The following is a 55441-nucleotide window of genomic DNA, read 5'->3' on the forward strand; positions in this document are numbered from 1 at the left end:
GATTTTGTCCTCTGGCTCTCAATTCTTTATGCGTTCAATCGTAAGAACTCATTTACCTTTGTTGCTACTTCCTCTTGCTGTTCCTCAAAGCTGTGAGCATAGATATTCATTGTGGTTGAACAGGTTGAATGTCCTAATGTCTTTGATATTTCAATGATGTTGACTTCCAGATAATTGAGCAGGGTAGCACATGAATGTCTCAACCCATGAAGCGGAATAATCGGTAATTCCTCTAATCCCTCGGCCTTTGCTTTATCTGGATTATTCTGCACCCATTCATTATAGCGGTATAAATGCTTTGTGAAATACTGATAAGGTGTTGTATCCACAATAACATCTTAGCATACTGCAATTTAAACTGCGATGTCCTCCATTTCGCCCGGTTTGACAGCGAAAGCGAGACCTTTTCAGACCTGCACTCCATCCCTTTGAGGGAGGGTACCCTCTGCGACAGGGACGCCGACCCCTTCTCCCCCGACGGGACCCGTTTCGCCTATCTCTTTGTCCCTAACGACGATACCTACCAACGAGATCTGGTGGTGGTAGACTTGGACACCATGACCCAGCAGGTCAACCAAACCTTGCCCGTAGGGACGAAGGAGGACACCTCCGTGCTGTCCTTTGTCTGGCTGGACAACCAGACCCTGTTTACCACTGTGGCCCAGAGCATCGGCAGTTTCAGCAATCAAGAGATTTACACCACATGGACCTATCACCTCTCCTAATTCCCTCTCCCCCTTGCCAGCCCCTCCTTGGGGCTGGCACTTTTTCCCTTCCTGCCCTGAAAACGGCAGGGTTCTCTTGCATCTTTTTTCAGAAATGATACAATAAAAGTGATTTCATCCCCCGTTCTTTCCTGCTTTTCTTGGCAACGAGCAGGTCCGGGAAAGGAGGGTCCCCATGGCCGCTTCCTCTCAGTCATCCAAACCCTGGTTCCGGCTGGATAACGCCGCAAAAATGTACTCTGCCATCCAGCGGAAGAATTACTCTGCCCTTTACCGGTTCTCCGCCGTGATGAAGGAAAAGGTCGATCCGGAGGTCCTTCAGCGGGCCATCGACAAGACCTTAGTCCGGTTTCCCGGGTTTCACGTTAAAATCAAGCGCGGGATGTTCTGGTACTACTTCGAGTCCGACGATTCCCCCGGCCCCTTCCTGCAAAAAGACATCAGCAATCCCTGTCAGCCGGTGCGGTTTCAAAACAAGGACCAGCTTCTCCGCTTCTTCTACTACGAAAACCGCATCTCCGTGGAGGTGTTCCACGCCCTGGCCGACGGGGCCGGTACCGTCTACCTGCTGAAAACCCTTCTGGCTGTCTATCTCCGGGAGCTGGGTCATCACATCCCCTGTACCGATGGTGTGCTCGACATAAACGATCCCCCCGACCCGGAGGAATGGGAGGATGCATACGCCCGGTATGCCACCTCCCGGGTCCGCCTGGGCTTCGGCCACAACAAGGCCTACCCCTGCGTGGGTACCCCGGAGCCGTTCTACACCCTCAATGTCACCATGGGCTTTCTCTCCGTGGAGGAGGTGCGAAAGGTCAGCCGCCAGTACGGCGCCTCCATTTCAGAGTACCTGGCCGCAGCGCTGATCGAATCCATCCTGCTGCGTCAACGCAGGGAGGATCGCCGGAAAGAGCGCCCTGTGGCCCTGGCCGTCCCCATCAACCTGCGCCCCTATCTTCCCTCGAAAACCCTGCGGAATTTTATCTTTACCATTCGTCCCTCCATTGACCCCCGTCTGGGGGATTACACCTTCCGGGAGATCGTTTCCCAGGTCCACCACCACATGCGCCTGCACAGCAACCGCCAGGAGATGCAGGCTGCCATCACCCACAACGTGTCCCTGCAGCGGTACCTGCCCTTAAAGCTGGTCCCCTCCCCGGTGAAGAATTTCGCCCTAAACCTGGGGTATCGCCTGGCAGGCAGCCGCCCCTTCTCCACCACCTTTACCAACCCCGGGCCCTTTACCGTCCCCCAGGAGATGATCCCCCACATTCAACACGTGGAGGTCATGCTGGGCCAGTCCTACGCCCCCCGGGTGAACTGCGCCGTCATCAGTTTCCAGGACACCCTGGAGATCACCTTCGCCGGAACGGTGAAAGAGACCGATGTGGAGCGGGAGTTCTTCCGCCATCTGGTCAAAGACGGACTGCACGTGAAAGTGACCTCCAACCGAAAGGAGTGACCCTTATGTCCTACTGCGTCAACTGCGGCGTGGAACTGGAGGACAGCGCTTCCTTCTGTCCCCTATGTCACACCCCTGTCTACCACCCGGGCCGTCAGGCCCCCCAGGAAAAACCCGCCACCTTCCCCCAGGAGAGGCAGGAGGTGGAGGACATCAACCGAAGGGAGCTGGCCGTCCTTCTGTCGGTGACCCTTCTGTGCACCGCCGGGTGCTGCATCCTGCTCAACCGCTTCCTGCTTTCGCCCCGCCTCCCCTGGTCCGCCTTTGTAGCCGGAGCCTGCGGTCTGCTCTGGGTGTGGATCGTCCCTCCCCTGCTGAAACGGTCCCTCCCCGCCCTGGCCTTCCTGCTGCTGGACATCGCCGCCATCGGCGCTTATCTGGGGCTCATCGCCTTCCTGCTCCACGGGACCTCCTGGCTCTATGACCTGGCCCTCCCCATCTGGGGCGGGGCGTCGGTCCTCTTCCTTCTGGCCTTTCTCCTGGCCAGAAAGCGGTCGGTCATCAGCCGCACCATGCTGGTGATCGCCGGGGTCGGCCTCTTCCTCCTCTGGCTGGAGCTTCTCATCGACCGCTGGATGGGCATCTCCTACCGCCCCCAGTGGTCCCTCATCGTAGCCATCGCCTGCGTGGCCCTGCTCATCCCCCTGGCCATCATTCGGATGCGGCCCAACCTCCGCCGGCAGGTACGCCGGAGATTCCATTTTTGATCCAGACAAAAAACAACGCCTTGGGACAGTTCCCAAGGCGTTGTTTCGTTTTCTTCTTATGCCGGGGCGTTCTCTTCTCCGTCCCACAGCTTCCACTGTTCCACGCTGCACTGGCCGGCGTCGTTGTCCCCCGTTGCCAGAACGGTGCCGTCCTTCCGGACTGCCACCGTGTGCCGCTCTCCGGCGGCCACAGCCACCACGTCAGCCCAGTCTTCCACCTGGCACTGACCATACTGGATATCCCCCGCAGCCACTACGGTCCCGTCGGTCCGCAGGCCTACGGTATGGAATGGGCTGACCGAAACCGCAGCGATCTCCGTCCACTCCGTGACGCCGGGGGCGGCAAAGCCGTCGGCTTCCTGGACCTGGCCGTCGGTGCGGATCCCGATGGTGTGGATGTGCCCCGCGGCAATGGCGGTCATTCCACTCCAGTTATTCACTGCACAGGAGCCAAACAGTCCTTCCCCGGCAGCCACCACCGTGCCGTCCCGGCACAGGCCCAGGGTGTGGTCCATCCCGGCAGCCACGGCGATCATATTCTTCCAGCCGCTCAGGGCGCACTTTCCGGACGTGTCCCGTCCGGCGGCCACCACGGTACCGTCTGCCCGCAGGCCCACCGTATGGCTGTCCCCGGCGGCCACAGCCACCACGTCAGTCCAGTCTTCCACCTGGCACTGGCCATAGGTCTGGTCTCCGGCGGCCACCACCGTGCCGTCCGCCCGGACGCCTACGGTATGATACTTCCCGGCCGCCACCGCCACGATGTCCTTCCAGTCCTCTACGCTGCACTGGCCAAACTGGTTGTCACCGGTGGCAAGGACGGTGCCATCCTTCCGCAGACCCACTGTATGGAGCCGTCCGGCACAGATGCCGCCCTTGCCCTTGGGCTGGGATACCACCTGCTCCACCGGCAGCTTCACCCCGCAGAGATCGCAGAATTTCGCCTGATCCCGGAGCACCTCGCCGCAGCTGGGGCACCGTTTCTCCACTTTTGTTCCACACATATCGCAAAAACGTGCGCCCTGGCGCAACTCTACGCCGCAGGCTCTGCATCTGGCCATGGTCATGCCCTCCTGTAATTGCATGGTAATCTATTTTTTATTATACTGGATTCCTGCGCAGAAAACAAGAGCCCATTCACCCCGGTCCATCCTCCGAAAAAAACGCTGCGGGAAGGCTCCCCTTCCCGCAGCGCAGTATTGGTATGATAACAGAGGGTCAGGCCTCTTCCACCTGTTCGTTTTCCCGAATCCGCAGGGCGCCGGTGGGGCAGGCCTGGGCACACTTGAGGCAGTCCAGGCAGCCTCGGACTGCATAGCTGGTCTGGAACTCCGGACGGATGGTGGTCTCAAAACCACGGCCGATCAAGTCGATGATGCCTTTGCCCACCACTTCTTCGCAGATCCGCACGCACTGGCCGCACAGGATACATTTGCCCTGATCCCGCTCAATGGCCACCAGGCGCTTCTCCTTAAAGCTCTCGTGCTTCTTGCCCTTCAGGCGCTCCGGATGGATCTCGTAAAGGTTGGCGCAGCGAATGAGCTTACAGTCGTTGTAGTCGTGGCAGCCGCAGTCCAGGCAGCGTGCTGCCTCAGCCCGGGCCTGGGCCTCGCTGAAGCCCAGGTTGATCTCACCAAAGTCGTTTCTCCGCTCCTCTGCCGGGCGGGTGGGCATTTGGGCTCTGGGCAGCTTGATATAATCCGCAAAGGTCTCGGGAGTGACCTCCTTCTCAGAGCGGTAGGTCCGGCGATAGGGTATATCCAGACCCTGGAGATAGAGGTCCACCACCTTGGCGCAGCGGCGGGCCTCGCCGATGGCCTCAATGGCGATGGAAGCGCCGTTGTTGGTGGCGTCGCCCACAGCAAAGACCCCTTCCAGAGAGGTGCGGTAGCTGGTCTCGTCGGCGGCGATGATGCCCTTCCGGTTCAGCTCCACGGTCTCGAAGCCCTTCACGTTGGCCTTCTGGCCGATGGCCCCGATCACACAGGTGACAGGCAGGGTCTCGAACTTGCCGGGCACCGGCACAGGACGGCGGCGTCCGCTCTCGTCGGGCTCGCCCAGCTCCATGACCTGGAGCTTCATGGCAGTGACCTGGCCGTTTTCGCCAATGATCTCTGCGGGGTTGGTCAGGAACTTGAAGACCACGCCCTCTTCCCGGGCCTCGTCGATCTCCAGCTGTTCTGCGGGCATTTCCTTCTCGGTCCGGCGGTAGACCACGTACACTTCCTTGGCGCCCAGACGGACCGCAGTCCGGCAGGCGTCCATGGCGGTGTTGCCGCCGCCCACTACGGCGACCTTGTCGCCGATGTCAGGACGACCGCCCAGGGCCACCTGACGCAGGAAGTCAATACCACCCATGACGCCCTTGAGCTCTTCGCCGGGGCAGCCCATAGGCATGCTCTCCCAGGCGCCGATGGCCAGGATAACCGCATCATAGTGGCTCTTGAACTCTTCAAAGGTCTCCTGCTGGCCGATGCGGAAGTTGTTCTTCATCTCCACACCCAGAGAAGCGATCTCTGCCACTTCTTCGTCCAGGACCTTCTTGGGCAGGCGGTACTCGGGGATACCATAGCGGAGCATACCGCCCATCTTGGGCATGGCGTCCACGATGGTCACCCGGTGACCCATCAGGGAGAGGTAATAGGCCGCAGTGAGGCCGCCGGGGCCGCCGCCCACGATACCAATGCGCTTGCCGGTGGCAGCCTTCTTTGCAGGGAGGTAACCGCCTTCCTTGATGACCCGGTCGGCGGCAAAGTATTTGAGGTAGGAAATCGAGATGGCTTCCTCTACCATAGCCCGGCGGCAGCCGCCCTCACAGGGGTGGGGACAGACCCGGCCGATGGAGGCAGGGATGGGCAGGTTCTCTTTGATGATGCGCACAGCTTCCCGGTCCTCGCCCCGGGCAATGGCCTGGACGTAGTCCTGGACATTGACGTTAGCGGGACAGTGCATCACGCAGGGACCGCGGCAGTCGCCGTCGTGGTCGCTCATGAGCAGCTCCATGCTGATCTTTCCGGTGCGGACCACCCGCTCGGACTCGGTGTAGATCACCTGGCCGTCGGTGGCCACGGTGGAGCAGGCCCGCAGCAGCTTGGGGCTGCCCTCGGCCTCCACCACGCAGAGGCTGCATCCGCCATAATGCTTCAGTTCGCTGTTATGGCAGAGGTTGGGGATCTCGATGCCGTTATTCTGGGCAATCTCCAGGAGGGTCTGACCGGGCGTACCGGTACAGCGCTGACCATTGATCGTGACTCTGATTTTCTCTTTCATGTTCCGCCCCCTCCTTTCTTACTCTACAACAATGGCGTCGAACCGGCAGGAACTGACGCACTGTTTACACTTAATGCAGGCCGTCTGGTCAATGACATGGGGCTTTTTCCGGTCGCCGCTGATGCACTCCACCGGGCACTTCCGTGCGCAGAGGGTACAGCCGGTGCACTTGTCCGGATCAATGGAGATGGTGAGCAGAGCAGAGCACTCGCAGGCGGGACATTTCTTATCCCGGATGTGGGCCTCGTACTCATCCCGGAAGTAACGGATGGTGGTCAGCACCGGGTTGGGGGCTGTCTGACCCAGACCGCAGAGAGCGCCGTCCTTGATGGAGATGCACAGCTCTTCCAGCAGCTCGATGTCGCCTTCCTGGCCTTCCCCCTCACAGATCCGGTTCAGGATCTCCATCATACGGGTGGTACCGATCCGGCAGGGGACGCACTTACCGCAGGATTCCCGGGCGGTGAAGTCCAGGAAGAACCGGGCAATGTTCACCATACAGGTGGAGTCGTCCATGACCACCATACCGCCGGAGCCCATGATGGCGCCGGTGGCGGAGAGGGCCTTGTAGTCAATGGGGGTGTCCATCAGTTCTGCGGGGATACAGCCGCCGGAAGGACCGCCCATCTGCACTGCCTTATACTTGCGGCCGTCCTTGATGCCGCCGGCGATGTCGAAGATAACATCTTTCAGGGAGTTGCCCATGGGCACTTCCACCAGGCCGCCTCTCTGGACCTTACCAGTCAGGGCGAAGACCTTGGTGCCCTTGGAGTTTTCTGTGCCCATAGCGGAGAAGGCTTCGCCGCCGTTTTGGATGATCCAGGCAACGTTGGCAAAGGTCTCCACATTGTTGATGTTGGAGGGTTCGTTCAGGTAACCGCTCTGGGCGGGGAAGGGAGGCTTCAGGCGGGGCATACCGCGCTTGCCTTCCATAGACTCGATCAGGGCAGTTTCCTCGCCGCAGACGAAGGCGCCTGCACCGGTCTTGATGGACAGGTCGCAGCTAAAGCCGGTGCCCAGGATGTTTTCACCCAGCAAGCCGCGGCTTCTGGCCTGCTCAATGGCCATACCCAGGTGTTCCACAGCCAGGGGATATTCCGCACGAATATAGACGAACATATCCTCTGCGCCCATGGCATAGGCGCCGATGAGCATACCTTCGATGAGGCTGTGGGGATCGGACTCGATCACAGCCCGGTCCATGAATGCGCCGGGATCGCCCTCGTCGGCGTTGCAGATGAGGTGCTTGTGATCGCCCTCTGCCTGACGGGCGGCGTTCCACTTAAACCAGGTGGGGAAGCCGGCGCCGCCGCGACCGGCCAGACCGGAGATCTTGATCTCCTCGATGACCTCTTCGGGGGTCATCTGCAGGGCCTTGTCCAGGGCCTGGTAGCCGCCGTGGCGGATATAGTCGTCGATGCTGGTGGGGTCGATGACGCCGCAGTTGCGCAGGGCAACACGCTTCTGCTTCTTCAGGAAGCGAGCATCCTCGTCGCTGATGAACATGGGCTCCAGCTTCTGGAAGTCGCGCTTGCGCACTGCTTCCACGATGCCCAGGGCGTCGGTCTCGGTGACCCGGACCAACCGGTGAAGGAGCTTATCCCCTTCATAGATATCCACAATGGGTTCCAGGTAGCACATACCGATACAGCCGGTCTTTTCCACGGTGAAGCTGTCGGTGGCGGTCATATGGCCGGAAAGGACCTTGGCCACCCGGGCTGCGCCGGCGGAGACGCCGCAGCTGCCCTGGCCCACCAGAATACGGATGCCGTTGCCGGATTCCCGCTGCCGCAGTTCCCGGAGGATCTTAATGGTACGCTCGGGGGTCAGCTTCCCGTAGGTGTCGCCGTTGATCATCATAACGGGGGCCAGAGAACAGCAGCCCAGGCAGGCCACGCCGTTGAGGGTGAACATGCCGTCCTCGGTGGTCTCGCCGTCGGTGATGCCCAGCTCCTGGGTGATGGCGGTACGGATCCGGTCTGCGCCGTTGACGTGACATGCGGTACCTTCACAGAGCATGATCTGGTAGGTGCCCATAGGCTCCAGACGGAAGTAGCTGTAGAAGGTTGCCACGCCCAGCACCTTGGCGGGGCTGTTGCCCGTCCGCTCTGCCACGTAGTAGATCACTTCCTTGGGCAGATACCCATAGATGGACTGTGCCTGCTGGAGGATCATAATCAGACTGGTAGAGTCGTCCTGGTACTGACGAAGCACCCCTTCCATCAGAGAGAGGTCAACGCCTGATACAAACTCGGTCATTACTTTCACTCCTTAATTCTTGATGAGGACCCTTTTCTAATCATCGTTTACAGTTTTTTTATCTTATCTTTCATTTTTTCCTCATCACATTGAAACGCTATCTTCTAAATTATAGTCCCCTAATATTAAATTTTCAAGTCCAATCCCCCTGCAAATGAACCGAAATTTCTTTCCTCTTTCACTTTTTCTTCGGACAGGCCAACTTCATCTGCATAGAAAATTGCAAAAAGAAGGAAGAAGCTCTTGCATTTGAGCTTCTTCCTTGCAAGGGTTCTATCAAACGTTGTGCTTCACGCGGTCGTGCTCTTCTGCCCGTTTCGCGTTGTTGAACCGGTCCAGCGTTCCCACCAGATAGCCGGTGATCCGGCGGATCCGCTCAAAGGCCACGCCGTCGTCCTCTTTCCGTCCGCAGCCAGGGCACTGGTCCCCGATGATGCCGGAGAAGCCGCACACAGGGTCCCGGTCCACAGGATGGTTCACGGAGCCGTAGCCGATCCCCTTTTCCTTCATGCAGCGGATGACCCGCTCAAAGGCGTCCAGGTTTTCTGTGGGGTCGCCGTCCATTTCAATGTAGCTGATGTGGCCAGCGTTGGTGAGGGCGTGGTAGGAGGCCTCAATGGCGATCTTGTCATAGGCAGAGATGGGGTAGTATACCGGCACATGGAAGGAGTTGGTATAGTACTCCCGGTCGGTCACGCCCTCGATCACACCGTACTTTTCCTTGTCGATCTTCACGAAGCGGCCGGACAGCCCTTCTGCGGGGGTGGCCAGGAGGGTAAAGTTCAGCTTCCGCTTTCTGCTCTCCTCGTCCATTCTGGCCCGCATGTGGCTGATGATCTCCATGCCCAGGACCCGGGCCTTTTCGCTCTCGCCGTGGTGCTCGCCGATCAGGGCCTTCAGGGTCTCCGCCAGGCCGATAAAGCCCACGGAGAGGGTCCCGTGCTTCAGCACTTCCCGGACCTCATCCTCCCAGTCCAGGTTGTCCGAGTCGATCCACACGCCCTGTCCCATGAGGAAGGGGGCATTTTTCACCTTTTTCCGGCACTGGAACTCAAACCGCTCCAGCAGCTGTTCCACGCACAGGTCAATGGTGTGGTCCAGGCTTTCGAAGAAGGTGTTGATGTCGCCTTTGGCCTTGATGCCCAGGCGAGGCAGGTTGATGGTGGTAAAGGAGAGGTTGCCCCGGCCGTTGCTGATCTGCCGGTCCGGATCGTACACGTTGCCGATGACCCGGGTGCGGCAGCCCATGTAGGCAATTTCCGTCTCGGGGCGGCCTTCCTTGTAGTACTGCAGGTTAAAAGGTGCGTCCACGAAGGAGAAGTTGGGGAAGAGGCGCTTGGCGGAGCAGCGAATGGCCAGCTTAAAGAGGTCATAGTTGGGCTCGCCGGGATTGTAGTTGATGCCTTCCTTCACCCGGAAGATCTGAATGGGGAAAATGGGGGTCTCCCCATTGCCCAGACCTGCCTCCGTGGAGAGCATGATGTTCTTCATCACCATCCGGCCTTCCGGGGAGGTGTCCATACCATAATTGATGGAGGAGAAGGGGGTCTGTGCCCCGGCCCGGGAGTGCATGGTGTTGAGGTTGTGAATGAGGGCCTCCATGGCCTGATAGGTGGCCCGGTCGGTTTCCTTCACGGCCCGGTAGTGGGCGAACTCCTGGCACTTGCGCACCTGGGCCTCATCCTGGTCGTAGCGCTCCAGCAGGAAGGGCAGTTCTGCCTGGAAGTAGGCCTCGCAGTCCTCCAGCTTGGGATAGAGACCGGTCTCCTCTTCGATCTTCTGGATGTTGGCCTTGATCTCGGTCTCCGGATCAGCCTGGTCCTCCAGGAGCATCAGAGCCCGGGCCAGATTCTGGCGGTAGATCCGCTTAAAGGTCTTGCGCACGCCGATGGCCATGGAGTAGTCGAAGTTTACGATGGACTGACCGCCGTGCTGGTCGTTCTGGTTGGACTGGATGGCGATGCAGGCCAGCGCTGCATAGGAAGCGATGTCGTTGGGCTCCCGCAGGGTACCGTGCCCGGTGGAGAAGCCCCCCTCAAAGAGCTTAATGAGGTCGATCTGGGTGCAGGTGGTGGTGCCCATGGGGGCGAAGTCCATGTCGTGGATATGGATATCTCCGCTGATGTGTGCCCGGGCGTGGTCGGGCTTCATGACAAACATCTGGTAGAACTGTTTGGAGCCTTCGCTGCCATACTTGAGCATGGTGCCCATGGCCGTGTCGCCGTCGATGTTGGCGTTTTCCCGCTTAATGTCGCTGTCCTTGGCGGCAGAGAAGGTGATGTCCTCATAGATCTTCATGAGGCGGGTGTTCATCTCCCGGGCGCGGCTGCGCTCGGAGCGGTAAAGGATGTACGCCTTGGCGGTCTGGACATACCCGTTGTCCATCAGGACCCGTTCCACCACGTCCTGGATGTGTTCCACGTCGGGGCAGGTGCCGCCCTCTACTTCCAGGATGGAGGCCACCTCATGCGCCAGACGGGCAGCAGTCTCTTCGTAGCCGGGTTTGTAGGTTGCCTCAAAGGCCTTGTTGATCGCATCCGCAATTTTATTTTCATGGAAGGGCACGATTCTTCCGTCTCTCTTCCGGATCTGCTGTACCGTGGTCATGGAAGCAGCTCTCCTTTCTCCATTTTCCTCTTTATCATTCCAATGTCATCTGTGTCCCTCTTTCGGGAACACAGGTATTATACTCGAAAGTCGGCACATTATTTAGTGACCTTGTCACCAAAAATCACTATATGATGTGTTTGCTGTTTGACAGCAAACACATCATAGCATTGTATAGGCGTTCCGTCAATTAGTCATTCTTCCCAAAAACCCTCGCAAAACTTTGTAGTCCGCCCCCCTGGCGACCACCACTTCTTGTGTTCATCCGGCCTGGCGCTTGTCCAAAAGGATTTGTTTTTCAAGGGTTTCCCAGTCCATCTTTTTCTCCTCGATCCTGGTCCAGGCGAGAAACTGCTGTTCCAACTCCGGCCACACCATGTACCGAATCGCGTACTCGATCTCCAAATGGCAGGGCAGGATATTTTCAATGATCCACCGGATCTCTTCATACCCCTCCGGCTCTCCGCCCACCTCCGGGAAGGAGACCTGCACGTGCAGGGGGGCCTCCTTCTCTTCCACCACTGCAAAGATCCCACACCCCCGGATGGCGTTGTTCATGTCCTCCAGGGTAAAGCAGCTGCCGTCGATCCGCAGCAGGGCCACCAGCGCCTGCCGGAGCTGTTCCCGGCTCTCCCCTTCCACCCATGGACGATTCATCAGTTCCCGCAGCTGATCCAGCCCTTCCTCCTGGGCGGTCCAGAGATTCATTTCCTGCTGGAGGTGTGCCAGCAGGTCCGCTGCGGCATCCAGCTGCCCGCCCTCGCTCTGCAGTTCTTTCCACTGAAAGGTCCCTTCCCAGCGGTAGACCCCCAGGGGAGCCAGCAGGGCGCGCAAGGTCTCTTCATGTTTCACGAGAACACCTCCACCCGCAGCGTCTTCAGCACCGGGAGCTGTTTTTCCTTCACTGTGAGGTCCTGGTCCGGGGTGCGGATGTGGTAGTTGGCCACTCCCTCCACGTGGAAGATCTGCTCTCCCAGCTCTGCCAGCAGCAGATCCTTCCCCAGCCGCTCTCCGGAGAACCACGCTCTTATGGTCTCCTCCGTCTTTTTCTGCACCTCCAGCGGGGCGAAGCCTTTTTGGGCGGTGACCATAACAGTCACATCGGTCTCTACCGCCTCCGGCGGACTGACCCAGACAGTCACTGCAATCTCCCGTTTCCTTTCCATGGCGCTCCGCACCCGCTGGACCAGATCGTCCGACGGCATACCCTCAGGACCTGCCACGATAATGTCCACCGTCCCCACACCCCGGGCTTTGGGTAGGATACCCACTGCCGCCACGCCCTCCACAGCCAGCGCTTCCCGTTCATAATAGGCGGTGTTGGTGCCGTTGGGCAGGCGGCGGTAGGTGTCCAGGATGCGCTGCCGCAGGGCCTCATCCCCCTCGGTCTCCTGCCCCCCCGGCAAAGGCCTCCGGATTGGTACAGCGCACGATCCCCTCCGGGGCCACTGCCATGGTGCGGACAGTCCAGGCGGGGACATTGCCGCCCGGGCCGGGCTGCACCCCATGGGCGGGCACATCCACGGAGGTCTCTCCGGGCTGGATCACGGCTCTGCGGGTGGTTGCAAACTCCACCCGTCCGGCAGTCATGCACACCGTGCCCTCCGGGATGACCAGGACGCTCTCTGCCGCTTCGTCGATGCTGAAGCGAATGGTTCCAATGGCCCGGCGGGCCGGTTCCCTCTGCAATCCCCGCAGGAAGGCGTGGTATTCCAGATACGCTCCCGTGGCGGTCTGGGGGAAGCACTGCCGGCTGGTCCAGTCGATCTCCTGATACAGGCCGTACAGCTGGGTGGCCAGGGCGTACATCCGTACTGCCAGTTCTCCAGCCCCGTCCGGCTCGGTCCCGGTCTCCCGGGCGAAGGTATCCATCATTTCTCTGTAAAGTTCGTCTACGGTTTTCATGGTCACTCCCCCTTATATGGATATGGGTGCCAGGAGCTGCTGCCCCTGCCAGGTCAGGTAGACGGTCAGTTCCTGTCTGGCCGGGTTCCATGCCGCTCCGGTCACCTGTAAGTCGGGCTCTCCCGCCAGGGCTTCTGCGGCGTAGCCGGCGCCCACGGACTGCCGGGCGGATTCTTTCTCTCTGGTCAGGAGGTGGAGCCGGCTGCCCAGGTTAGGCAGCAGCGGGAAGCTTCCCCGCTTGACCGTGAGCTGAAACAGGGCCCGCTCCAGCACTTCCTCTGCGCCGGATACAGTTTCAAAGGACCCCTTCCCATCGGGGCAGTAGTCTCCGTTGCGAAGCTTGGTGGTTGCCACGGTCATTCCACCTCCCTTCCGTTCACGGTAAGGCCACCGGAAACCTCCAGCGTACCGTCCAGCCGGAAGGTCCCGCTCAGCTCAATGGTTCCGTCCGGCTTGAGCCGGATGCCCGCGCCGGAGGCCACAGAGAGATAGACCTCCCCCGGCTCCGGCTGGGTCTCCTCCACGACCCCGGCAATGCAGGGGGCTTCTTCCTGTCCGCTCTTCACCACCAGAACCGTGTCCCCTCTGGCAGGGGTCCAGTGATAGCCTCCAGGTCCGCAGAGGGCCACCCTTCTCCGCTCTCCTTCCAGAGCCACGCCGGCCTGTGTACCGGAAATGGTGACCTTCCCCAGTTCTGCGGGCGGTTCCCGCAGCAGGTCCCGGGTCTGTCTGTTTGCCATCCACACGAATGATTCCTCCTTTCCGCCGTTTACAGTACCGCCTGGGGATCTCCCAGGACCAATGTGGTTTCATACCCCTGTTCTCCCATAGAGACCCTGCTTTCCAGAACACGGTATGTCCCGGCTCTGCCCATGCCGCTTCGGTTCCATTTCACCAGCTCCCCCGGCCAGACGGGAAAGACCTGGGCGATGGTCACCTCCAGTTCTTTCATCCGGGCAGCGGAGCGATCCAGCTGAAAGCGGGCGTTGTAGCGGCGGGCCTGGTAGCTGGTATTTTTGGGCAGGAGCAGCACCCGCCCTGAGCCTGGAAGGCAGAATTGGTTTCCGTCTGTCGTCTCCACCCTGTCACGTCCTTGACGGTCACCTGGGAGAGCACCCCGTACCGGGTGTAGCGGTCCACCACTTTGGTGACCGGCAGGTCCGCCGACAGTTCCTTGGGGGTTCCATCGGCCCAGGGGTGGAGACACAGATTCCCGTTTCGATGGAATCGGGGTGTCACCCCGGCGTAGTACCGGGCAAAGTCATAGAGGACGCTCCAGCAGCTGCTGCCGGAGGAGACGGAAAAGCCCCAGACCGAGGGCAGGCTCACCGGCTGTTCCAGAGCGATCCCATAGGGCGTAACGTAGTTGCGGAGGATCTCCCCCAGGGTCACCTGCCCGTAGTCGGCAGCCTCCGCCTGGTTGTCCAGAAGAAGGGCCTGCATTCCCCGGCCGGTGACCTGGGCCACCCTTCCCTCCTGGGACCAGGTGCACTCCCATTCATCCACCACACCGGTAAAGAGGGGGACCCCGTCTTCCGTCACCTGAACCCGGGTGCTTTGTTCCATCAGGGCTTCCTTTTCAGGCTCCCAGGGGAACTTCACCCAGAAGCTGTCGCAGGGGGAACCCAAACCGTAATCCAGCTGCCAGGCCAGCGGAGTGGGGATCAGGTAGGATTCCCCGGTATAGCACGTAAGCCGCCATTGTATCATAGGCTCACCTCACTCGGATCTGCTGGCCGGGGGTGATGACGTTGGGATTTTTGATCTGAGGATTGCGTTCCATTGACCACGGTGTATTGGGTCTCTCCCGTCTGCACGATGGTCTCCTCCGCTTCCGGGGAAAAGGGCAACGCCCTTTCCCCCAGGCAGAGGATAGATTCCCGCCGATGCTGCCCCAGAGGGGTGGGGAGAAACTGTCGTTCCCGGTCCAGCAGCGGGCGCAGCAGCGCTCTGCCGCTTCCCAGGCTGGTGCCTCTTCTAAGGAGCTCCACCGGCTGGCCGTACCGGGCCAGGATGGCCTTAAAGGCCTCGGCGGCGCTCATCCCTCCACCCCCAGGAAGGCAAAGGCCAGATCTCTGGTGTATGGGGCCATGAGGGCCTGGGCCTGTACCTGGAGGCTCCGGGCGCAGGCGCCGGGGTCCGCCTGGCTCCGCCCGGTCTGGACCGAAAGGTCCCCGGCCGAGAAGGAGAGTGGAGTGGGGCTGCTCTGTTCCAGAGCCGCAGACATGGCAGCCAGGGCGGTCCAGGCGCTGGCGGTGAGAAAGGCCCCCCGGCAGTCCTCGATCTCCACCCCGTCCCGCAGCAGGGCATACCACTGTTCCCCGGCGGCCTGGCACAGGTCGGACAGCACCTGTTCCTCCTGGGGTGTCAGGGATTTCCCCACGAAGCACAGGGCGATGGTCAGGATTTCTTGGGTCGGGATCATGGTGTATGGAGCAGACGCAGCGGCTGACAGCGCAGCTGACGCTGACCTCTTTCTTGATGCCCCCTTCGATCTCGGCGATGAGGCTGGCGTTTTCGGGGGTACGGAGCATATAGGCGTAGGCTTTCAGATAGCATCCGGGCTCTCCCGCCTCGGTCACTGCGCCGGTCTCTTCCACCAGTTCGGTGCGGTAGATGCGGGCGGTCTGGTCTTTGGCGCTCCAGGAGTGGTCAAAGATCCCGGTCTTGCCCACAAAGAGGTCGGCCAGTTTTTCCAGGCCCCGGCGGTCGAAGTACTCGTCGTCCCGGTCGGTCTGGTTGTCGCACAGGCGCACGGCAAAGGTATAGATCGCCTCGTCGGTGAGGGGCGTCCGGCTCAGGCGGTTGATGGCCGCCAGTTCTCCTTCCCGGCGCTCAGGGGTGGTCTGGGTCTCGGCTTCCTTGGTCACGGTCCTCATGAGATTCCTCCTTTTCCTCTTGGGTTTTGGGTGTTTCTGGGGTGTCCTGCTCTTTCTTGGGGGTGTTCGCTTCTTTTTTCAGCTGATCTGCCTGCTGGCGGTAGAGCAGCGCCTTGGCCTCTTCCACCTGATCCTGGAGGTTGATTTCCTCCCATTCCACCTGGAAGGGGCAGTCATAGCCGTGCATCCGCAGCCATAGGGTGCAGATGCGTTCCACCACCGGGGTCAGGGTACGGCGCAGGGCGGTGAGTTCACTGGTCATAATGTCTGCCTGCTGGCTGCTCATCCGCTCGGTAGAGGACCAGTTCAGGCCCAGCAGGAAGGGCGGGATGCCGGTCTGGGCGATGAGCTGTTCAATGAGCAGGCGGACAGGGGCCTGGCAGTCGGGGATCTGACATTCCGCGCCGATGACTTTGATCTCCACATCTCCCACCGCCACAAAGTCCCTTATGGCCCCGGCCCGGGTGCTCTGCATGGCCTCGGACCATTGCTGGGCCAGTTGTTGGCTGCGGGCCTGGAGTCTGCGGCCGTCCAGTTCCTCTTCCCCGGGCTTATAGACCACAGCGAAGCGCACGTTGCCCGCCCGCTCCCAGTTGTTGCCCAAAGTTTCATAGATTTTCAGCAGCACGCTGGAGAGGAAGGGCATACTGTGCAGCAGCGAGACCCCATAGGGGTTTTCGGGGCTGGGATTGTAGGGAGTAAAGAGGAGCAGGTCCTGCCGGGGAAGGACTTCGGTGTGTCCGTCCTCGTGGCGCAGGGCCAGCTGCAAGTCCAGGGGGGAGTCTTTCTCCTTCACCTGAATGTAAGAGACGTTGCCGCAGAGCAGCGCAGCGATGTCTCCCCCGTCCTGGGTGGGGACGATCTCCCCCACCGCTCTGCCGCAGGTGAGCAGGCAGTCCAGATAGATATCCAGGAAGGACTGGATGCCTTTCTGGTTCCATCCTGTGGGAACGTCTCGGAGAAACTGGTTCAGTTCCTCCTGGGCGGTCCGGTCCTGGCAGGTGATTTCCAGCCCGCCTGCCAGGCGAATGAGTTTCAGGATGGCGGCGTCCACCACAGGAATGGCTTCCCGGATGGAGCGGTAGAGGGAAAATTCCGGTTGGTGGAGGGGGATATACCCATCGATCAGCTGGAAGGGGTGACGGCTCCCCTCCCTGAGCTGGACGTGGGCAGGGGGTGACGGAGGGGCAGGGTCTCTCCTGCCCCGTTTAAACAGTCCCATAGGGGTCATTTCCTCCTTTCGAGTGAGGGTCAGCGTGGGCGTTCCACGAACCCGGCGAAGAAGATGTCTTCCCGCTGTTCCGGTGCGGCGATGGTGGCCACAAAGTACCGGATCTCATCCATGGCGTGGTCGAACTCTTTTTTGACCTTGTCTTTGTCCCCGCTGGACAGATCCCAGCAGTAGGAGCCAAATTCCCGGATGGCGTCGGTGCAGGGGGAGCAGATCACGATGGTGCCGTTTTTCAGGGCGTCCGCAGTAAGGCGGATGCCGGAGAGCACATCGTTTTTTGCTTTGCGCACGTTCCACCCTTCCCGCCGCAGGACTTCCAGAAAGGAAGCGGCGGAGGGGTCGGCTACCACCGCTTCGATGGTGCGGTTTCCGGCCAGTTCCCGGAGCCTCTGGGCATATTCCTGGTCGGTCTGCTGCCGTTTCTCCTGGCGGGCGTCGTAGTAGTACTCTTTGACCCGGTACCACACACCGTCGAAGTTCCCCCACAGGCCCAGGGAGGTGGGGTTTACGGTTCCGTAGTCGCAGGAGATGATCCAGCGGCTGGCCTCGCCGGAGGGCGCCGGCTGCACCAGGCTTTCGTCGAAGAAGTCGTAAACCAGACCTTCCGCAGCGGTCCATTCTCCCAGGACGAAGCGGCGGTAGAAGGCGCCGTGAAAGGCCCGTTCATAGCGCTGCAGGGTCTCCGGGGAGAGGGTGGGGTTGTCCTCCATGAGAAAGCGCAGGTGGAGGGCGCTGTGTTCCCGGGCCTTGCAGATCCATTCCCGGTAGAACCAGTGGGCAGGTCCTGCGGGGTTGCAGGAGAACCAGAACTTGGCCCCGGTGACCGAGCATCGGGCACAGGCCTGTTCCACGAAGGAGCGGGGCATCAGGGCCACCTCGTCCAGAAGGACCCCTGCCAGGGTCACGCCCTGGATGAGGGCAACGCTGCCCTCATCCTTTCCGCCGAAGAGGAAGAAGGTATTCTCCCGGTCCCCGAAGCGGAATTTCATCCAGTTGCGGGAGACTTTCTCTTCCCAGGAGAAGCCCAGCTCTTCCAGAAGGGGCAGCACGCTGGCCAGCAGGTTCCGCCGCACCGACTCCGTGGTTTTTCCGCAGAGGGCAAACTGCTGTTTATGGAACCGGGTCATGGCCCAGAGGATAAAGGAGAGGCCCAGACAGAGGGTCTTTCCGCTTCGCACTGCCCCGTCGCAGATGATGGCGTCCATGTAGCAGTAGGGGGAGCCCTGGCTCCACCATCGCAGAACCGTCTGCTGCTTGGGGGAAAAGATCAGGTTCATGGATGGGCGTCCGAGGCCGGGGCCTCCTGCTGGGACGGAGCAGGCTGATCCAGCGCCTGCAAGAACGCGGCGGGTGCGGACGCCCGGTCCTCCTTGAGCTGCTCCAGGAGTTTTTCCAGGACAGCCGCCCGGTCCGCCAGTTTGACTTCCACGGTGCCGTTGCCGCTGCGTTTGAACTCGGTAAGGCAGCCCAGCTGAAGGCGGTCGATCTCCTCCATCCGCTCGTCGGAGAGGTAGGCCAGTTTCACCACGTCGTTGGCGCTGCCTGCGGCCAGAGCCATCATTTGCCGCAGGACCTCCTGTCGGTCCACAGGTTTCATACGTTTCATAGACATTTCTCCTCACCCCCGGTGAAACAAGGGGAAAAGGGGGACGTTGGCGTACACCTAAAACGGAGGATTTCAAAAAAAGAAAAGGAGAGGGCAAAAAAAGTCCCCAACCGCCGGAAAATCCGGTGGTTGGGGACTTCGGGTCTGACGCGAAGCGTGCAGGGGTGTGACATACCGATATGAGAGAGATCAGGTCCCTACGGGTCTGCCGTTGGTGTTGCCGGCGCCGCCGATGGTGCTTTCCTTACCGCCCACCTGCTGGTTGTTGCGGTTCTTCTTCTGCTGCTTCTCCTTGAAAGACTGGTTGTAGGACTTGTTGTTTTCCTTGTTCTGGCTCATAGTTGCCATCTCCTTTCAATGGGTTCACAGATACTATGCCCAGAGGACCGCCGCACTATTCCTGTTCTTTCTTTGGGGGTGGATTTCCTGCCCTGGTTGGGTTTGCCCCGCCGTTCCCTTGACGAAAAAAGGCATCCATGCGATAATATTTTGAATCAGCGGCCGGTCCTTCCGGGCCGTGCTGCGAGCATGACACACAGGAAAGAAAGCAGGTGTTTTCATGGCAAGAAAGGTACTGATCGTAGAAGATGAGAGCAACATTGCCGAGCTCATCAACCTCTATTTAAAAAAGGAAGGCTACGAGACCATGGTTGCGGAGGACGGCGGAAAGGCGCTGGAGATCTACCGTCTCTTCCGTCCCGACCTGGTCCTTTTGGATATCATGCTGCCCGTGATGGACGGCTGGGCAGTGTGCGCCAAGATCCGCGAGACGGATAAGACCCCCATCATCATGCTGACCGCCAAGGGCGAGACCATTGACAAGGTGGCCGGGCTGGAGATGGGCGCAGATGACTATATCGTCAAGCCCTTTGAGATGAAGGAGCTGCTGGCCCGGGTTCACGCCGTGCTGCGCCGTCTGGGTGACGAGGAGGAGAAAACCCGCCGTCTGACCTTCGACGGGCTGGTGATCAATCTGGACTCTTATGAGCTGGAGGTCCGGGGCAAGCGGATCGACACCCCGCCCAAAGAACTGGAACTGCTGTTCCACCTGGCGTCGTCTCCCAACCGGGTGTTCACCCGAAACCAGCTGCTGGACGAGGTCTGGGGATTTGATTATTTTGGCGATTCCCGGACGGTGGACGTGCACATCAAGCGTCTGCGTGAAAAGCTGGAAGGGGTCAGCGACCAGTGGTCCTTAAAGACCGTGTGGGGTGTGGGCTACAAGTTTGAGCTGCACAGCAATCCCTGAGAGGGAGAGGCCAGAGAATGTATAAACGGCAAATGACCGTGATGCTGGGGCTCATCGTCCTGTGCATGACGTTATTGGGGGCAGGCTTTTTCACCTTATCCTATCGGTATCAGCAGGAGCAGGTGCGAAAGGCCGTGGAGCGGGACGTGACCTCCATCTCCCGGTATATGAATTCCATCGTCTCCAGCGGTACCCCCCTCTCCTCTCAGCATTTCCATGGCTATATCGCCTCCGTGGCCACCATCACCAACACCACCGTTTTGCTCTGTCAGCCGGACGGGAGCGTGGTGTATGCCTCGGGAGAGAACCTGTCCGACCCCCGGGGGGTCATCGGCAGTTCGGTCCCCTCCTGGGCGGTCCGGGAACTGTTTTCCAACGAGACCTACAGCGGGACCACGACCTTTAATCGTTTACTGTCCACCGACTGTTTCGTCACCGGCCTTCCCATCGTCACCTATGCGGTCGACCCGATCACCGGAGATGTCCTGACCGACTCTACCCCCATCGGGATCCTGTTCATCGCCTCGGATGCCACCTCGGTGCTGGAGTTCATACGCAGCACCTTCCAGCTGTTCCTCATCACGGCGGCGGCAGTGCTCCTGATCTCTCTGGTGATCTGCTCCATCACCGTGCAGCGGATGGTAGACCCCTTAAAGGGCATGAGCACCGTGGCCTACAAGTTCGCCCATGGGGAGCTGGATGCCCGGGTGGTGGAGTATGCCCAGCGAAAGGATGAGATCGGGGAACTGGCCATCGCCTTTAACGCCATGGCGGACTCCCTGGCCCAGACAGAAAAGAAGCGCAGCGAGTTCGTGGCCAACGTATCCCACGAGTTAAAGACCCCTATGACCACCATTGCGGGGTTTGCCGACGGGATCCTGGATGGGACCATCTCCCCGGAGAAGGAGCGGGAATCCCTGAAGATCATCTCCTCCGAGACCCGGCGGCTGTCCCGCCTGGTCCGCCGGATGCTGGACCTGTCCCGGATGCAGTCCTCGGAGCGGGTGGCCGCCCAGGAGCAGTTCGACGTGGCCGAGGTCCTGCTCCGGGTGCTGGTCAGTCTGGAATCCAAGATCTCGGAAAAGGATCTGGACGTGGAGACCGACCTGCCCGACGGTCCTGTGATGGTGTGGGGCGACCCAGACGCCGTCACCCAGGTCTGCTATAACCTCCTGGATAATGCGGTCAAGTTCTCTTCCGAGGGCGGCACCCTCCGTCTGAAGATCGCCACCAAAGGCGGCAAGGCTTACATCAGCATCGGGGACCACGGAGAGACCATTCCCCCGGACCAGCTCACCCATATCTTTGACCGGTTCCATAAGGCGGACAGTTCCCGCTCCTCCCATAAGGAAGGGGTCGGCCTGGGGCTGTACATCGTCAAGAGTATTTTAAATACGTATAAGGAGGACATTACAGTCACCAGCGAAAACGGATACACCGAGTTCACCTTCACCTTGTCCGAAGTATAATCGAATCTAAACGCCGCCTGCAGGCATCTCCTGCAGGCGGCGTTTGTTGTAGTGGCCCGGTCATAGAATTTCTTTTTTCCCATATAGATAAGAGGAAGCATACACGAAAGGGAAAGGAAGGGATCATATGGCATTGGAAGAGAAGGACCTTCGGCGCGGGAGCCACCGCATCCTCCTGGACAGCCGGCAGACGCTGACCGTATCGGGAGTAGAGGAGGTGGAGCGTTTTGATGAGGCCTCCATCATCATGTCCACGACAGAGGGAACCTTAGTCATCACAGGCAGTGGACTGCACATAGAGAAGCTGAGCCTGGACGGGGGTGACCTGATGGTGGAAGGCCAGGTAGACGGATTGAGTTACGAGGAGAGCGAGAGCCGGGAAGGGAGTCTTTGGGGAAGACTGTTCCGGCGATGACCCTCTCCCTGGAAAGCCAGGTCAACGGCCTGCTGTTTTGTCTGGGGGCCGGGGTGGCTCTGGGCTTTTGTTACGATGTGCTGCGGCTGTTCCGCCTGAAAACGTCTCTACGGCCGGTGCAGGAAGCTCTGGATCTGTTCTTTTGGTTCCTCTATGGCGGCTGTCTGTTTTTCAGTGGGGTGGTCGTGGGGGATGGATTCATCCGTTTGTATCTGGTGATCGGGCAAGGGACCGGGACGCTGGGATACTTCCTGGTCCTCAGCCGTCCCTCCCGGCTGGTCCTGGCGTGGTTCGCCCGGTGGACGGGGCGCATTTTTTCCTGTCTCCTCCGCCCCTTCCTCCGGATCTCATTAACTCTCACGGCACCGTTGACAAGTTTTTTGCTGAAATGCAAAAAAAGTCTGAAGAAGACCTTTTCTTTTTCCCTGTGGTGGAGTAAAATGGACTATCTATTACGATGGAATGGAAAGACAGCGCACCCCCGCCAGGACGGAAGGGAGGCAGATCGCCATGATTCACAGCAAAAAGGTTGGTCTTCTTGTGAGGATCGGGATCCTCGCTCTGCTGGCTTACTCGATTTTCATGCTGATCAGTGTTCGCCAGGAGATCAACCAGAAAAAATCCGAGATCGCATCGCTCAACGAACAGGTCGCCGATCAGACCCAAACCAACACCGAGCTTTCCAACGCCATCGAAAACCGCGATGATCCCTCGTTCATTCGAGAGATCGCCCGGGAAAAGCTGGGCCTGGTAGCGCCCAACGACAAAGTCTTTTATATCACAGATTAAGAGAGAGATCTCTATATCCGCTCAGCGATGAGTGTTATTACAACGAGGAGGATTTTCACTACATATGGAAATCAGTGTAGGCGCAGTTCTGGAAGGCAGCATCAAAAGCATCACGAAGTTTGGCGCGTTCGTGGCGCTGCCGGGTGGGCGGTCCGGCTTGGTGCACATTTCTGAAATCGCTCATTCTTACGTATCGGACGTAAGGGACTTTTTGACCGAAGGGCAGGAAGTCAAGGTCAAGGTCGTGGGCATCGACGATGCCGGCCGGATCAACCTGTCCATCAAAAAGGCAACCCCTCCCCCTCCCCGGCCCCAGGGATTTTCCCGGGAGCGGCAGGGACGCACCGAGTACCGCGGCGGAAACCGGAGCTTCAACCATTCTCCCCGCCCCGGCAATCATCATTCTTCCCAGCCTCGTCCTGCCATGGTTTCCCAAGCCGCCGGCCCTGCCGATTTTGAGGCCCGGCTGAAGCAGTTTATGCAGGCCTCCGACAGCAAGCTGTCCGATCTCAAAATGACGGAAAAGCGCAGCTCCCGCCGCAGCGGGCACCGCTAACGACAAAGACATCCCTGGCCCTAAAAGGGCCAGGGATCTTCTTTTTCCAGATAAGAGAAAGGCTGCGCTTCCCGGCTTGCCGGGAAGCGCAGAAGCAGGAGAATGGAATGAACGATGTCATGACGGACAACACCTGCCGCCGTGTTTATGGTATCGCAGAAAATAGAAAACGTCAAGAGGTATCTTTTGTTGAAGGGTGTCGATATCCTCCCTTCCCCTGGAAAGAGTTTTGCCTTTTTCACAAAAATGGCGTGACTTTTGCCGCGATCTATGGTATACTATGAACGTAAAGCAAGGGAGCCTTCCTTCCTTGGTTTTACGCCCTACGAAAGGAGCTGACATCCATGAAATTCACCTTTACGGACAAAAAAGTCAACATTCCCAACCGCGTTCACGCTTATGCAGAGAAAAAGATCGGCAAGTTAGACCGTTATTTCAAGAACGAAGCGGAAGCCTCCGTTGTTTTCAGCGTAGAAAAGGGCCGCAATATTCTGGAAGTAACCATTCGTTCCGGCTCCACTGTGATCCGTGTCGCAGAGAGCACCTCCGATATGTTTGTTTCCATCGACGCTGCCGTGGCTTCCATCGAGCGTCAGCTGCGGAAGAACAAAGCCCGGCTGGAGAAGCGGCTGCGGAAGGACGCCTTTGACGTCATGCCCGAGGATGCTTACTATGCTCCTGAGGAGGAAGAGGACGAGGACGAAGCCTATCAGGTGGTGCGGTCCAAGCGGTTCTTCTTCCGCCCCATGACCGTGGAGGAAGCCATCCTTCAGATGAATCTGGTGAACCACACCTTCTTTGCTTTCCGGAACGACGATGAAGACGGTGCGTTTTCCGTGGTGTATAAGCGCAACGACGGCGGCTACGGCATCATCGTAGACCACGACTAATGGTGAAATACACCTGCGCTCTGCGCAGGATGGAATGTTAAACATAAAAAAGCCGGCCAACCAGATGGTTGGCCGGCTTTCTGTTTTCGGGCCGTGCGAAAGAGGCGGGATCATTTTCCGATATAGGTGTAGACAGCCGAGGGGCGCCCGCCGGTGGAGTAGTCCACGCCGCCGATCACACTGTTCTTGTCGATAAGGTAGTTCATATAGCGCCGGAGGGTCACGCGGGAGAGAGAGACATTTTTGGCGATGTCCTCAATGGAGAGCTTTTCGCTCTTATGTTCTCTGAGGAAGGAGCAGATGATCTCCAGAGTGACCGGGTGGATCCCCTTGTCTACGAACTGCCCGCTGCGCTGGCTTTCCGGGGAGATGACCTTATCGAGTTCCTCCTGGTTAAAGGCTTTTTCTCCGGCAAAGGCTTCCTTTCTGGCGATGAACTTCTGAAGAGCCGTCTGGAAGCGGTTGTAATCGAAGGGTTTAATCAGGTAGTCCGACACGCCATAGGAGTAGAGTTCGCTGACGTGACGGGCCTCACTGGCGGCAGTGACCATGATGACATCCGCCAGGATGCCTTCCGCCCGGAGCTTCACCAGGAAGGTTCTGCCGTCCATCACAGGCATATAGTAATCCAGCATGATAAGGTCTACGGGGTGAGATCGGACGAAGTCGAGGGCCTCCTGACCATTTTGGAATACGCCGGCAATGGACATCTTATTGTTGTGTTCTACATACTGTTTATCAATTTCTGCGACCATGGGGTCGTCTTCCACGATAATTACCTGATACATACGCATTCCCCGCAAACAAAAAATTTTTTATAAATTATACATGACTTCCCGAAAAAATGCAATACGAAGTTAAAAAAAGGGCAAAAGTCCCGGAACAAAAGCTTTCTATATGAGGAAAAAGGTTACAAAACATGCAGGAAAGCGCCCCTTCTCCGGCCTCTTTTCCCCCTAAAAAAAGACCGGCGTCCCTGGCCAGGGACGCCGGTCTTTCGGACGTTCGCTTCAGTTTTGGGTCGCCTCCGGGGGCAGGGTGATGCTGGAGATGGTGTTCACTTCCTGAATGGTCATGGATGCGGTGCAGGTGCCGATGGAGAAGCCGGGCAGAGAGCCTTCGCTTCCCCCCAGGATATTGGTCAGCACCGTCTGCATCAGGCTGGTCATATCCATTTCATACTTCATGGGACAATAGGTCTGGGGGTCCAGCCAGAGGCTCAGGGCGATCCCTTCGCTCTGTCCGTCCAGGAGGGCAGCGCCGTCCATGCCCATTTCCTCCAGAAGTTCCATGGTCCCGGCGGCCTGCAGGGCTTTCTTCATGTCCTCCTGCTGGATGGTGCCGTCATAGCGCAGCAATTCCTTCCCGTCAACGGTTTCGGTCCCTTTTGCCTCAAAGTTTTCTGCCAGATCCAGGTAGAGATCCATGGTCTCCTTCCCGTCGTACTGCTTCACCTGGGAGAGGTCGGGCAGTGCTTCTCTGGTCCAGCCGGAGGAGCCCGTTCCGTCGTCGGCGTTGGTATAAACAGCGTAGGACTCTCCTTCCGGTATCACATAGGTCACCGCCGACAGTTCTCCCATGGGACCGGCGTTTATAGTCATATCCATTTTCATTTGTGCAGGGTCTACGATGAGATCTGTCTGGGCGTTGGTGGCAAAGTCGATGGTCTCCCCCATGTAGGACATTTCCAGATGAACCGTAGCGGCGTAGCGCATACTGGAAACGTCAGCCATGGCTTCCTGGGCTTTCTTCATGGCGTTTTCCGGGGTGGTGGCCTGCTCTCCGCCGCAGGCGGTAAGGGTCAGGGCCAGGCCCACAGCCAGGGCGGCGGCCGCCAGTCTGCCGCGCCGTCTTGTTTTCTGCTCCATATGCAGCCTCCTTTGGTTCGTTTTGTGTAGGGTTTTGTTATAGTATACCATAAGATCCTCGGCATTTCGAGCAAAACCTTCCCTCTCCTGGCTCCCTTTTCAGGGTGCTGGACACTGGCGGCCGGTGTGGTCAATGGCAAAGTCCGCCCCGTACTCTCCCGGAAGGATCAGCTGGCCCACCGGAACGATATCATACCCGTCTCGAATCAGGGTTTCCAAAATGGCGGGCAGGGCCTCCGGGGTGTGGAGGGCGGCGTTGTGGAAGAGGACGATGGAGCCAGGTCCCACTTTTGATGTCACCCGCTGGGTGATGGTGGGGGCGTCATAGTCTTTCCAGTCCAGGCTGTCCACATCCCATTGGATGACTTCCATGCCCATGCCCCGGACGGTACTGACCACATGGTCGTCGTACTCCCCAAAGGGAGGACGGAACAAAGTTGGCCGCACCCCGGTGACCGTCTCTATTTTGTCGCAGCAGGTGTTGATGTCGGCAATGATCTGCTGGGCTGAGAGGGTGTTGAAATGGGCGTGGCTGTCGGAGTGGCACATGACCTCGTGGCCTGCGTCGGCCAATGCTTTGACCGACTCCGGGTATTTATCCACCCACTCCCCTACCACAAAGAAGGTGGCTTTCACCTGGTACCGGTCCAGAATATCGATAAGCTCCTGGGTGTCCTCGTTGCCCCAGGCTGCGTCAAAGGAGATGGCGCAGATCTTGTGGTCTCTTTGCACGCTGTAGATGGGCAGCTGACGGGGGGTTGCTGCGGTGGTGACGTAGGCAGGCAGGTTGGTCAGCAGGCACAGCCCGCAGATACAGAGAAGGGCAGCCGGGACCGCCAGGACCCGCTTGCGCAGGAAGAGGATTTTCCTGGGTTTGGGTGGTTTTTTAGGAACGTGCGTCATAGAGCATCCCATCCTTTCTGCCATAAACCCTATGCAGGATCGCGAAAAAGATGCGTCTTGGACAGGGCCGCAAGCGACAGCAGGACCGGCGTCTTATAAGACGTCGGTCCTGCTGCTTTTCAATGTGGTAACTATGGAATTGGAATACTGAACGACAAAAGAAACAGATCCTTTGGAAATTGGAATTTTATATGGAAATAGAAGATTGGAATGGATGGACTATCCTCAGAGGCAGGCCTTCAGGGGATCCTCCATGATGTCCAGGCCAGCTTCCAGCTGCTCGTCGGTGATCACCAGGGGCGCCAGGAAGCGGACCACCTGACCCCAGCGGCCGGCGTTCTCGATGAGCAGACCCCGCTGGGCGCATTCCTGCACCAGAGCAGAGACCAGGTCGCCGTTGGGTTCCTTGGAGGTCTGGTCTTTGACGAACTCCAGACCGATCATGGCGCCCAGGCCACGGACGTCGCCGATGACGGGATAGGTGGTCTTCCAGGACTGGAAGCGGTCCATGACCTTCTTCCCGATCTCCAGGGCCCGGTCGGCCAGGTTGTCCCGCTCCATGATCTCAGAGCGAGCCACGATGGCGCTTAGAGGCAGACCGGCGGCGATGGACTTGGCGGTGCTCAGGATGTCAGGGGCAGCCTCTGCTTCCTTCCAGTATTCGGAGGCAAACATGCGGCCAGTCCGGCAGAAGCCGCTCTGGACCTCGTCGGCAATGAGCAGGATGCCGTGGTCGTCACAGATCTTCCGCAGGGCCTTCACCCAGGGAATGGGGGCGGGAATAAAGCCGCCTTCCCCCTGGAGGGGCTCCAGCACGATGGCTGCCACCTGGTCGGCAGGGGTCCCTTCCTCAAAGACGTTGTAGATGCTGTCCAGACAGTAGGCCACCGCCTCCTCCTCGGTCATACCGGCGGGCTTCCGGTACAGGTAGGGGAACTCCGCCCGGTACACGCCAGTGGCCAGGGGGCCGGTGCCGATGGTGTAGCCCTTCTTGGCGGTCATGGTCATGGTGAGCAGGGTGCGTCCGTGGAAAGCCCCGGAAAAGGTGATAATGTTGGGGCGGCCGGTGTAGGCTCTGGCGATCTTCACCGCGTTTTCGTCGGCCTCTGCACCGGAGTTGGCGAAGAAGACCTTCTTGCTGTCGCCCTTCACCGGAACGATCTGGGCCAGCTTTTCTGCCAGGGCCACATAGCCCTCATGGGTCACAATGTTAAACATTCCATGGAAATACTGTTCCGCCTGTGCCTGTACGGCGGGAACGATCTCGGGATGAGAGTAGCCGATGTTCAGCACGCCTACGCCGCCGATCCAGTCCAGGAAGCGGTTGCCGTCCAGGTCCTCGATCATAGCGCCCTCGCCTCTGGCGATGGCCACAGGATAGACGCAGCGGATGGCGGAAGGGACCGCCTGGGCACGGCGGTCGATCAGGCTTTGGGCCTTGGGCCCGGGGAGCTGATCCGTGGTCACAGCAGGCAAAGCGGTACGCAGCATAGAGAATCAACCCTTTCTTGTTTGTTTCGGTGCTTTAATACAGCGCCTGATAAATAGCCAGAATGTGGTCTCTGGTGAGGGGAACGAAGTTGTTTTGCAGCAGGCGCTGCTGGTTCTCCAAAACGGAGTCGGTAAACTCCTGGATCTCCTCTTCCTTCATGCCATACTCCCGCAGGCTCTTCTGGGCAGGATGGCGCGCAGGAGGGTATCCAGCGCAGCGAAGGCCTCTTCCGGCTGACAGCCCATGATCTGTGCCATGAAGGCCTGGAGCTCTGCGATGGGTCCGTCGGAGCGGATGGCTAAGTACTGGCGCATGACCCCGTCAAACATGGCGTAGTTGGATTCGCCGTGGGGCACGTGATACACCGCGCCCAGAGGATAGCTCAGGGCGTGGACCGCAGCGCAGCCTGCGTTGCCAAAGGCGATCCCGGCATAGTTGCTGGCCAGGAGGAACTGACCCAGAAGGGGGAACCGGGCGTCAGGTCCGCCATCCCGGATGGCCATGTAACCCTTCAGGATCATCTCAATGGCCTCATAGCCAAAGAGCTTGGTAATGGGGGTAGCCTTGGGGGACAGGCTGGACTCAATGGCGTGGATCAGCGCGTCGATGGAGCTGGTGGCAAAGAAGGGGAAGGGCAGCCCTTTCAGCAGCTCAGGGATGAGCACAGCCCGGTCTGCGTACATGCAGTCCACAGCCAGACCCTTCTTGGTGCGGCGGCTGACCAGAGAGAGGATGGAGATGTTGGTCACCTCGGTGCCGGTGCCGCAGGTGGTGGGGATGAGGATAAGCTCCTTGTCCCGCTCCACAGGCAGGACGCCGTCATAGAGGTCCAGCACCGGGGAGACATACTTGAGGGCCAGCAGCTTGGCGATGTCCAGCACGGTGCCGCCGCCCACGGCGACGATGCGCCGGACGTCTTTGGGCATATCCCGGTAGATGGCCTCTACCATCTCGTCGGAGGGCTCGCCCATGCCGTACTTCTCCTGGAAGAGGACGGGGCAGTCCAGATGCAGGGGGGCAAAGTAGGGATTGTACAGAAAATCATTGGTAAAGAGCAGGTCCTGGGGGCCCAAGGGGAACTCCTCTATAAAGGCTTTGCAGGTCTCAAACTGCTCAATGGCAGGCTTGATGGAGAACGGATACATAACAGAAAGCCCTCCCTTTCTTTAAAATAGCTTGGGGAAGCGGCGGCGATATTCGTCCCGCAGCTGGTCACGGAAGTCCGGGTGTGCCACCTGGATGAGGGCTTCTGCCCGCTGGCGCAGGGTCTTCCCTTTCAGCTGGGCGATGCCATACTCCGTGATCACATAGTTTACGTCGTTGCGGGTGGTGGTGACGGCAGAGCCGGGGTCCAGGAAGGGGACGATCTTGGAGATCTTTCCCTTGCCTGTGGTAGAGGGCATGGCCATGATGGCCCGGCCTCCCTTACTCATGTTGGCGCCCCGCACAAAGTCGATCTGCCCGCCCACGCCGGAGATCTGGCGGAGGCCCGCAGAGGTAGAAACCACTTGTCCCATGAGGTCGATCTGGACGCAGGAATTGATGGAGACCAGGTTGTCGTTTTGGGCAATGACGTAGGGGTCGTTGACGTAGTCCACAGGGTACATGGCTACGGCGGGGTTGTTGTCCACGTAGTCATAGAGACGACGGGTCCCCATCAGGAAGGTGGCCACGCTGCATCCCTTGTGGAGGGTCTTTTTCCGGTTGGTGATAACACCGGCCTCTGCCAGCTCCACCACTCCGTCGGAGAACATTTCCGTGTGGATACCCAGGTCGTTCTTTTCCTTGAGGAAGAGGAGAACAGCGTCAGGGATGGCGCCGATCCCCAGCTGGAGGGTATCGCCGTCCCGGACCAGCTGGGCCACGTGCTTGCCGATGTTCTTTTCCACCTCACCGATGGTGGGCGGAGCCAGCTCGATCACAGGGACGTTGGTTTCCACGATGTAGTCCAGCTCGGTCACGTGGAGGAAGCTGTCTCCCAGGGTACGGGGCATCTGCTGATTCACCTGAGCGATCACGATGTCAGCGCACTCGGCCGCGGGCTTGGTGTAGTCCACGGAGATGCCCAGGCTGCAATAGCCGTGTTCATCCGGTGGAGACACCTGAATGAGCGCCACGTTGGGGTGCAGATAGTTCTTCAGCAGGTCAGGGATCTCAGAAAAATAGACGGGGGTAAAATCTGCCCGGCCCTCTGCGGCGGCGGCGCGGGTGGAGGCGCCCAGAAACAGGCTGTTGTGCCGGAAATTCCGGACGTACTGCGGCTGACAGTACTCCCCATTGCCCATGGCCACCATGTGTACGATCTCTACGTTTTCATAGTGATCTGCCTTGGCGACCATGGCGTCCAGAAGGACGGAGGGTTCTCCGGTGGCGTGGGCAACCACCACGCGGTTTCCGGACTGAATGGCCTGCACCGCCTCCTGGGACGAGCAGAGATGATCTTGATACCAGGTTTTCCAATCCATGCGGAAGACCTCCCTTCTTATTGGAGTGTTCTGTGGGCGTTGCTGCGGTGCATAAGGCTCCGGGCCATATCCAGCAGCGCATCATCCACGGTGTGAACCAGGACGACCTCTTTGAGCTCTGGCAGGATGGGCATCAGCTGCCCCTGAATGATGGTTTCGTTGGTCATGGTGGCCGCCGGGCAGCCGGCGCACCGGCCGAGCATTCTCAAACGCAGGATCCCGTTTTCGTAGTCCACCAGTTCCACGTCTCCGCCGTGGTCCCGCAGAGCGGGACGGACCAGCTGGTCCAGCAGTTGTTCCAGTTTTGCGTTCATAAAGGGTCCTCCTGTTCTTTTCATCGCTTTTTATGCAGTGACGTTTCGCACGCCGGCTTCCGCTTCCTGTGGAAGCGGAAGCCGGAATGGACTCAGTTGTCTTCCTTCACGTGGGCAACCCGCTTTGCCATTCTCTTCTTCTCCTCGATGCCGCCCTGGCGAGCGATCATGACACGCTGGGCCTGGGGAGAGCCTGCGCCGTGGAGGGACTCGGTGCGGTAACCCACAGCACCGGCGCCCAGAGAGAGGTTTTCAATGAGACGCAGGATGCGCATCCAGTTTTCTGCGGAGACGCCCACGCCGTTCTTCATGTACTTTTCCACCCAGGGACCGGTGAACTCGCCCCGCAGGTCAGCCTCAGAGAGGCAGGTGCCTACGCTGCCGCCGGCCAGGTCTTCGGCGATGTGGGCCATTTCGTAGGGGAAGCGGGTGACGTTCTGCTTGCAGACGTTGGCCAGCAGCAGGTCGATCAGGTAGTTGCCGGAAGCGGTGGGCTTGCCCTCGGCGGAGCAGGCGATGCCGCAGGAATACATAGTCTCGTTCAGGTGGATCATCTCGATGATCTTGTCCTTGATGTGGCTGGCCTTGGCTACGCCGTTGTAGTCCGCGGCCACAGCAGCGGCGCCGATGAGCACGTCGCCCACGCCCACCTTACATCCGCCGTAGCTCTGGCGGTGGTAGCCGGCAAACCGCTCCACCATCATGGTGGCGAACTCGGTCTCGCCGTTCATGTAGATGTTTTCGTTGGGGATAAAGACGTCATCAAAGACCACCAGCAGCTCTACGCCGCCGTACTGGGCGTTGCCCACATCGATCTCGGAGCCTTCCAGCTTCCGGGTGTCGCAGCTCTGACGGCCCACGATCATGAAGAGGCCTTCTGCGTTGGCGGGAGCGGAGAAGGAGACGGCATAGGCCTTGTCCTCGGGACCCATAGCCTGGGTGGGCATCACCAGAACCTGGTGGGAGTTGCACATACCGGTCTGGTGGGCCTTGGCGCCCCGGACCACGATGCCGTCCGGCCGCTGCTCCACCACCCGCAGGAACATATCGGGGTCATCCTGCTTGTGGGGCGGCAGGGAACGGTCACCCTTAGGGTCGGTCATAGCGCCGTCGATGGTGTAGTCCTTCTCCTGGGCCTCTGCCACGAACTTGCGGAAGTTCTCGTGGTAGTGGGTGCCGTACTTCTGGTCGATCTCATAGGTGGTGCTGTACACTGCGTTGATGGCGTCCATGCCCACGCAGCGCTGGAAGCAGGCTGCGGTCACCTGACCCAGCAGTCTCTGCATCTTCACTTTGTTAATGAGGTCCTCAGTGGAGGTATGGATATGGGTGAAGCGGTTGACTCTCTGCCCGGTGATGGGGGATTCCACGGTCATGAGATCCCGGTATCTGGTCCCCTGGGCCAGGTCTCATAGGTCATCTTGACCGAGTTCACAGAGGGGCGCAGGATCGGGTCGTCCACGGGGTTTTCCACTTTCTTGCCGAACATATACACTCTCATGTTCATTGCGCGGAGGCTCTCCACATATTCGTTACCAGTCATCAATGCCATAGTATTCCTTTCTTAAGGTAGCAGCCGCTGCTGCTCCGTTCATACAACGTATTTTTGTGAGGAATCCTTGTTCCTCTTGTCTCGCCTTACTATACAAGCAATTTCCGTGCCAACCTTCCTTTTTTCTTCTGCCAGGAAAGAAATTTTTCTAAAATTTCTGGTTTTTTCCGCAAACAGGGCAAAAAACAGGGCGTCCCAGGGATCTCACAGGCCCATTCCCCGGTGCAGCCGGGGGGATCGCTGGCCCTGCCCCGGCGGAAACAGCGGGGGCGCTCCCCTTCTCTGTTTCAAAATCAAAACGCAAGGAGACGTATTTCCTGCGTTTTTTCTCCAGTCAGCCCTACTGTTTCATTTTTTAAACAGCAGCTGCGCCAGAGGAAACAGGGGACCCGTTCTCCTCCCCGAAAGAGGCTCCCCGGACCCTTGGGGCCAGCGGGTCCAGCCCCTGCAAACCCGGCCCACCCAGGCGATCTCTCTTCTCCCGCCGGCCTTCCATGAAGGATTTCCTTTATTCGGCGAAGGAATCTTGCAATCCCTTGAGAAATTTGGCAGATTTCATTGCAGATTTCAGCCGGTTCGTATATAATGGCAGAGAATAATCAGCAGACACCCTCGTTTCTTCCGGTGCGCCCCTTCCCTGACCGATCCCGTCAGGGGTTTGTTTCCACAGGCCGGAGAAGCAGGGTCGTCGATTCTAAGGGGGGCTGCGGCTCCCCAATGAAAACAGAGGAAGAACATCATGAACACAAGTAAGAAGCTGAACATGACCATGCTGTGCGACTTTTATGAGCTCACCATGGGCAACGGATATTTCAAAGCGGGCTACCAGGACCGCATCACCCATTTTGATCTGTTTTTCCGCAATGTTCCCGATAAGGGCGGCTACGCCATCGCAGCAGGTCTGGAGCAGGTGATCGAGTACATCCAGGACCTGCACTTTGAGCCGGAGGACATTGAGTACCTCCGCTCCCGGAACATGTTCGACGAGGGCTTTCTGGAGTACCTTGCCAACTTCAAGTTCACCGGCGACATCTACGCCGTGCCCGAGGGGACCCCTGTCTTTCCCAAGGAGCCCATCCTCACCGTGCGGGCCCCCGCCATTCAGACCCAGCTGCTGGAGACCTACCTGCTGCTGACCATCAACCACCAGAGCCTCATCGCCACCAAGGCAAACCGGATCGTCCGGGCGGCCAAGGGCCGGGCGGTGCTGGAGTTTGGTTCCCGCCGGGCTCAGGGGGCCAGCGGCGCCATCGACGGGGCCCGGGCTGCCTACATCGGCGGATGCAAAGGAACCGCCTGCACCATCTCCGATCAAATGTACGGGGTTCCCGCCGGGGGCACCATGGCCCACGCCTGGGTGCAGATGTTTGACACCCAGTATGACGCCTTCCGCACCTATTGTGAGATCTATCCCCACAACGCCGTCCTGCTGGTAGACACCTATAATACGCTGAAGAGCGGCATTCCCGACGCCATCCGTGCCTTCAACGATGTGCTCAAGCCCAGGGGGATCACCCAGTGCGGCATCCGCCTGGACTCCGGCGACATGGCCTACCTGACCCGGGAGGCCCGCAAGATGCTGGACGAGGCCGGCTGGACCGAATGTAAGATCACCGTGTCCAACTCTCTGGACGAGATCATCATCCAGGACCTCCTCCTCCAGGGGGCCCAGATCGACTCCTTCGGGGTGGGCGAGCGGCTCATCACTGCCCGGAGCGAACCGGTGTTCGGCGGGGTGTACAAGCTGGTGGCCTACGAGGATGACAACGGAAACGTGATCCCCAAGATCAAGCTCAGCGAAAACGTGGCCAAGATCACCACCCCCCAGTTCAAGCATGTGTACCGTCTCTTTGCCAACGACACCGGCAAGGCCATCGGGGACTGGCTGTGCTGCTACGACGAGGACGTGGCCAGCAACCTGAATGAGGACGGCAGCCTGACGATCTTCGATCCCGACGCCACCTGGAAAAAGAAGACCATCAGCGACTTTACCGCCAAAGCCCTTCAGCAGCCCATCTTCCTGAACGGTGAGCTGGTGTATGAAAAGCCCACCCTGGACGAGATCCAGCGGTACTGCGAGGAGCAGATGGAGACCATGTGGGACGAGGTCAAGCGGTTTGACAACCCCCACAATTACTATGTGGACCTGTCCCAGAAACTGTGGAACATCAAGTATGACCTGCTGACCCAGAACAAGTGATCCAGGTCCTGCGCCCCGGGAGGTGAATCCATGAAGGCAGAGGAACGCAGACAGCTCATTGCCCGCACCCTGACAGCGGACCAGCCGGTGAGCGCCACGGCGCTGGCGGGAAAGTTTTCCGTAAGCCGGCAGATCATCGTCGGGGACATTGCCCTGCTTCGGGCCTCGGGTATGGACATCGTAGCCACCCCCCGGGGGTATAAGCTGGGGGAGACCAGCGGTCTGGTCCGTGCGGTGGCCTGTGTGCACAGCCGGCAGGATACAGAGCGGGAACTGCTGGCCATCGTGGACAACGGCTGCACCGTGATCGACGTGGTGGTGGACCATCCCCTGTACGGTCAGATGACCGGCCAGCTGAGCATCGCCTCCCGCTATGACGTGCGGCAGTTTGTGGAGAAAGCCCAGCACGCCGCCCCCCTCTCCTCCCTGACAGACGGTCTGCACATCCATAACCTGCGCTGTCCCGACGAGGAGAGTTACCAGCGGGTGTGCCGGGATCTGGAGGCCCTTGGGGTCCTCTATACCCCCAGCCGCGAGGAGTAACGCACCCCGGAAGAAAAGCGATTGACAACCTGATAGAAGGTCAGTATAATGGACCTTGCACCTGTCTTGACAGGTGCAAGGTCCATTTTTTACCGAATGAGTAAGGGAGAAGGAGTATGTCACGTTTTCAAGCATTCCTGCGGCGGAAAAACATCGTCTTTTCCGCCACCCGCTACGGGGTGGACGCCCTGGGGGCCATGGCCCAAGGTCTGTTCTGCACTCTTCTGGTGGGCACCATTTTGAACACACTGGGCACCCAGTTCCATATCGGCTTCCTCTCGGCCACCGTGGTCACGGTAGGCTCCGGAGAGGCTGCCACTTCGTATACCATCGGCGGTCTGGCCTCGGCCATGGTCGGTCCTGCCATGGCGGTCGCCATTGGCTCCGCCCTGCAAGCCCCTCCCATGGTCCTGTTTTCTTTGGTCCCGGTGGGGTACGCCACCAACATCCTGGGCGGCGCCGGCGGCCCTCTGGCTGTGCTGGTCATTGCCATCATTGCCTCTGAGTTTGGTAAAGCCGTGTCCAAGGAGACCAAGGTGGACATTCTGGTCACCCCCATCGTCACCGTGCTGGTGGGTGTGGGCGCTGCCTACCTGATCGCCCCTCCCATCGGAAAGGCCGCCTCTGCTGTGGGCCAGCTCATCATGTGGGCCACGGAACTGCAGCCCTTCTTTATGGGTATTATCGTCTCTGTCATTGTGGGTGTGGCCCTCACCCTGCCCATCTCCAGCGCAGCCATTTGTGCAGCCCTGGGCCTCACCGGCCTGGCGGGCGGCGCTGCCGTCGCCGGCTGCTGCGCCCAGATGGTTGGCTTTGCGGTGATGTCCTTCCGGGAGAACCGGTGGGGCGGCCTGGTGTCTCAGGGTCTGGGCACCTCCATGCTCCAGATGGGCAACATCGTGCGCAATCCCAAGATCTGGATCCCCCCCACCCTGGCCTCTGCCATCACCGGCCCCATCGCCACCTGCCTGTTCCGTATGGAGATGAACGGCACGCCGGTCTCCTCCGGTATGGGTACCTGCGGTCTGGTGGGTCCCATCGGCGTGTACACCGGCTGGGTCAACGACGTGGCCGCCGGGCTCATGGCCTCCGTGACCGGCATGGACTGGCTGGGCATGGTCCTCATCTGCTTCGTCCTGCCCGGCGTGCTGACCTGGCTCATCAGCCTCCCCTTCCGGAAGTCCGGATGGATCAAGGAGGGCGATTTGAAGCTGGACGACTAAGTCCGGTATCTTCTGGAAAAAAGTTTCCCCTTTTTGCAATTAGTGGTTGAAAAAAACAGGAAAAAGGTAGATACTGTGGTTATGTCTTTGAAAGCCTGTCCCACAGGTTTGCCATACAAAAGGAGGAATCGAGAATGAAGAAGTTGCTGGTGCTGGGCATGGCCACTGTTCTTTGCCTGCTGACCCTGGTTGGCTGCAAAGCCGCCGATCCCAACCATCCTTACGAAAAGGAGCCTGCGCCCGCCAACGAGACCGCTGCTGTGGTCACCGTAGACATCGCCTGAGAAACGCGCCCTTTTACATCAAAAAAACCGGTGTATCCCGCTGCCCCACAGGCAGCAGGATACGCCGGTTTTCTCTTGGGATCAGCGCCTTTTAAAAGACCCCCAGGTGTTCCAGCAGGATCTTCACCCCCAGGACCACCAGGATGCAGCCGCCCAGGCGTTCGGCGCTGCTTTGAAAGCGGGTCCCCACCCGGTTGCCCAGGTTGACCCCCAGACCGGAGAGCAGAAAGGTCACCACCCCGATGAAGGTCACCGCCGGTAGGATCTCCACCTCCAGGAAGGCGAAGGTGATCCCCACTGCCAGTGCGTCGATGCTGGTGGCCACCGCCATGGCCAGCATCACCCGAAAGCCCAGGGAGGCGCTGGCCTCTTCGTCCTGCTCCCCGCCGGCTTCCCGCAGCATATTGATGCCCAGAATCACAAGAAGGGCAAAGGCGATCCAGTGATCCACTGCGGTAATGTAGGCGGAGAAGCGGGAACCCAAAAGCCAGCCCAATAAAGGCATCCCCCCCTGAAAGCCGCCGAACCAGAGGCCCACGATGAGGGTTTTTGACAGGGTCACCCGCTCCATGGCAAGTCCTTTGCAGACAGAGACCGCAAAGGCGTCCATGGACAGGCCCACCGCCAGCAGAAGCAATTCCAAAAAGCCCATAGATGTTCTCTTCCTCCTTGTGCATTCTATGCCGGGCGCAGACCCCTTATCCGTCGAGAGGGGAAAAAAACGGCTCCCCCTGGGGGAAGCCGTTTTCCGGTTGCGACGGGATAGGTTCCTTGCCTTGGCGTCTGTGCGCTGCTTACTTTCCGATGGTCTCCCAGGCCTTGTCCAGGAAGCTCTCGTCATAGACCTTATCTGCGGTCATGTCGGTCTTGATGCCGCCGGAAAGCTTGGTCATTTCCACACCGGCCTTAAAGCCTTCCTCGGTGTGGTAACCGGTGAAGTTGGCGATCTTATGTTCCTGGTCATAGGTCGCGTCGTAGAGGAGTTCTTCCTCTGCGCCTTCAAAGAGGGGCAGGAGCTTCTCCACGATCTGCTGGGGGGTGGCGGTTTCCATCCACTTCATGGCCTTGGCCATGGCGTTGACTGCCTTCTGGACGGTCTCGGGGTTGGACTGGATGAACTTGTCGGTGGTAATGATGGCAAAGAGCTCATAGGCGCTGGAGCCGATCATCTCCTTGATCTCCTGCTCGTCGGTGCCGTCCACGATCACCACGCCGCCGTTGTCCAGCAGCTGCTTGGCGGACCAGGGGTTGGTGGAAACAGCGGCCTGGATCTCTCCGGCCTGGATGGCAGCAGCATAGGCGGAGCTGGCCATGCTGACCACAGAGACATCCTCATCGGGGGTCATGCCCACAGCCTGGATGCAGGTTCTGGAGAAGGCCTGGGGTGCGCTGGTTGCGCCCTGGCCGCCGGCGATCACGCCGCCCTTCAGGGATTCCATGGTGCTGTACTTTTCGTTGGCGCCGATGAGCTGATAGGGGTACTTCTGGGTGGGAGAGACCAGGATCTTACATCCCTGTCCCATTTCGTTGGTCATGAGAGCCATTTCGATCCCGGCCAGGGTAAACTGGGCCTCGCCGGCGAACATGGGGGCAGCGGGGTCGCCGCCGGTCACGGTCTGGAACTCAGCTTCCAGGCCCTCTTCCTCAAAGTAGCCCAGGGTCTGCGCCAGGTAGGCGGGGGCCCAGTGGTAGCCTCGTACCGGTTCGGTAAAGATGATCTTTTCCAGTTCTTTGTCCTGGCCTTCCTGGGGGGCAGCGGGGTCGCTGGCGGGTTTGGTCTGTCCGCAGCCTGCCAGCAGGCAGAGGGCCAGAGACAGGGTCAAGGCCAGGGCGAGCAATTTCTTCATGGGAATGCACTCCTTTTCATGTTCCTGTTGATGCTTGCACTATCATAACCGCAGATGCGGAAATGGACTCGGTTACTGCCAGCGGAGGAACCGCCGTTCCAGCAGGCGGACGACGCCATCCAGAAGGATGACGATGACCACCAGCACCGCCACGCAGCAGAGGACTCTTGCCACGTCGTAGCGTTCTCCGGCGCTGGTGATGACCCAGCCCATGCCCTTGCTGGAGCCCAGGTACTCTCCCACGATGGCGCCGGTGATGGCCAGGCCCAGGCCGGTGCGCATACTGGCCAGGAGCCAGGGCAGAGAGGCGGGCCAGATGACTTTGGTGAGGACCTGACGCCGGGAGCCGCCCAGCAGGCGAACCGCTGCGATCAGGTCTTTGTCCACGCTGTGTACCCCTGCGTAGAGGTTAAAGAGAAAGGCAAAGAAGACCATAAGGCCCGCCATGAGGGCCTTGGCTTTCAGTCCGATGCCAAACCAGACGATGATCAGGGGACCGATGGCCAGTTTCGGCAGGCCGTTGAGCCCGGTCATGAGGGGCATAAGCGCTTTCCCCAAGCGGGGAGAACAGCCCATAACCAGACCGGCCAGGGTCCCGAGGATACCGCCGAAGAGGAAGCCCAAGCCCGCTTCCTTTCCCGTGACAGCCAGGTGTTTGGCCAGAGAGCCGTCTGCCAGCATTTCCTGAAACTCCGCCCAGACCAGACTGGGCCGGCTGAAAAAGAAGAGGTCGATTTTCCCTGCGGCGGCCCCCCACTCCCAGAGCAGGATGCCCAGGAGAAGGGCCAGAGCGGTCCACACACCGGGGCTCATGGAGAAGCGATGTTGTTTCATAGGGATCCCTCCGCCTGACACAGCTGTGCGTGAAGGTCCGCCCAGATGGTTTGTTCCAGTTCGATAAACCGCGGGGAGAACTTCACGTCCATCACCCGTCGGGGTCTGGGCAAGTCGATGGGGTATTCTTTCACCACTCTCCCCGGCCGGGCGCTCAGGAGGACCACCCGGTCCGCCAGCGTAATGGCTTCGGTGAGGTCGTGGGTCACGTAAAGGATGGTGCTGCCGGTACTCTCCCAGAGGGCCAGGATCTCGTCCTGTAAGCGCTGGCGGGTGAGGGCGTCCAGGGGGGCAAAAGGCTCGTCCATTATGAGCACCTGGGGATCTACGGCCAGCACCCGGGCGATGGCGGCCCGTTTTTTCATGCCGCCGGAGAGCTCTCTGGGATAGCTGTGTTCAAAGCCTGCCAGCCCCATTTTTTCCATGAGGGCCCGGGCGGTCTCCCGCCGCTGGGCCTTGGGGACCCCCCGCAGTTCCATGGCCAGGGCCACGTTGTCCAGCACCGAGCGCCAGGGCAGCAGGGTATCTGCCTGGGAGATGTATCCCACCGAGGGGAGCACCCCCCGCACCGGTTCCCCGGCCAGACGCACCTCCCCTTTGGTGGGGGTGAGTTGCCCGGCCAGCACATTCAGGGCGGTGCTCTTTCCGCAGCCGGAGGGGCCGACCATGGCCACCAGTTCCCCTTTCCTTACGGACAGGTCCATCCCGTCCAGGGCCAGAAGGGGCGGCTGGCCGTTGCGCAGGGCAAACTCCACAGTCACCTGATTCAGTTCCAGCAGATTCACAGACATTCCCCCTTCGGGAAAAATAGCAGCAACTAACTGTTGTTATTATAGAATATTTTAGGGATTCTGTCAATTCTTCTCCCGGAACTGACCCCGGATGAGTTTCCCGTTGCTGTTCCGGGCCAGGTGGGGCACAAACTCCAAGGCACGGATCTTCTTAAATCCGGCGCAGGCAGCGTTGTGGAAGGTCATGAGTTCCTCTTCCAGCTGAGGAGAGGGGGTGTGCCCCTGGGCAAGGGTAACGTATACCTTCACCTTCTGCCCCAGTTCCGGGTCCGGCTCGCCCACCGCCAGACAGTCCTCCACCGCCGGATGGAGGGAGAGGGCGTTTTCGATCTCCACCGGGCTTACCCGGTATCCCTTGGTCTTGATGAGTCCGTCGGAGCGGCCCCGATAGAAGAGGAAGCGGTCCTCGTCCATCACGGCGCTGTCCCCCGTGTGGAAGAGGTTGCCGTCCCAGAGCCGCCGGGTGGCTTCCGGGTCGTCCAGATAGCCCATCATGAGGCCGTCGGGCCGCTGTCCGTTGTCGGCCACGATGACGATCTCCCCTTCCTCTCCGGGTTGGGCGAAGGTGCCGTCCTCCTTCAGCAGCTCCACGTGGTATTTGGGCAGGATCTTTCCCACAGACCCCTCTTTCCGCCCCATATTCTTGGAGGCAGCGGCAATGAGTCCCGTCTCCGACTGGGCGTAGCCTTCATAGAGGACCTGTCCGGTCTGCTGGAAGACGGCGTTGGCCAGGTCGTCGGTGAGCTTTTCTCCCCCCACGGCGAAGCAGGTCACCGAGGAGAGGTCGTATTGGTCCATGCCTGCCTGGATCAGCTTCCGGTACACAGTGGGTTGGGCCATAACGCCGGTGGCCTTCTCCCGCTCCAGGAAAGCCAGGACCTTTTCCGGAGGGAAGCGGTCGTAGTCATAGACCAGGAGGGTCGCGGCCTGCATCCACTGGCAGTAGAACTTGGTGCCGGCCAGCACTTCCCAGCCGCTGTCCCCGGTGGCGAAGTGGCGGCTTTCGGCGGTGGTGTCCTGCATATAGCGGGCCCCGCAGTGATTGGCCAGAACATACGCATGGTCGTGGAGGACCCCCTTGGGGTCGCCGGTGGTCCCAGAGGTGAAGTAGAGGAGCATGGGGTCGTGACAGCCGGTCTCCACCCGGTCCAGGGTGGTGGGCTGCTGGGGCAGCAGGGCAGAGAAGTTCTCAAAGCCCTCGGCCTCACCCAAGGCCAGCCGGAGGGTGATCCCCGCCTGGTCGGCGGCCTCCCGGACCCGCAGGGCGGTCTCCCCCTCCTGGCAGCAGATGACCCCTTTGGCCCTGGCCTTCTCCATGCGGTACAACAGATCCTGGGCGGGGAGCCGGTAGTAGACCGGAGACAGCAGCAGCCCCAGCTTGTGGGCGGCGATGGCTGTGATCCAGTACTCCCAGTGGGTGCGCAGGGCGGCCATGAGCACGTCGCCTTTTTTCAGGCCACGGCTGCGGAAGAGATTGGCCGCCTGATTGCTGCGCTCTCTGATCTCCCGGAAGGTGAGTCGCACCTGCTCTCCCCTGTCGTTTTCCCAGATCATGGCCAGCTTTTGGGGACATTCCTCTCCCAGGGGATCGATGATGTCGTACCCGAAGTTAAAGTTCGGGCCGTAGTCGTACGTATAGAATACCAGTCTGCCGGACTGGTCAAAGGTTTCATGGATAAATCGCGTATAGAGTTCGGACATAGGAACCTCCTTTTCCGTGCCGGACGCCCCCGTTTTCCCATCCTGCCGGGAAGCAGGAACCTTGTGTAAGGACAGTATAGAAGGTTTTTAAAGGTTTGTCAAAGCGCACCTTCGCCGGGAAGCGTCGGGCGCCCCCGGCAAATCGTTGACAGCGGGTAGGCAATCGATTAGAATAGAACTCTAAATATGGTTTGTATCGGCGGGAAGGCCCCAGCGGATGGGTTCCCCCGCCTGAGAGGAGTCGTTTCCATGGTGAACCAACGCATCGTCGTCAAGCTGGGCACTTCGACCCTGGCCCACCCCTCCGGTCTGCTGAATATCCGGCGGGTGGAGGAGCTGTGCAAAGTCCTCAGCGATCTAAAGAACGCAGGCCACGAGATCATCCTGGTCTCTTCCGGCGCCATCGGCATGGGGGTGGGCAAGCTCTCCCTGGCCCAGCGGCCGGAGGACACCCCCACCAAGCAGGCGGCCGCCGCCGTGGGCCAGTGCGAGCTGATGTACACCTACGACAAGGCGTTTTCCGAGTATAACCATACGGTCGCGCAGATCCTCCTCACGGCGGCGGACGTGGATCACCCCGACCGGTTTGAGAACTTCCGCAACACCATGCATCGCCTTCTGGATCTGAAGGCCCTGCCCATCATCAATGAGAATGACACGGTGATCACCGACGAGCTGGTGATCGGGGACAACGACACCCTTGCGGCCATTGTGGCCGTGAGCATGGAGGCCGAGCTGCTCATCCTCCTGTCGGACATCGACGGTCTGTACACCGCCGACCCCCACACCCATCCGGACGCCACGCTCATCACAGAGATCCCCGCCATCACCCCTGAAATCGAGGCCCTGGCCGGGGGGGCCGGTTCCCGGCTTGGGACCGGCGGCATGTCCACCAAGCTCCATGCTGCGGCCATCTGCACCGAGGCGGGCTGTGACATGGTGATCGCCAACGGAGCCACACCTTCGGTGCTTTACGACATAGCGGAGGGCAAGCCTGTGGGCAGCCGGTTCCGCGGAAAGCGAGGATAAGCCATGAATCATCCCAACCTGCCTGAGGAGACCTCCTGTTATCCCCCCGCCGGACTGGCCGGGGAGGAATTCACCCCGGAGAAGACGTCCGATCCCGGCGCGCTGACCCTCACCCGTCCCCTGCTGACGGAAGCGCTGGCTGCCAAGCCCGCTCTGGCCGCCCTGTCTCCGGAGGAAAAGAGAGCGGTGCTTCTCACCATGGCAGACTGCCTGGAGGCAGACTGCCCGGCCATTCTGGCGGCCAACGCCCTGGACCTGGAGGCTGCCCAGGGCAGCATCGCCCCGGTCATGCAGGACCGGCTCCGCCTGACCGAGGCCCGGGTCTCCGACATGGCCGCCGGCATCCGTGCCGTGGCTGCCCTGCCTGACCCGGTGGGCCGGACCCTCTCCAGCCACACCCTGCCCAACGGACTCCAGGTGAACAAGGTCTCGGTCCCTCTGGGGGTCATTGCCATCATTTATGAGTCCCGCCCCAACGTCACTTCCGACGCCGCCAGCCTGACCTTCCAGGCGGGCAGTGTGTGTGTGCTCCGGGGGGGCAAGGAGTCCATCCATTCCAACACCGCCATTGTGGACGCCCTCCACAAGGCCCTGGCCCAGCACCATCTCCCCTCTGCTCTGGTGAGCCTGGTGACTGATACCACCCGGGCCAGCGCCAACGAACTCATGCAGGCGGTGGGCTACGTAGATCTGCTCATCCCCCGAGGCGGCGCTTCCCTCATCCAGACCTGTGTGAACAGCGCCAAGGTCCCCTGCATCCAGACCGGCACCGGCATCTGCCACATCTACGTAGACGGGGACGCTGATATGGAAAAGGCCCTGGCCATCGTGGAGAACGCCAAGACCAGCCGTCCCTCTGTGTGCAACGCCGCAGAGGTCTGCCTGGTCCACCAGGATATCGCCCCCACCTTCCTCCCCCTGCTCCGGGAGCGGCTGGTCACCGCCCGGGAGAAGAAGGGCTTGCAGCCTGTGGAGTTCCGTCTGGACCCGGCTTCCCAGACTTTGCTCCCCGGCACTCCTGCCGGACCTCAGGATTTCGACACCGAGTTCCTGGACTACATCCTGGCCATTAAGGTGGTGGACAGCGTAGAGGCGGCCATTGACCACATCAACCGCCATTCCACCGGCCACAGCGAGGCCATCCTCACCCAGACCAGAGCCCACGCCGACCTGTTCACCCGTCTGGTGGACAGCGCTGCGGTGTATGTGAACGCCTCTACCCGGTTTACCGACGGCGGTCAGTTTGGCCTGGGCTGCGAGATGGGGATCTCCACCCAGAAGCTCCACGCCCGTGGTCCCATGGGACTGGAGGAGCTGACCAGCTACAAGTACGTGATCACCGGCGACGGACAGACCCGTTGATTCCTGAAAAACCGCGCCCCGCAGAGATTTCTGCGGGGCGCGTTCTTTGTGCTCTTTATCGCGGGAAAGCCGGGCCTTTCCGCAGAACCCGGTGATAGCGGGGGCCATCTTCCGGCGGCTGGGTCACCGGGATCAGGATGTTCTTTTGGATCATCTCCTCCATCCGCAGGGCCAGCCATCCGTCGGACATCCCCAGCTGATACCGGCCCAAAACGTTGCCGATCACCTTCGCCTGGTGAAATTCCTCCGGTCCAGCCCGGAGCTCCTTCCATAGGAAATGGTCGTAGAAGTCAGCGGGCACGCTGCACAGCCGTCCGTTGACCACCGCCCGCAGGGGGGCGTTCTCTTCCTCCAGCCGTCTCCAGGTCTGCTGCATGGCCCGCAGCAGAAGGTCCGGCACCTCCTGGGCCAGAGGGAGGAAGGATTCCCATTCTTCCGGTTCCACCTCTCCCCAGCTCACATATTGGACCAGGGTTCCCTTCCCCGCCCTTACCCAGGAGGGAAGCTCCACCAGAAAGACCTTTCCCCGTCGGGGCAGATCCGCCAGCTGTCCCATGAGCCAGCAGGCGCCGCACCGCTCTTCGGGCTGGTCACTGCTCCAGAGGCGCAGGTCCTCTCCAGCGGCCGCCCGGTCCATGACCTTCCGGACACTCTCCCTGCTCTGGCGGAGAAGGGTTTCCGCTGTCTCCTCCCCTTCCGGAAAGATGCCAAAGAGTTGGGACAGTATCTCCTTTCTCTGGGAACCAAAGGGGTCCCCGCAAGGACCAACGCCGAGGGTCAGGGTGATTCCGCACGAGTCCCAGTCCTTCCCTTTTCCGGCGTGTCCTGCCCGGGCCTGCATCATAGAGCCCCAGGCGCTCTCATCAAACACAACGTTCAGCATCGGTTCCTTCCTTCCTGACAAAAAACAGCAGCGGGAATGTCCCGCTGCTGTTTCCATGGTTTGCTCAGCGAATGACCATACCGGTCTTTCGTTCGTTCCAAATGGCTTCAAAGGTCTTTGCGTTTTCCCAGTACTGATGGACCTCTCCCCGGTTGTAGTAGTTGTAAGGATCGGAAATGAAATAGCCCTTCTGGGGGTCATAGCCGCACACCAGCACAGCGTGGTTGTTGCTCACCAGACGCTGGGGCTTACCCTCGATAGAGTACGTACGGTAGTACGGGGTTTTCCACCAGAGGGTCATGTAACCCACCACGCAGTTGCCTGCCAGCAGTTCCCGCTGCAGGTCGGTGATGGAAGCGCCGCGGAAGTCCTCGCAGACCACGTCGCCGCCGCAGTAGCTGTTGGAGTACTCTGCCAGCTTAGCGGGGTAGATGGTGGTACGGGTCTTCTTGGTGGGGTCCGGGACATAGGGAGAGCCCACGAAGCCCTTTTCCGGGTCGGACTGAGACCGGGGCAGGTTGTCCAGGAAGTACTTGACGCCCACGTTTCCGGCGTAACCCTTGGCCTTGAGGCCCATGAGGGTGGACACAGCTTCGCAGCCCACCCAGGCATAGATGTTGTCGATCTGGCTGATGTAGGGGACAGACGGCATCTGGTAGGAGGCAGCTGCCTGGGTGAGGACCCCGTCAGGCCCAGCCCAGTATGCGCCCACCTGCTGGTCCATAGCCAGCTTGCCGTAGCGATCCACATAGTAGAGGTCACCGCCTACGGTATGAATCCCGGAGGCAAAGGTCATCTTGGTCAGGTCCACGCCGTACCAGACCTCGCTGTTCCCTGCGCCGGCGAACCAGTGGGGCACAGAGGCCTCGGCCACGTAGACAGCGGACCAGTGGCTGGCGGTCATATCCCGGAAGAGGCCCAGGCCCATAATGAGGGCAGCCTGGTTGGCGTCACCGGTGCGGCCGCACATCCGATTGATAATGGTGCAGGCTTCCGCCCGGGTGAGTCCCTTCTGGGGCTGGAAGGTCCCGTCAGGATAGCCGTCGATCCAGCCCAGGGTCGCGGCAGCGCTGATGGCCTTGGCTGCCCAGTGGGTGGAGGGCACGTCAGGGAAGGTGACCGTTCCTGTCACCGGCTCATGGAGCCGCAGCAGGAGGGTCACAAACTCCGCCCGGGTCATGTTGTCGTTGGGGCGGAAGTAGGTGTCGTTCTGGAGCAGGCCCAGGGCACACAGGGCGCGGACCGGCTTTGCGTACCACTGGTTGGAGGGAACGTCGGCATAGCTGCAGTCCCCGGTCCCGCTGTCAGGGTCCTCCAGGAGGCAGTAGACGATCTTTGCCGCCTGGGCCCGGGTCAGCTGCTGGTCGGGCAGGAAGGTCTGGTCGGTAAAGCCGTCAATGTAAGCGGGATGATCCTGGCGCAGGGCAGGGATGGACCGGCTGATCTCCCCATCCGGAAGGTCTGCGGGATCTTCCTGGGGCACTTCCTCTGTGGGGGTCTCTTCCGCCGGCTGAGCGGGCTGTGCCTCCTCCTGGGGCGGTTCCGTGGTCTCCGTTTCTGCGGCCTGGGCCTCTTCTTCCCCAGGGGCGGCAGGGGTGGTGGTCTCCTGAGACTCCACCGCCGGCGTCTCTGGCTCTGGCTGGCTCTTCTGGATCTCTGCGGCCTGGGCCGGCATCACCAACAAGGAGAGGGCCACGCACAGAGACATACCCATGGCCATCCAACGTTTCCAAGGTTGATACATGATGCGGACTCCTTTCTCTTTTAAATATATTGATTATACGCTATTATTCCGCCGCTTTTAATAGTTGTTTAGTATAAGGGTGGACCGGTTGGTCAAAGATCCCGTCCACGGTGTTTTCCTCCACAATGACCCCTTTCTGCATCACGATCACCCGGTCGCAGCACTGATAGATGACGTTCAGGTCGTGGGAGATAAAGAGATAGCTCAGGTCATAGGTCTCCCGCAGTTCCATGAGCAGGTCCAGGATCTGGTCCTGAATGGTCACGTCCAGGGCGGAGACAGCCTCGTCCAGAATCACCAGCTTGGGCTTGAGGATGAGGGCGGCGGCAATGGAGACGCGCTGTCTCTGGCCGCCGGAGAGCTGCGCCGGTTTCCGGTCATGGAACTCGGGGCCCAGCCCCACAGACTCCAGCATTTCCTCCGCCCGGCGGCGGCGTTCCTGGGGGCTGTACTTGCCATAAATGCGCAAAGGCTCCTCCACGATCCGCCGGATGGTAAAGGCGGGGTTCAGGGAGGAGTAGGGGTCTTGAAACACCATTTGGGGGCGGCGGGAGTGGTGGGTAATGGTGCCCTGGTACTCGGTCATGCCCAGGATGGACTTGGCCAGGGTGGACTTTCCGCTGCCGGATTCTCCCACAAGGCCCAGGACTTCTCCCTGGTGAATGGTGACCGACACGTCCTTTAAGACCTGCACGGTCTTGCCTTTGGAGAAGGCGTTGCCCCCCTGGCGGTAGAAACTGTTCAGGTGTTTAATTTCCAGGATTGGTTCCATGACGCTGACCTCGTTTCCGTCTGGTTGGGATAGCGGCAATGAGCCGTTTGGTGTAGTCCTGCTGGGGGTGGAAGAACACGTGGTCCACGGTTCCCTGCTCCACCAGCTCTCCCTTGCACATCACAGCCACCCGGGTGCACAGCTTTCGCACCACGTGGAGGTTGTGGGAGATAAAGAGGATGCCGGTGCCTTTTTCCCGGTTGATCTTTTTCAAGAGGGCCAGGATCCCCTCCTGGATGGTCACATCCAGGGCGGTGGTGGGCTCATCGCAGATGAGGAGCTTGGGCTCCGAGATGATGGCGGCAGCCACCATGGCTCGCTGGAGCATACCGCCGGAGAGCTCGTGGGGGTACTTCCGGTAGAGGGTTTCGGGGTCCGGGAGCTCCGCATCGGCCATGGCCTGGAGGGCCTTGGCTCTGCGCTCCTCCTGGGAGAGGTTGGTGTGGACCAAGAGCGCTTCCTCTACCTGGGGACCGATGCGCATCACCGGGTCCATGGAGGTCATGGGCTCCTGGAAGACCACGGCGATGTCCTTGCCCCGCATGGCGCGGATGGTCTCCCGAGAGGCCTGCAAGAGGTCCTGGCCTTCAAAGAGGACACGTCCTGTAATTTCCGTACGGGTTTTGGAGAGCAGACCTGCCAGGGCCATGGCGGTGACGGTTTTGCCGCTGCCGGACTCTCCCACCAGGCCCAGGATCTCTCCCTGGTCCATGGCAAAGGAGATGCCCTTCACGGCTTCTTTGCCCTCGGGTGCGTTGCGGAAGCGGACGTGGAGGTCCTGAATCTCTAACATAGGGGATTCACCGTTCCTTTCTGCGGCGCTGCTGGAGGCCTTCGGAGAGGAGGCTGACGCCCAGGATCATGAGCACGATGGCAAGGCCGGTAAAGAGGGCGTACCAGGGGGCTCTGGCCAGATAGGTCTGGGACTCGGAAAGCATTCTGCCCAGGGACGCGTCCGGGGGGAGCACGCCCACGCCCAGGTAGCTCATGCTGGCCTCGGCCAGCACGGCGTTGTTAAAGCCGATGGAGACGATGGGCAGCAGGATGGGAATGAGGTTGGGCAGGATATGGCGGAAGATGATCCGCATGTGGCTGGCGCCCATGAGGCGGGCGGAGGCCACATAGTTAAGGTTTCTCTGTTTCACCACTTCTCCCCGGACCACACGGGCAAAGGAGGGGATGAAGAGGATACCCAGAATAATGATAATCTGGTAGGTGCCCCGGCCAAAGACGGCGATGAGCACCAGCGCCAACAGGATGCTGGGGAAGGCAGTGATGGCGTCGCAGACGCGCATGAGAATGGCGTCGGCCACACCGCCGAAATAACCGGTGAGACACCCGATAAAGGTACCGATGATCCCGCCGATCAGGATCACACACAGGGCAATGAAGAAGGTACTTCCGGCGCCCTCCATGATCCGGGACAGAAGGTCCCGGCCGAAGTTGTCGGTGCCCAGGGGATGGGCCAGGCAGGGGGCCAGGAACTTGTCCTGACCGGACATGCCGGTGGTGTCATAGGGGGTCCAGACGTAGCCCACGAGAATGAGGGAGGCCATGAGGGCGCAGATCACGATGCCGCAGACCAGAAAGTACTGGGGCTCCTGCCCCTTGGCGCGGCGGCGTTTTGTCCGGATTGACGTTGGAAGCATCTTCTCTTCCCTCCCCTCTGTGTGATGATAGGTGATGGACCCGGGGGTCAGCGGATGCGGATCCTGGGGTCCATATACTGGTAAAGGATATCGGCGATGAAGTTCACCACCACGACCCATGCCGCCAGGATGACGACGATGGCCTGGGCCACGGGGAAGTCCCGGGCGCCGATGGCGGCCAGCAGAAGGCGGCCGATCCCGGGGACCGCAAAGACCTGTTCCACCACGATGCTGCCGCCCACCAGTTCTGCCGCAGTCACGGCCAGGAAGGCGATGACCGGGATCATGGCGTTTTTCAGGGCGTGCTGCTTCATGGCGTCGGAGCGGGTCCGGCCCCGGCTGAAGGCAGTGCGGATATAGTCTTTGTTCATCTCATCCAGGATGGAAGACCGGAGCATCTTCACGGTCATGGCGATCCGGGACAGGGCCACCGACAGGGCCGGGAAGAGCATATAGAGGAAGAACTGCCCCGGACTCTGCTGGAAGGAGACAAAGTTCCCCGGCATAAAGATGCGCAGGGTGATGCCAAAGACAAAGCACAGCAGGATGCCCACAAACACAGGCGGAATGGACATACACAGCTGGTTCAGGACGGTGATCGCCCGGTCCAGCTTTCCCCCCGCCCGTTTGGCTGTGGCGATGCCGATGGGGAACGAGGCCGCCACCGTAATGGCAAAGCCCATAAGGACCAGAGTCATGGTTACGGGGAGCTTCTCCACCACCATGTCTTTTACCGGCAGGTTATACTGGTAGGACATGCCCCAGTCACCCTTCACAAAGTCCGTGGCCCAGCGTGCGTACCGGACCAGGACCGGGTCATCGAAGCCCAGCTCGGCCTCCAGTTCCGCCACTTTTTCCGGGGTGGCGTTGGTTCCCAGCATACTGCTGGCAGGGGAGCCCGGAATCACCTGAAAGGCAAGGAAGGCAAGAAGCGAAACGATGAACAAAGTAATAATGAGAGTCAAGAGTTTGCGCAGGACATATTTCATCTTCTTGCCCTCCTTTCTCTCTGGGGCAGGACGTCACCTGCCTTGGGCGTTCATAGTAGTAAGGGGATCGCGATCAGGCCACGTAGTGGACCTTGGCCAGGTCCATGACGTACAGGGGATAGAACTCGTAGCCCTTGATGTTGGACTTGATGAGCACGAAGTCCGCCAGGTCCTGGATATAGACGTTGGCTGCGGTCTCGGTGAGGATCTTGGCCGCATCCTTATACAGCTGGGTCTGCTCTTCCTGGTCGGAACATGCACCGGCTTCTTTCATGACCTTGTCATACTCGGGGTTGTTGTAGTTGATCATGTTCTTGTCGTTGTCGCTCATCCAGCGGTTGAGCAGGGCACCGGCGCTGAGGGTGGCGGCGTCAAAGCCCACCACGGTGCTCTCAAAGTTCCGGTTGGTGTAGACCTGAGACAGCCAGGTTTCCCACTCCACAGGCTCGATGGTCGCCCGGATGCCCACCTGCTCCAGCTGCTGCACCAGCACTTCCGCCACATCCATATGGGGCTTGTAGTTGGAGGGCACAGTGATCTTCATGGAGAACCCGTTTTCATAGCCTGCTTCCTTGAGCAGATCCTTTGCCTTTTCCACGTCGCAGGTGTAGTAGTCAGCCAGGCTCTCGTCAAAGTACTTGGTGAAGGCGGGGTAGATAGAGGTACCCAGCTTAGCGCCGTGTCCTTCGCCGGTGAGGGCCAGGATGTCGTCCACGTTCACGGCGTAGCACATAGCCTGACGAACCTTTTCGTTGTCGAAGGGTTCCACGTCGTGGTTGAGGTACAGGGCCTGGACCAGGTTCATGGTGCCTTCCAGGGTGGTGAAGTCCCCGCTCACAGCGTTCACCTGGTCGATGGTGAGGTGAACGGTCATATCGATGGAGCCGGCGTTCAGGGCAGACATGAGGGCGTTGGAGTCCTCAAAGATCTTGAAGGTGACCTTATCCAGGTAGGCCTTGTCGCCCCAGTAGTCTGCGAACTTCTCCAGGATCACATTCTCCTGCACGGAGCGGGAGACGAACTTGAAGGGGCCGGTGCCCACGGGCGCCGTGGTCTGCTGGGTGTAGTCATCGGGGACGATAAACACCATGCCCACGTAGCACAGGAAGTCGGGGTTGGCTTCCTTGAGCTTGATGGTAATGGTGTTGTCCTTGGCGTCGATGGACTGGATAGCAGAAAGCGCTGCAGCCAGGGCAGCTTCTTCCGTGGTTGCAGCGCAGGTTTTAAAGGAATAAAGAACGTCGTCGGTGGTCACGGTGTCGCCGTTGTGGAAGCGGACACCGCCCCGAAGGGTAAAGGTATAGGTGAGGCCGTCCTCGGACATTTCCCACTTGGAAGCAACGGCTTCCACGTAGTTGCCGGAGGAGTCGGGCTTCACCAGGCCTTCATAGACGTTAAATAAGACCTCTCTGGTTCCTGCAGCCGTCATACGATACGGGTCAAGACTGTCTCCCAGGTCTTGAGAGATTCCCACCACCAGCTCACCGCCGGTCTGGATCTCTCCGGAAGAGCTCGTTCCGTCGCTGCCGAATCCACCCTCCTGCTGGGGCTTCGTGTCTCCGCAGGCGCAGAGTACAGTAGCCAGGAGGAGGACCGACAGGAAAAGTGCGAAAATACGTTTTTTCATAAACTTCTCCTTCCGCCGGGAAATCTTCCCGGCGTTACAACAAAAATAGCATCTCCCATTATTAAATTGTCGGTTGCAGTGTACCACCGTTTCTGTCAAATTACAAGGAAAACTTTCGAATTCCGCAAGGTTTCTCAGGGTTTTCAAAAATTTTTATCCTTACCATATTCTTCTCCGGGCCCGCCCCGATCCTGTTTTCTCCCGGTCCTGCGCCCTTCCCCTGCCGCTCCACCGGCCGCCATGGCCCTTCTCCTTCCGCCGATCCTGCGTCCCGCCGCCGGCAGCAAGCTTCTTTCCTCTTTGCAGGCGTGCCTCTGCCCGGTCTCTTTTTGGTGGACACTGATCACTTTCCTTCCTTTTTCTCTCACTTTTGCAGGTATTTTTATTTTCTCCTGCATTTTCCTGCGTAATTTTTTCCTGAACCTTACTTTCTTTTCTTCTTCCTTCTTTCTGTTTTGACGTTTCAAACAGAAGGAAATACACGATTTATCAGAGAATTGTTCACTTTTCCCCTTGACGTTTTGGGAAAATTTTTAGATAATAGCGTCGTTCCAAGGGAGCCAAGGTGTTCCGGAATTTTGAATGATTTCCTGCGACACTTGCACGAAATCCTTCATTTTCACTCGATAAGTCCGCTTGCGGTTCTTCCTTCTTTTCCGCACCGCGACTGATATAAAATCCTTCCATTATTACTCACCAAAAAAGCCTTTCGGGTCTTCCCCGAAAGGCTTTTTTGGTTCTCCCGCCCAAACTGGCCATACCAAATAAAACAGGATTGGTCATAGTATGAAGGCCAGATGTATGCTATCCTAAGAACCAGCGGGGCCCACCGCCCCTGACCGGAACCAGGCAGCAGCACCGCCGCCTGCACACAAGGAGGAAAAAACTATGAAGCGCGTTGTTTCGATCCAAGACATTTCCTGTCTGGGCAAATGTTCCCTGACAGTTGCTCTGCCCATCATCTCTGCCATGGGCGTGGAGACCTGTGTGGTGCCCACCGCCGTCCTCTCCACCCACACCGGCGGGTTCAAGGGCTTTACCTTCCACGACCTCACCCAGGAGATCGAGCCCATCTCCCAGCACTGGCAGAAGGAGGGCATCACCTTTGACGCCGTCTACACCGGCTACCTGGGCTCCTTCGAGCAGATCAACCTGGTCTCCCAGTTCTTCGACCAGTTAGGCGGAGAAGGCACCCTGGTCTATGTAGACCCCGCCATGGCAGACAACGGCGTCCTCTACACCGGCTTTACCCCCGAGTTCGCCAAGGAGATGGGCAAGCTCTGCGGCAAGGCCGATGTGATCGTCCCCAACCTCACCGAGGCCTCCTTCATGCTGGGCATCCCCTATGTGGGCGACGACTATGACGAGGCTTACATCCGCAAGGTCCTCAAGGACCTGACCGGCCTGGGCTGCAAGACCGCCGTCCTCACCGGCGTGAGCTTCGAGGATGGCAAGATCGGCGCCATGGCTTATGACGCCGCCACCGACACCTATGCCAGCTACTTTAATGAAAAGCTCCCTGTAAGCTTCCACGGCACCGGCGACGTGTTCGCCTCCGCCTGCGTGGGCGCCCTCATGAACGGCAGAGATCTCACCGGCGCCCTGAAGGTCGCCGTAGACTACACCCTGGAGTGCATCCGGGAGACCCAGAAGGACCCCGACGCCCGTTGGTATGGGGTGAACTTCGAGTCCGCCATTCCCATGCTGGTCCACAGCCTGGGCCGCTGACCCCTGTTTCTAAGGCAAACAGCCCCTCTCCGCAGACAAAGCGGAGAGGGGCCTTTTTGTATTCGATCATTCTCCCAGAACGAAGCGTTCCAAGGCCAGGGCCACCCCGTCCTCGTCGCAGGTGGCGGTGACGGCGTCTGCGCCCTGCTTCACGTGGTCCACAGCGTTCCCCATGGCCACGCCGATGCCCGCCGCCTGGAGCAGAGGCAGGTCGCTGCCCCCATCCCCCAGGGCCAGGGTCTGTTCCGGGGCAATGTCCAGCTGACGCAGCAGATAGCGGAGGGCCTCCCCCTTGTCGATGTCCCCGGCGATCACTTCCAGGTCGTTGGGGAAGGGATCGGCAAAGCCGATGCCCGGCAGGGGCTCCAGAGTGCGCCGCAGGTCCGCTTTCGTCTCCGGGCTGTCGGTGAGGAAGAAGAGCTCCTCCACCGGCCGGGCGTCCCGCTGGAGGAACTGGACCACCGTGCCCGGCAGCACCTGCCGGGTGTCCAGCAGATAGGGCAGGATGGGCGAGCCTGCGTGCCGCAGGCAGAGGGTGTCGTAGTCCTCCCGGGAGAGGTACCCCACCCCGTCCCGGAAGGCCTCCCGGATCATGGCAAAGTGGCGGCAGGCCTCCAGCACATCCAGGCAGGTCCTGGCGTCCAGGTGCTTTTCCAGCAGTACCCGGCCGGCCACCAGGTCCCGGATGGTGGCCCCGTTGGAGGTCACTGCGTACCGCAGACCGGGCAGGTCCAGCACCGACTGGGGAAGGCCCTGGGCCGGCCGCCCGGTGATGGGCACCACCAGGACCCCCTGGGCTCTGGCCCGTTCCAGGGCCGCCAGGTTCCGGGGACTAATCAGTTTTTTGCTGTTCAGCAGGGTCCCGTCCAGATCCAGGGCCACCAGACGAATGGAGTTTCCCATAGGCTCCGCCTCCTGTTCCGTTTTTCTTTTATTGTAGCACGGCCCAGAGAAAAAGACCAGCACCTTGCATTGGACCAGCGGGATATGATACACTGAACCACACGACATTGGACGAAAAGGAGGCCTTGCCATGGCCGCTCGACCCTATCCTGTTATCACCGTCAACGAAAAAGCCGCCCGAGCCATCCGCGGGGGACACCCCTGGGTATACGGCGCGGAAACCACCGGACCGGATCGCCCCTGCCAAAATGGGGAGATCGTGGACGTGGTCTCTGCCAAAGGCCGCTGGCTGGGCGCCGGACTGCTCAACGACCACTCCAAAATCCGGGTGCGGCTGCTCTCCCGGAACACCAACGACAAATTCGACGAGGCCTTTTGGCGGCGGCGTCTCCAGTATGCCCTGGACTACCGTAAAACCGTCATGGGCCCGGACTTCCCCTATTCCCGCCTGATCTTCGGAGAGGCAGACCACTTCCCCGGCCTTACGGTGGACCTGTTTGGAGACATCCTGGTCACCGAAGTCCTCTCTCTGGGCATGGACCAGCGAAAGGAGCTCCTCTACCGTCTGCTGACCCAGCTGCTGCCGGACTACGGCATCACGGTCCGGGCCATCTACGAGCGCAACGAGGGCGCCCTGCGGGAGAAGGAGGGCCTGCCCCAGGAGAAAGGCTTCTTCCCTCTGCCCGGTCTGGCCACCGACCTGGACGGGCACGTCACCC

General features: G+C 59.9%; 55 protein-coding genes and 3 pseudogenes (1 of these 58 cut by a window edge). 19 read left to right on the top strand and 39 right to left on the bottom strand.

The window, feature by feature from the left end:
- Nucleotides 1–26 precede the first annotated feature (26 nt).
- On the bottom strand, nucleotides 27–329 hold the full coding sequence (locus SOR61_RS06650) for a tyrosine-type recombinase/integrase (protein ID WP_320611886.1): 303 nt from the start codon (nucleotides 327–329) through the stop codon (nucleotides 27–29).
- A 99-nt stretch (nucleotides 330–428) separates the two neighbouring features.
- Here SOR61_RS06650 and SOR61_RS06655 point away from each other — a divergent pair, with 99 nt between their 5' ends.
- The 3 genes from SOR61_RS06655 to SOR61_RS06665 all read left to right on the top strand — a co-directional run bounded on the left by SOR61_RS06655 (nucleotide 429) and on the right by SOR61_RS06665 (nucleotide 2894).
- The gene (locus SOR61_RS06655; protein ID WP_320611887.1) at nucleotides 429–725 is read left to right on the top strand and encodes a hypothetical protein; all 297 of its coding nucleotides are present in this window, start codon (nucleotides 429–431) and stop codon (nucleotides 723–725) included.
- A 175-nt stretch (nucleotides 726–900) separates the two neighbouring features.
- Nucleotides 901–2187 (top strand): hypothetical protein, encoded by a 1287-nt coding sequence (locus SOR61_RS06660; RefSeq protein ID WP_320611888.1) that lies wholly within the window; start codon nucleotides 901–903, stop codon nucleotides 2185–2187.
- Nucleotides 2188–2192: 5 nt separating this feature from the next.
- On the top strand, nucleotides 2193–2894 hold the full coding sequence (locus SOR61_RS06665) for a DUF6320 domain-containing protein (protein ID WP_320611889.1): 702 nt from the start codon (nucleotides 2193–2195) through the stop codon (nucleotides 2892–2894).
- Nucleotides 2895–2950: 56 nt separating this feature from the next.
- Here the strand turns inward: SOR61_RS06665 and SOR61_RS06670 are convergent, their stop codons facing one another.
- From SOR61_RS06670 to SOR61_RS06745, 16 genes are all read right to left on the bottom strand, one after another.
- The gene (locus SOR61_RS06670) at nucleotides 2951–3955 is read right to left on the bottom strand and encodes a double zinc ribbon domain-containing protein (RefSeq protein WP_320611890.1); all 1005 of its coding nucleotides are present in this window, start codon (nucleotides 3953–3955) and stop codon (nucleotides 2951–2953) included.
- Nucleotides 3956–4112: 157 nt separating this feature from the next.
- Nucleotides 4113–6164, bottom strand: coding sequence for an FAD-dependent oxidoreductase (locus SOR61_RS06675; protein WP_320611891.1), 2052 nt, complete (start codon nucleotides 6162–6164; stop codon nucleotides 4113–4115).
- 18 nt (nucleotides 6165–6182) lie between these two features.
- Nucleotides 6183–8423, bottom strand: a complete 2241-nt coding sequence (gene nuoF, locus SOR61_RS06680) for an NADH-quinone oxidoreductase subunit NuoF (RefSeq protein WP_320611892.1) — start codon at nucleotides 8421–8423, stop codon at nucleotides 6183–6185.
- A 276-nt stretch (nucleotides 8424–8699) separates the two neighbouring features.
- Nucleotides 8700–11030, bottom strand: coding sequence for an anaerobic ribonucleoside triphosphate reductase (locus SOR61_RS06685; protein WP_320611893.1), 2331 nt, complete (start codon nucleotides 11028–11030; stop codon nucleotides 8700–8702).
- Nucleotides 11031–11291: 261 nt separating this feature from the next.
- A complete protein-coding gene (locus SOR61_RS06690) occupies nucleotides 11292–11882 on the bottom strand; it encodes a DUF2313 domain-containing protein (RefSeq protein ID WP_320611894.1) in 591 nt (196 codons plus the stop codon).
- Nucleotides 11879–12436 (bottom strand): baseplate J/gp47 family protein, encoded by a 558-nt coding sequence (locus SOR61_RS06695; RefSeq protein ID WP_320611895.1) that lies wholly within the window; start codon nucleotides 12434–12436, stop codon nucleotides 11879–11881. The genes SOR61_RS06690 and SOR61_RS06695 overlap by 4 nt, the downstream gene beginning before the upstream one ends.
- Nucleotides 12405–12935 (bottom strand): baseplate J/gp47 family protein, encoded by a 531-nt coding sequence (locus tag SOR61_RS06700; protein WP_320611896.1) that lies wholly within the window; start codon nucleotides 12933–12935, stop codon nucleotides 12405–12407. Before SOR61_RS06700 ends, SOR61_RS06695 begins: the two co-directional genes overlap by 32 nt.
- Before the next feature lie 12 nt (nucleotides 12936–12947).
- The gene (locus tag SOR61_RS06705) at nucleotides 12948–13289 is read right to left on the bottom strand and encodes a hypothetical protein (RefSeq protein ID WP_320611897.1); all 342 of its coding nucleotides are present in this window, start codon (nucleotides 13287–13289) and stop codon (nucleotides 12948–12950) included.
- A 2-nt stretch (nucleotides 13290–13291) separates the two neighbouring features.
- The gene (locus SOR61_RS06710; protein WP_320611898.1) at nucleotides 13292–13675 is read right to left on the bottom strand and encodes a hypothetical protein; all 384 of its coding nucleotides are present in this window, start codon (nucleotides 13673–13675) and stop codon (nucleotides 13292–13294) included.
- Nucleotides 13676–13704: 29 nt separating this feature from the next.
- Nucleotides 13705–13887 carry a hypothetical protein gene (locus SOR61_RS06715; RefSeq protein WP_320611899.1) on the bottom strand — a complete coding sequence of 61 codons (183 nt, stop codon included), beginning with the start codon at nucleotides 13885–13887 and terminating at the stop codon, nucleotides 13705–13707.
- Nucleotides 13884–14645 carry a hypothetical protein gene (locus SOR61_RS06720; RefSeq protein ID WP_320611900.1) on the bottom strand — a complete coding sequence of 254 codons (762 nt, stop codon included), beginning with the start codon at nucleotides 14643–14645 and terminating at the stop codon, nucleotides 13884–13886. Before SOR61_RS06720 ends, SOR61_RS06715 begins: the two co-directional genes overlap by 4 nt.
- Entirely contained in the window at nucleotides 14642–15814 is a 1173-nt protein-coding gene (locus SOR61_RS06725) for a hypothetical protein (RefSeq protein ID WP_320611901.1), read from the bottom strand. The genes SOR61_RS06720 and SOR61_RS06725 overlap by 4 nt, the downstream gene beginning before the upstream one ends.
- Complete coding sequence (locus tag SOR61_RS06730; RefSeq protein WP_320611902.1) at nucleotides 15771–17036, bottom strand: serine/threonine protein phosphatase; 1266 nt, start codon at nucleotides 17034–17036, stop codon at nucleotides 15771–15773. Before SOR61_RS06730 ends, SOR61_RS06725 begins: the two co-directional genes overlap by 44 nt.
- A 29-nt stretch (nucleotides 17037–17065) precedes the next feature.
- Complete coding sequence (locus SOR61_RS06735; RefSeq protein ID WP_320611903.1) at nucleotides 17066–18322, bottom strand: PBSX family phage terminase large subunit; 1257 nt, start codon at nucleotides 18320–18322, stop codon at nucleotides 17066–17068.
- The gene (locus SOR61_RS06740; protein WP_320611904.1) at nucleotides 18319–18651 is read right to left on the bottom strand and encodes an XRE family transcriptional regulator; all 333 of its coding nucleotides are present in this window, start codon (nucleotides 18649–18651) and stop codon (nucleotides 18319–18321) included. Before SOR61_RS06740 ends, SOR61_RS06735 begins: the two co-directional genes overlap by 4 nt.
- A gap of 189 nt (nucleotides 18652–18840) precedes the next feature.
- Complete coding sequence (locus SOR61_RS06745) at nucleotides 18841–18990, bottom strand: hypothetical protein (RefSeq protein WP_320611905.1); 150 nt, start codon at nucleotides 18988–18990, stop codon at nucleotides 18841–18843.
- Between the two features lie 220 nt (nucleotides 18991–19210).
- Between SOR61_RS06745 and SOR61_RS06750 the strand changes: the two genes are divergently transcribed.
- The 8 genes and pseudogenes from SOR61_RS06750 to hpf all read left to right on the top strand — a co-directional run bounded on the left by SOR61_RS06750 (nucleotide 19211) and on the right by hpf (nucleotide 24019).
- Nucleotides 19211–19900, top strand: a complete 690-nt coding sequence (locus tag SOR61_RS06750; RefSeq protein ID WP_320611906.1) for a response regulator transcription factor — start codon at nucleotides 19211–19213, stop codon at nucleotides 19898–19900.
- Between the two features lie 17 nt (nucleotides 19901–19917).
- A complete protein-coding gene (locus SOR61_RS06755) occupies nucleotides 19918–21369 on the top strand; it encodes a HAMP domain-containing sensor histidine kinase (protein WP_320611907.1) in 1452 nt (483 codons plus the stop codon).
- Between the two features lie 127 nt (nucleotides 21370–21496).
- Nucleotides 21497–21784 carry a YabP/YqfC family sporulation protein gene (locus SOR61_RS06760; RefSeq protein WP_320611908.1) on the top strand — a complete coding sequence of 96 codons (288 nt, stop codon included), beginning with the start codon at nucleotides 21497–21499 and terminating at the stop codon, nucleotides 21782–21784.
- Nucleotides 21781–22038, top strand: a pseudogene (gene yabQ / locus SOR61_RS10260) (spore cortex biosynthesis protein YabQ); the annotation flags it as partial. The gene SOR61_RS06760 and the pseudogene yabQ, both read left to right, overlap by 4 nt.
- A 256-nt stretch (nucleotides 22039–22294) precedes the next feature.
- Complete coding sequence (locus SOR61_RS06765; protein ID WP_320611909.1) at nucleotides 22295–22573, top strand: septum formation initiator family protein; 279 nt, start codon at nucleotides 22295–22297, stop codon at nucleotides 22571–22573.
- Nucleotides 22574–22637: 64 nt separating this feature from the next.
- Nucleotides 22638–23129: a S1 RNA-binding domain-containing protein gene (locus SOR61_RS06770; protein ID WP_320611910.1), complete on the top strand. Its 492-nt coding sequence runs from the start codon at nucleotides 22638–22640 to the stop codon at nucleotides 23127–23129.
- 107 nt (nucleotides 23130–23236) lie between these two features.
- Nucleotides 23237–23413, top strand: coding sequence for a hypothetical protein (locus tag SOR61_RS06775; protein WP_320611911.1), 177 nt, complete (start codon nucleotides 23237–23239; stop codon nucleotides 23411–23413).
- A gap of 60 nt (nucleotides 23414–23473) precedes the next feature.
- The gene (gene hpf, locus SOR61_RS06780; RefSeq protein ID WP_320611912.1) at nucleotides 23474–24019 is read left to right on the top strand and encodes a ribosome hibernation-promoting factor, HPF/YfiA family; all 546 of its coding nucleotides are present in this window, start codon (nucleotides 23474–23476) and stop codon (nucleotides 24017–24019) included.
- A gap of 110 nt (nucleotides 24020–24129) precedes the next feature.
- Here hpf and SOR61_RS06785 read toward each other — a convergent pair whose 3' ends face one another.
- The 8 genes and pseudogenes from SOR61_RS06785 to SOR61_RS06820 all read right to left on the bottom strand — a co-directional run bounded on the left by SOR61_RS06785 (nucleotide 24130) and on the right by SOR61_RS06820 (nucleotide 32613).
- The gene (locus SOR61_RS06785) at nucleotides 24130–24807 is read right to left on the bottom strand and encodes a response regulator (RefSeq protein ID WP_320611913.1); all 678 of its coding nucleotides are present in this window, start codon (nucleotides 24805–24807) and stop codon (nucleotides 24130–24132) included.
- A 222-nt stretch (nucleotides 24808–25029) separates the two neighbouring features.
- Nucleotides 25030–25887, bottom strand: a complete 858-nt coding sequence (locus tag SOR61_RS06790) for a DUF6612 family protein (RefSeq protein ID WP_320611914.1) — start codon at nucleotides 25885–25887, stop codon at nucleotides 25030–25032.
- A 99-nt stretch (nucleotides 25888–25986) separates the two neighbouring features.
- Nucleotides 25987–26790 carry a polysaccharide deacetylase family protein gene (locus tag SOR61_RS06795; protein ID WP_320611915.1) on the bottom strand — a complete coding sequence of 268 codons (804 nt, stop codon included), beginning with the start codon at nucleotides 26788–26790 and terminating at the stop codon, nucleotides 25987–25989.
- Between the two features lie 225 nt (nucleotides 26791–27015).
- Entirely contained in the window at nucleotides 27016–28281 is a 1266-nt protein-coding gene (locus SOR61_RS06800) for an aspartate aminotransferase family protein (RefSeq protein ID WP_320611916.1), read from the bottom strand.
- Nucleotides 28282–28315: 34 nt separating this feature from the next.
- Nucleotides 28316–29427: pseudogene (locus SOR61_RS06805) on the bottom strand (4-hydroxybutyrate dehydrogenase).
- Between the two features lie 21 nt (nucleotides 29428–29448).
- Nucleotides 29449–30747: an acetyl-CoA hydrolase/transferase C-terminal domain-containing protein gene (locus SOR61_RS06810; protein ID WP_320611917.1), complete on the bottom strand. Its 1299-nt coding sequence runs from the start codon at nucleotides 30745–30747 to the stop codon at nucleotides 29449–29451.
- Between the two features lie 17 nt (nucleotides 30748–30764).
- Nucleotides 30765–31061, bottom strand: a complete 297-nt coding sequence (locus SOR61_RS06815) for a NifU family protein (protein WP_320611918.1) — start codon at nucleotides 31059–31061, stop codon at nucleotides 30765–30767.
- A 92-nt stretch (nucleotides 31062–31153) separates the two neighbouring features.
- A pseudogene (locus SOR61_RS06820) lies at nucleotides 31154–32613 on the bottom strand (4-hydroxyphenylacetate 3-hydroxylase family protein).
- A gap of 739 nt (nucleotides 32614–33352) precedes the next feature.
- Here SOR61_RS06820 and SOR61_RS06825 point away from each other — a divergent pair.
- From SOR61_RS06825 to SOR61_RS06840, 4 genes are all read left to right on the top strand, one after another.
- Complete coding sequence (locus SOR61_RS06825; protein WP_320611919.1) at nucleotides 33353–34813, top strand: nicotinate phosphoribosyltransferase; 1461 nt, start codon at nucleotides 33353–33355, stop codon at nucleotides 34811–34813.
- A gap of 30 nt (nucleotides 34814–34843) precedes the next feature.
- Complete coding sequence (locus SOR61_RS06830; protein ID WP_320611920.1) at nucleotides 34844–35356, top strand: transcription repressor NadR; 513 nt, start codon at nucleotides 34844–34846, stop codon at nucleotides 35354–35356.
- Between the two features lie 116 nt (nucleotides 35357–35472).
- Nucleotides 35473–36579: a PTS sugar transporter subunit IIC gene (locus SOR61_RS06835; RefSeq protein WP_320611921.1), complete on the top strand. Its 1107-nt coding sequence runs from the start codon at nucleotides 35473–35475 to the stop codon at nucleotides 36577–36579.
- A 134-nt stretch (nucleotides 36580–36713) separates the two neighbouring features.
- Nucleotides 36714–36863, top strand: coding sequence for a hypothetical protein (locus SOR61_RS06840; protein WP_320611922.1), 150 nt, complete (start codon nucleotides 36714–36716; stop codon nucleotides 36861–36863).
- 91 nt (nucleotides 36864–36954) lie between these two features.
- On the opposite strand, the gene SOR61_RS06845 is transcribed toward SOR61_RS06840, so the two are convergent.
- From SOR61_RS06845 to SOR61_RS06865, 5 genes are all read right to left on the bottom strand, one after another.
- A complete protein-coding gene (locus SOR61_RS06845) occupies nucleotides 36955–37515 on the bottom strand; it encodes a manganese efflux pump MntP family protein (RefSeq protein ID WP_320611923.1) in 561 nt (186 codons plus the stop codon).
- Between the two features lie 142 nt (nucleotides 37516–37657).
- Nucleotides 37658–38710, bottom strand: a complete 1053-nt coding sequence (locus SOR61_RS06850; protein WP_320611924.1) for an ABC transporter substrate-binding protein — start codon at nucleotides 38708–38710, stop codon at nucleotides 37658–37660.
- A gap of 72 nt (nucleotides 38711–38782) precedes the next feature.
- On the bottom strand, nucleotides 38783–39544 hold the full coding sequence (locus tag SOR61_RS06855; protein ID WP_320611925.1) for an ABC transporter permease: 762 nt from the start codon (nucleotides 39542–39544) through the stop codon (nucleotides 38783–38785).
- Entirely contained in the window at nucleotides 39541–40329 is a 789-nt protein-coding gene (locus SOR61_RS06860; protein WP_320611926.1) for an ABC transporter ATP-binding protein, read from the bottom strand. The genes SOR61_RS06855 and SOR61_RS06860 overlap by 4 nt, the downstream gene beginning before the upstream one ends.
- Nucleotides 40330–40398: 69 nt before the next feature.
- Complete coding sequence (locus tag SOR61_RS06865; RefSeq protein ID WP_320611927.1) at nucleotides 40399–42036, bottom strand: AMP-binding protein; 1638 nt, start codon at nucleotides 42034–42036, stop codon at nucleotides 40399–40401.
- A 249-nt stretch (nucleotides 42037–42285) separates the two neighbouring features.
- On the opposite strand from SOR61_RS06865, the gene proB reads away from it, so the two are divergent.
- Together proB and SOR61_RS06875 are read left to right on the top strand one after the other, a co-directional pair.
- On the top strand, nucleotides 42286–43065 hold the full coding sequence (gene proB, locus SOR61_RS06870) for a glutamate 5-kinase (RefSeq protein WP_320611928.1): 780 nt from the start codon (nucleotides 42286–42288) through the stop codon (nucleotides 43063–43065).
- 102 nt (nucleotides 43066–43167) lie between these two features.
- Nucleotides 43168–44427 carry a glutamate-5-semialdehyde dehydrogenase gene (locus SOR61_RS06875; RefSeq protein WP_407066517.1) on the top strand — a complete coding sequence of 420 codons (1260 nt, stop codon included), beginning with the start codon at nucleotides 43168–43170 and terminating at the stop codon, nucleotides 44425–44427.
- Nucleotides 44428–44482: 55 nt separating this feature from the next.
- Here the strand turns inward: SOR61_RS06875 and SOR61_RS06880 are convergent, their stop codons facing one another.
- From SOR61_RS06880 to SOR61_RS06915, 8 genes are all read right to left on the bottom strand, one after another.
- Nucleotides 44483–45310 carry a DUF3658 domain-containing protein gene (locus SOR61_RS06880; protein ID WP_320611930.1) on the bottom strand — a complete coding sequence of 276 codons (828 nt, stop codon included), beginning with the start codon at nucleotides 45308–45310 and terminating at the stop codon, nucleotides 44483–44485.
- Between the two features lie 64 nt (nucleotides 45311–45374).
- Nucleotides 45375–47054, bottom strand: coding sequence for an S-layer homology domain-containing protein (locus SOR61_RS06885; RefSeq protein WP_320611931.1), 1680 nt, complete (start codon nucleotides 47052–47054; stop codon nucleotides 45375–45377).
- A gap of 43 nt (nucleotides 47055–47097) precedes the next feature.
- A complete protein-coding gene (locus tag SOR61_RS06890) occupies nucleotides 47098–47826 on the bottom strand; it encodes an ATP-binding cassette domain-containing protein (RefSeq protein WP_320611932.1) in 729 nt (242 codons plus the stop codon).
- The gene (locus SOR61_RS06895; protein ID WP_320611933.1) at nucleotides 47804–48619 is read right to left on the bottom strand and encodes an ABC transporter ATP-binding protein; all 816 of its coding nucleotides are present in this window, start codon (nucleotides 48617–48619) and stop codon (nucleotides 47804–47806) included. The genes SOR61_RS06890 and SOR61_RS06895 overlap by 23 nt, the downstream gene beginning before the upstream one ends.
- Before the next feature lie 7 nt (nucleotides 48620–48626).
- Nucleotides 48627–49475 (bottom strand): ABC transporter permease, encoded by an 849-nt coding sequence (locus SOR61_RS06900; protein WP_320611934.1) that lies wholly within the window; start codon nucleotides 49473–49475, stop codon nucleotides 48627–48629.
- 47 nt (nucleotides 49476–49522) lie between these two features.
- Nucleotides 49523–50464 carry an ABC transporter permease gene (locus tag SOR61_RS06905; protein WP_320611935.1) on the bottom strand — a complete coding sequence of 314 codons (942 nt, stop codon included), beginning with the start codon at nucleotides 50462–50464 and terminating at the stop codon, nucleotides 49523–49525.
- Between the two features lie 73 nt (nucleotides 50465–50537).
- Complete coding sequence (locus SOR61_RS06910) at nucleotides 50538–52091, bottom strand: ABC transporter substrate-binding protein (protein ID WP_320611936.1); 1554 nt, start codon at nucleotides 52089–52091, stop codon at nucleotides 50538–50540.
- A 143-nt stretch (nucleotides 52092–52234) separates the two neighbouring features.
- On the bottom strand, nucleotides 52235–52558 hold the full coding sequence (locus SOR61_RS06915; RefSeq protein WP_320611937.1) for a hypothetical protein: 324 nt from the start codon (nucleotides 52556–52558) through the stop codon (nucleotides 52235–52237).
- A 421-nt stretch (nucleotides 52559–52979) separates the two neighbouring features.
- On the opposite strand from SOR61_RS06915, the gene SOR61_RS06920 reads away from it, so the two are divergent.
- Nucleotides 52980–53819 carry a pyridoxamine kinase gene (locus SOR61_RS06920; RefSeq protein WP_320611938.1) on the top strand — a complete coding sequence of 280 codons (840 nt, stop codon included), beginning with the start codon at nucleotides 52980–52982 and terminating at the stop codon, nucleotides 53817–53819.
- Between the two features lie 66 nt (nucleotides 53820–53885).
- On the opposite strand, the gene SOR61_RS06925 is transcribed toward SOR61_RS06920, so the two are convergent.
- Nucleotides 53886–54722, bottom strand: a complete 837-nt coding sequence (locus SOR61_RS06925; RefSeq protein ID WP_320611939.1) for a Cof-type HAD-IIB family hydrolase — start codon at nucleotides 54720–54722, stop codon at nucleotides 53886–53888.
- Nucleotides 54723–54852: 130 nt separating this feature from the next.
- Between SOR61_RS06925 and SOR61_RS06930 the strand changes: the two genes are divergently transcribed.
- Nucleotides 54853–55441, top strand: the start of a protein-coding gene (locus SOR61_RS06930) for a class I SAM-dependent rRNA methyltransferase (protein WP_320611940.1). 638 nt of this gene lie beyond the right edge of the window; the window shows 589 of its 1227 coding nt (coding positions 1–589); it begins with the start codon at nucleotides 54853–54855; its stop codon lies off the right edge, out of view.

Source organism: Evtepia sp., from assembly GCF_034090835.1.
Taxonomy (GTDB): domain Bacteria; phylum Bacillota; class Clostridia; order Oscillospirales; family Oscillospiraceae; genus Evtepia.

What these genes read in the sequence shown, in the direction of transcription:
- SOR61_RS06660 (WP_320611888.1), top strand. Translation starts at nt 901, where the DNA reads ATGGCCGCTTCCTCTCAGTCATCCAAACCCTGGTTCCGGCTGGATAAC.
- SOR61_RS06665 (WP_320611889.1), top strand. Translation starts at nt 2,193, where the DNA reads ATGTCCTACTGCGTCAACTGCGGCGTGGAACTGGAGGACAGCGCTTCC.
- SOR61_RS06670 (WP_320611890.1), bottom strand. Translation starts at nt 3,955, where the DNA reads ATGGCCAGATGCAGAGCCTGCGGCGTAGAGTTGCGCCAGGGCGCACGT.
- SOR61_RS06675 (WP_320611891.1), bottom strand. Translation starts at nt 6,164, where the DNA reads ATGAAAGAGAAAATCAGAGTCACGATCAATGGTCAGCGCTGTACCGGT.
- nuoF (WP_320611892.1), bottom strand. Translation starts at nt 8,423, where the DNA reads ATGACCGAGTTTGTATCAGGCGTTGACCTCTCTCTGATGGAAGGGGTG.
- SOR61_RS06685 (WP_320611893.1), bottom strand. Translation starts at nt 11,030, where the DNA reads ATGACCACGGTACAGCAGATCCGGAAGAGAGACGGAAGAATCGTGCCC.
- SOR61_RS06700 (WP_320611896.1), bottom strand. Translation starts at nt 12,935, where the DNA reads ATGAAAACCGTAGACGAACTTTACAGAGAAATGATGGATACCTTCGCC.
- SOR61_RS06710 (WP_320611898.1), bottom strand. Translation starts at nt 13,675, where the DNA reads ATGGCAAACAGACAGACCCGGGACCTGCTGCGGGAACCGCCCGCAGAA.
- SOR61_RS06715 (WP_320611899.1), bottom strand. Translation starts at nt 13,887, where the DNA reads ATGAAAGAACTGGAGGTGACCATCGCCCAGGTCTTTCCCGTCTGGCCG.
- SOR61_RS06720 (WP_320611900.1), bottom strand. Translation starts at nt 14,645, where the DNA reads ATGATACAATGGCGGCTTACGTGCTATACCGGGGAATCCTACCTGATC.
- SOR61_RS06725 (WP_320611901.1), bottom strand. Translation starts at nt 15,814, where the DNA reads ATGAGGACCGTGACCAAGGAAGCCGAGACCCAGACCACCCCTGAGCGC.
- SOR61_RS06730 (WP_320611902.1), bottom strand. Translation starts at nt 17,036, where the DNA reads ATGGGACTGTTTAAACGGGGCAGGAGAGACCCTGCCCCTCCGTCACCC.
- SOR61_RS06735 (WP_320611903.1), bottom strand. Translation starts at nt 18,322, where the DNA reads ATGAACCTGATCTTTTCCCCCAAGCAGCAGACGGTTCTGCGATGGTGG.
- SOR61_RS06740 (WP_320611904.1), bottom strand. Translation starts at nt 18,651, where the DNA reads ATGAAACGTATGAAACCTGTGGACCGACAGGAGGTCCTGCGGCAAATG.
- SOR61_RS06745 (WP_320611905.1), bottom strand. Translation starts at nt 18,990, where the DNA reads ATGAGCCAGAACAAGGAAAACAACAAGTCCTACAACCAGTCTTTCAAG.
- SOR61_RS06750 (WP_320611906.1), top strand. Translation starts at nt 19,211, where the DNA reads ATGGCAAGAAAGGTACTGATCGTAGAAGATGAGAGCAACATTGCCGAG.
- SOR61_RS06755 (WP_320611907.1), top strand. Translation starts at nt 19,918, where the DNA reads ATGTATAAACGGCAAATGACCGTGATGCTGGGGCTCATCGTCCTGTGC.
- SOR61_RS06760 (WP_320611908.1), top strand. Translation starts at nt 21,497, where the DNA reads ATGGCATTGGAAGAGAAGGACCTTCGGCGCGGGAGCCACCGCATCCTC.
- SOR61_RS06765 (WP_320611909.1), top strand. Translation starts at nt 22,295, where the DNA reads ATGATTCACAGCAAAAAGGTTGGTCTTCTTGTGAGGATCGGGATCCTC.
- SOR61_RS06770 (WP_320611910.1), top strand. Translation starts at nt 22,638, where the DNA reads ATGGAAATCAGTGTAGGCGCAGTTCTGGAAGGCAGCATCAAAAGCATC.
- SOR61_RS06775 (WP_320611911.1), top strand. Translation starts at nt 23,237, where the DNA reads ATGAACGATGTCATGACGGACAACACCTGCCGCCGTGTTTATGGTATC.
- hpf (WP_320611912.1), top strand. Translation starts at nt 23,474, where the DNA reads ATGAAATTCACCTTTACGGACAAAAAAGTCAACATTCCCAACCGCGTT.
- SOR61_RS06785 (WP_320611913.1), bottom strand. Translation starts at nt 24,807, where the DNA reads ATGTATCAGGTAATTATCGTGGAAGACGACCCCATGGTCGCAGAAATT.
- SOR61_RS06790 (WP_320611914.1), bottom strand. Translation starts at nt 25,887, where the DNA reads ATGGAGCAGAAAACAAGACGGCGCGGCAGACTGGCGGCCGCCGCCCTG.
- SOR61_RS06795 (WP_320611915.1), bottom strand. Translation starts at nt 26,790, where the DNA reads ATGACGCACGTTCCTAAAAAACCACCCAAACCCAGGAAAATCCTCTTC.
- SOR61_RS06800 (WP_320611916.1), bottom strand. Translation starts at nt 28,281, where the DNA reads ATGCTGCGTACCGCTTTGCCTGCTGTGACCACGGATCAGCTCCCCGGG.
- SOR61_RS06810 (WP_320611917.1), bottom strand. Translation starts at nt 30,747, where the DNA reads ATGGATTGGAAAACCTGGTATCAAGATCATCTCTGCTCGTCCCAGGAG.
- SOR61_RS06815 (WP_320611918.1), bottom strand. Translation starts at nt 31,061, where the DNA reads ATGAACGCAAAACTGGAACAACTGCTGGACCAGCTGGTCCGTCCCGCT.
- SOR61_RS06825 (WP_320611919.1), top strand. Translation starts at nt 33,353, where the DNA reads ATGAACACAAGTAAGAAGCTGAACATGACCATGCTGTGCGACTTTTAT.
- SOR61_RS06830 (WP_320611920.1), top strand. Translation starts at nt 34,844, where the DNA reads ATGAAGGCAGAGGAACGCAGACAGCTCATTGCCCGCACCCTGACAGCG.
- SOR61_RS06835 (WP_320611921.1), top strand. Translation starts at nt 35,473, where the DNA reads ATGTCACGTTTTCAAGCATTCCTGCGGCGGAAAAACATCGTCTTTTCC.
- SOR61_RS06840 (WP_320611922.1), top strand. Translation starts at nt 36,714, where the DNA reads ATGAAGAAGTTGCTGGTGCTGGGCATGGCCACTGTTCTTTGCCTGCTG.
- SOR61_RS06845 (WP_320611923.1), bottom strand. Translation starts at nt 37,515, where the DNA reads ATGGGCTTTTTGGAATTGCTTCTGCTGGCGGTGGGCCTGTCCATGGAC.
- SOR61_RS06850 (WP_320611924.1), bottom strand. Translation starts at nt 38,710, where the DNA reads ATGAAGAAATTGCTCGCCCTGGCCTTGACCCTGTCTCTGGCCCTCTGC.
- SOR61_RS06855 (WP_320611925.1), bottom strand. Translation starts at nt 39,544, where the DNA reads ATGAAACAACATCGCTTCTCCATGAGCCCCGGTGTGTGGACCGCTCTG.
- SOR61_RS06865 (WP_320611927.1), bottom strand. Translation starts at nt 42,036, where the DNA reads ATGTCCGAACTCTATACGCGATTTATCCATGAAACCTTTGACCAGTCC.
- proB (WP_320611928.1), top strand. Translation starts at nt 42,286, where the DNA reads ATGGTGAACCAACGCATCGTCGTCAAGCTGGGCACTTCGACCCTGGCC.
- SOR61_RS06880 (WP_320611930.1), bottom strand. Translation starts at nt 45,310, where the DNA reads ATGCTGAACGTTGTGTTTGATGAGAGCGCCTGGGGCTCTATGATGCAG.
- SOR61_RS06885 (WP_320611931.1), bottom strand. Translation starts at nt 47,054, where the DNA reads ATGTATCAACCTTGGAAACGTTGGATGGCCATGGGTATGTCTCTGTGC.
- SOR61_RS06890 (WP_320611932.1), bottom strand. Translation starts at nt 47,826, where the DNA reads ATGGAACCAATCCTGGAAATTAAACACCTGAACAGTTTCTACCGCCAG.
- SOR61_RS06895 (WP_320611933.1), bottom strand. Translation starts at nt 48,619, where the DNA reads ATGTTAGAGATTCAGGACCTCCACGTCCGCTTCCGCAACGCACCCGAG.
- SOR61_RS06900 (WP_320611934.1), bottom strand. Translation starts at nt 49,475, where the DNA reads ATGCTTCCAACGTCAATCCGGACAAAACGCCGCCGCGCCAAGGGGCAG.
- SOR61_RS06905 (WP_320611935.1), bottom strand. Translation starts at nt 50,464, where the DNA reads ATGAAATATGTCCTGCGCAAACTCTTGACTCTCATTATTACTTTGTTC.
- SOR61_RS06910 (WP_320611936.1), bottom strand. Translation starts at nt 52,091, where the DNA reads ATGAAAAAACGTATTTTCGCACTTTTCCTGTCGGTCCTCCTCCTGGCT.
- SOR61_RS06920 (WP_320611938.1), top strand. Translation starts at nt 52,980, where the DNA reads ATGAAGCGCGTTGTTTCGATCCAAGACATTTCCTGTCTGGGCAAATGT.
- SOR61_RS06925 (WP_320611939.1), bottom strand. Translation starts at nt 54,722, where the DNA reads ATGGGAAACTCCATTCGTCTGGTGGCCCTGGATCTGGACGGGACCCTG.